This is a genomic window from Candidatus Manganitrophus morganii (assembly GCA_021651055.1).
In the GTDB taxonomy this organism is placed as follows: Bacteria; Nitrospirota; Nitrospiria; order SBBL01; family Manganitrophaceae; genus Manganitrophus; species Manganitrophus morganii.
Genome location: JAJHOH010000001.1, coordinates 1267902 through 1325572, shown reverse-complemented (window position 1 = coordinate 1325572; position 57671 = coordinate 1267902). Strand labels below are relative to the sequence as shown.

At 57.7% G+C, this 57671-nt stretch carries 39 protein-coding genes and 1 tRNA gene (1 of these 40 only partly in view); 24 read left to right on the top strand and 16 right to left on the bottom strand.

Annotation, left to right across the window (positions count from 1 at the left end):
• Positions 1-115: the end of a phenylalanine--tRNA ligase subunit alpha gene (locus MCM46_05850; GenBank protein MCG3111332.1), read on the top strand. Its footprint begins 1457 nt before the window's first position; 115 of the gene's 1572 nt are visible here — the last part of the coding sequence; its start codon lies off the left edge, out of view; the stop codon is at positions 113-115.
• A 5-nt stretch (positions 116-120) separates the two neighbouring features.
• Positions 121-1839, top strand: coding sequence for a phenylalanine--tRNA ligase subunit beta (gene pheT, locus MCM46_05845; protein ID MCG3111331.1), 1719 nt, complete (start codon positions 121-123; stop codon positions 1837-1839).
• Between the two features lie 55 nt (positions 1840-1894).
• Here the strand turns inward: pheT and rplT are convergent, their stop codons facing one another.
• The 7 genes from rplT to clpB all read right to left on the bottom strand — a co-directional run bounded on the left by rplT (position 1895) and on the right by clpB (position 8641).
• The gene (rplT, locus tag MCM46_05840; GenBank protein ID MCG3111330.1) at positions 1895-2254 is read right to left on the bottom strand and encodes a 50S ribosomal protein L20; all 360 of its coding nucleotides are present in this window, start codon (positions 2252-2254) and stop codon (positions 1895-1897) included.
• 116 nt (positions 2255-2370) lie between these two features.
• Positions 2371-2574 carry a 50S ribosomal protein L35 gene (gene rpmI / locus MCM46_05835; GenBank protein ID MCG3111329.1) on the bottom strand — a complete coding sequence of 68 codons (204 nt, stop codon included), beginning with the start codon at positions 2572-2574 and terminating at the stop codon, positions 2371-2373.
• Positions 2571-3041 (bottom strand): translation initiation factor IF-3, encoded by a 471-nt coding sequence (gene infC, locus MCM46_05830; protein ID MCG3111328.1) that lies wholly within the window; start codon positions 3039-3041, stop codon positions 2571-2573. Before infC ends, rpmI begins: the two co-directional genes overlap by 4 nt.
• Before the next feature lie 110 nt (positions 3042-3151).
• Positions 3152-5059, bottom strand: a complete 1908-nt coding sequence (thrS, locus tag MCM46_05825) for a threonine--tRNA ligase (protein MCG3111327.1) — start codon at positions 5057-5059, stop codon at positions 3152-3154.
• A 117-nt stretch (positions 5060-5176) separates the two neighbouring features.
• Positions 5177-5251: transfer RNA gene (locus MCM46_05820), tRNA-Val, on the bottom strand.
• A 121-nt stretch (positions 5252-5372) separates the two neighbouring features.
• A complete protein-coding gene (locus MCM46_05815) occupies positions 5373-5948 on the bottom strand; it encodes a hypothetical protein (GenBank protein ID MCG3111326.1) in 576 nt (191 codons plus the stop codon).
• A gap of 77 nt (positions 5949-6025) precedes the next feature.
• Positions 6026-8641 carry an ATP-dependent chaperone ClpB gene (gene clpB, locus MCM46_05810; protein MCG3111325.1) on the bottom strand — a complete coding sequence of 872 codons (2616 nt, stop codon included), beginning with the start codon at positions 8639-8641 and terminating at the stop codon, positions 6026-6028.
• 135 nt (positions 8642-8776) lie between these two features.
• Here clpB and MCM46_05805 point away from each other — a divergent pair, with 135 nt between their 5' ends.
• Positions 8777-9454 carry a lytic transglycosylase domain-containing protein gene (locus tag MCM46_05805; protein ID MCG3111324.1) on the top strand — a complete coding sequence of 226 codons (678 nt, stop codon included), beginning with the start codon at positions 8777-8779 and terminating at the stop codon, positions 9452-9454.
• Positions 9455-9470: 16 nt separating this feature from the next.
• Here the strand turns inward: MCM46_05805 and nadB are convergent, their stop codons facing one another.
• Both nadB and MCM46_05795 read right to left on the bottom strand, forming a co-directional pair.
• Positions 9471-11081 carry an L-aspartate oxidase gene (nadB, locus tag MCM46_05800; GenBank protein ID MCG3111323.1) on the bottom strand — a complete coding sequence of 537 codons (1611 nt, stop codon included), beginning with the start codon at positions 11079-11081 and terminating at the stop codon, positions 9471-9473.
• 1 nt (position 11082) lies between these two features.
• The gene (locus MCM46_05795; protein MCG3111322.1) at positions 11083-11421 is read right to left on the bottom strand and encodes a hypothetical protein; all 339 of its coding nucleotides are present in this window, start codon (positions 11419-11421) and stop codon (positions 11083-11085) included.
• 377 nt (positions 11422-11798) lie between these two features.
• Here MCM46_05795 and MCM46_05790 point away from each other — a divergent pair, with 377 nt between their 5' ends.
• The 10 genes from MCM46_05790 to MCM46_05745 all read left to right on the top strand — a co-directional run bounded on the left by MCM46_05790 (position 11799) and on the right by MCM46_05745 (position 26114).
• Positions 11799-13193 carry a DASS family sodium-coupled anion symporter gene (locus MCM46_05790; GenBank protein ID MCG3111321.1) on the top strand — a complete coding sequence of 465 codons (1395 nt, stop codon included), beginning with the start codon at positions 11799-11801 and terminating at the stop codon, positions 13191-13193.
• 9 nt (positions 13194-13202) lie between these two features.
• A complete protein-coding gene (locus MCM46_05785; GenBank protein MCG3111320.1) occupies positions 13203-14135 on the top strand; it encodes a universal stress protein in 933 nt (310 codons plus the stop codon).
• A 43-nt stretch (positions 14136-14178) separates the two neighbouring features.
• The gene (locus MCM46_05780; GenBank protein ID MCG3111319.1) at positions 14179-14268 is read left to right on the top strand and encodes an AURKAIP1/COX24 domain-containing protein; all 90 of its coding nucleotides are present in this window, start codon (positions 14179-14181) and stop codon (positions 14266-14268) included.
• Positions 14269-14478: 210 nt separating this feature from the next.
• On the top strand, positions 14479-15552 hold the full coding sequence (locus MCM46_05775; protein ID MCG3111318.1) for an Mrp/NBP35 family ATP-binding protein: 1074 nt from the start codon (positions 14479-14481) through the stop codon (positions 15550-15552).
• A gap of 288 nt (positions 15553-15840) precedes the next feature.
• Entirely contained in the window at positions 15841-22341 is a 6501-nt protein-coding gene (locus MCM46_05770) for a PKD domain-containing protein (GenBank protein ID MCG3111317.1), read from the top strand.
• Positions 22342-22343: 2 nt separating this feature from the next.
• On the top strand, positions 22344-22574 hold the full coding sequence (locus MCM46_05765; protein MCG3111316.1) for a hypothetical protein: 231 nt from the start codon (positions 22344-22346) through the stop codon (positions 22572-22574).
• Positions 22575-22691: 117 nt separating this feature from the next.
• Entirely contained in the window at positions 22692-23036 is a 345-nt protein-coding gene (locus MCM46_05760) for a hypothetical protein (protein MCG3111315.1), read from the top strand.
• 48 nt (positions 23037-23084) lie between these two features.
• Complete coding sequence (locus MCM46_05755; GenBank protein ID MCG3111314.1) at positions 23085-23984, top strand: IPT/TIG domain-containing protein; 900 nt, start codon at positions 23085-23087, stop codon at positions 23982-23984.
• Between the two features lie 30 nt (positions 23985-24014).
• Positions 24015-25418 carry a hypothetical protein gene (locus MCM46_05750; protein ID MCG3111313.1) on the top strand — a complete coding sequence of 468 codons (1404 nt, stop codon included), beginning with the start codon at positions 24015-24017 and terminating at the stop codon, positions 25416-25418.
• Positions 25419-25688: 270 nt separating this feature from the next.
• Positions 25689-26114 carry an OsmC family protein gene (locus MCM46_05745; GenBank protein MCG3111312.1) on the top strand — a complete coding sequence of 142 codons (426 nt, stop codon included), beginning with the start codon at positions 25689-25691 and terminating at the stop codon, positions 26112-26114.
• Positions 26115-26166: 52 nt separating this feature from the next.
• Here the strand turns inward: MCM46_05745 and MCM46_05740 are convergent, their stop codons facing one another.
• The gene (locus MCM46_05740; protein ID MCG3111311.1) at positions 26167-27990 is read right to left on the bottom strand and encodes a patatin-like phospholipase family protein; all 1824 of its coding nucleotides are present in this window, start codon (positions 27988-27990) and stop codon (positions 26167-26169) included.
• A gap of 185 nt (positions 27991-28175) precedes the next feature.
• Here MCM46_05740 and MCM46_05735 point away from each other — a divergent pair, with 185 nt between their 5' ends.
• The 7 genes from MCM46_05735 to MCM46_05705 all read left to right on the top strand — a co-directional run bounded on the left by MCM46_05735 (position 28176) and on the right by MCM46_05705 (position 39377).
• A complete protein-coding gene (locus tag MCM46_05735; GenBank protein ID MCG3111310.1) occupies positions 28176-30323 on the top strand; it encodes a carbohydrate binding family 9 domain-containing protein in 2148 nt (715 codons plus the stop codon).
• An 87-nt stretch (positions 30324-30410) separates the two neighbouring features.
• Complete coding sequence (locus MCM46_05730; protein MCG3111309.1) at positions 30411-31310, top strand: NAD(P)-dependent oxidoreductase; 900 nt, start codon at positions 30411-30413, stop codon at positions 31308-31310.
• A 254-nt stretch (positions 31311-31564) separates the two neighbouring features.
• A complete protein-coding gene (locus tag MCM46_05725; GenBank protein MCG3111308.1) occupies positions 31565-35755 on the top strand; it encodes a fibronectin type III domain-containing protein in 4191 nt (1396 codons plus the stop codon).
• 90 nt (positions 35756-35845) lie between these two features.
• Positions 35846-36634, top strand: coding sequence for an ABC-2 family transporter protein (locus MCM46_05720; GenBank protein MCG3111307.1), 789 nt, complete (start codon positions 35846-35848; stop codon positions 36632-36634).
• On the top strand, positions 36615-37463 hold the full coding sequence (locus MCM46_05715; GenBank protein ID MCG3111306.1) for an ABC-2 family transporter protein: 849 nt from the start codon (positions 36615-36617) through the stop codon (positions 37461-37463). Before MCM46_05720 ends, MCM46_05715 begins: the two co-directional genes overlap by 20 nt.
• A gap of 161 nt (positions 37464-37624) precedes the next feature.
• Positions 37625-38617, top strand: coding sequence for an ABC transporter ATP-binding protein (locus MCM46_05710; GenBank protein MCG3111305.1), 993 nt, complete (start codon positions 37625-37627; stop codon positions 38615-38617).
• A gap of 175 nt (positions 38618-38792) precedes the next feature.
• The gene (locus tag MCM46_05705; protein MCG3111304.1) at positions 38793-39377 is read left to right on the top strand and encodes a hypothetical protein; all 585 of its coding nucleotides are present in this window, start codon (positions 38793-38795) and stop codon (positions 39375-39377) included.
• A gap of 15 nt (positions 39378-39392) precedes the next feature.
• Here MCM46_05705 and MCM46_05700 read toward each other — a convergent pair whose 3' ends face one another.
• Positions 39393-42128: a CHASE domain-containing protein gene (locus MCM46_05700; GenBank protein ID MCG3111303.1), complete on the bottom strand. Its 2736-nt coding sequence runs from the start codon at positions 42126-42128 to the stop codon at positions 39393-39395.
• A gap of 86 nt (positions 42129-42214) precedes the next feature.
• On the opposite strand from MCM46_05700, the gene MCM46_05695 reads away from it, so the two are divergent.
• Positions 42215-43888: a cation:proton antiporter gene (locus MCM46_05695; protein ID MCG3111302.1), complete on the top strand. Its 1674-nt coding sequence runs from the start codon at positions 42215-42217 to the stop codon at positions 43886-43888.
• A 38-nt stretch (positions 43889-43926) separates the two neighbouring features.
• On the opposite strand, the gene MCM46_05690 is transcribed toward MCM46_05695, so the two are convergent.
• The 3 genes from MCM46_05690 to MCM46_05680 all read right to left on the bottom strand — a co-directional run bounded on the left by MCM46_05690 (position 43927) and on the right by MCM46_05680 (position 50328).
• The gene (locus tag MCM46_05690) at positions 43927-45426 is read right to left on the bottom strand and encodes a hypothetical protein (protein ID MCG3111301.1); all 1500 of its coding nucleotides are present in this window, start codon (positions 45424-45426) and stop codon (positions 43927-43929) included.
• A gap of 264 nt (positions 45427-45690) precedes the next feature.
• Positions 45691-49116, bottom strand: coding sequence for an SBBP repeat-containing protein (locus MCM46_05685; GenBank protein MCG3111300.1), 3426 nt, complete (start codon positions 49114-49116; stop codon positions 45691-45693).
• A gap of 279 nt (positions 49117-49395) precedes the next feature.
• Positions 49396-50328, bottom strand: a complete 933-nt coding sequence (locus MCM46_05680; protein ID MCG3111299.1) for a glutathione S-transferase family protein — start codon at positions 50326-50328, stop codon at positions 49396-49398.
• A 443-nt stretch (positions 50329-50771) separates the two neighbouring features.
• Here MCM46_05680 and MCM46_05675 point away from each other — a divergent pair, with 443 nt between their 5' ends.
• From MCM46_05675 to MCM46_05665, 3 genes are all read left to right on the top strand, one after another.
• The gene (locus tag MCM46_05675; GenBank protein ID MCG3111298.1) at positions 50772-51458 is read left to right on the top strand and encodes a peptidoglycan-binding protein; all 687 of its coding nucleotides are present in this window, start codon (positions 50772-50774) and stop codon (positions 51456-51458) included.
• A 166-nt stretch (positions 51459-51624) separates the two neighbouring features.
• A complete protein-coding gene (locus tag MCM46_05670) occupies positions 51625-52500 on the top strand; it encodes an MBL fold metallo-hydrolase (protein ID MCG3111297.1) in 876 nt (291 codons plus the stop codon).
• Between the two features lie 147 nt (positions 52501-52647).
• Positions 52648-53163 (top strand): hypothetical protein, encoded by a 516-nt coding sequence (locus tag MCM46_05665; GenBank protein ID MCG3111296.1) that lies wholly within the window; start codon positions 52648-52650, stop codon positions 53161-53163.
• A gap of 105 nt (positions 53164-53268) precedes the next feature.
• Here MCM46_05665 and MCM46_05660 read toward each other — a convergent pair whose 3' ends face one another.
• Both MCM46_05660 and MCM46_05655 read right to left on the bottom strand, forming a co-directional pair.
• Entirely contained in the window at positions 53269-55293 is a 2025-nt protein-coding gene (locus tag MCM46_05660) for a hypothetical protein (protein ID MCG3111295.1), read from the bottom strand.
• A 227-nt stretch (positions 55294-55520) separates the two neighbouring features.
• Positions 55521-57497, bottom strand: coding sequence for a hypothetical protein (locus MCM46_05655; protein MCG3111294.1), 1977 nt, complete (start codon positions 57495-57497; stop codon positions 55521-55523).
• Positions 57498-57671 lie beyond the last annotated feature (174 nt).

The following is a 57671-nucleotide window of genomic DNA, read 5'->3' as shown; positions in this document are numbered from 1 at the left end:
CGGGTTGGATCGGATGGCGATGGTGGCGCTGGGGATCTCCGATATTCGGGATCTCTTCTCGCCCGACCTTGGATTGATCCGCGAAAAACGAACGGTACAGGAAGGACTGGGTTAGACGCGATGCCGACGATTGAGATCAAAATCAGCGATTTTGAATCGCTCCTGGGAAAAGGAAAGATCAGCGAGACCCAACTCGAATCGCTCCTGGAGTATGTGAAGGGGGAGGTGAAGGATTTTCTTCCGAAGGAAGATACCGCCAAGATCGAATTAAACGACAGCAACCGGCCTGATCTCTGGTGCCCGGAGGGAATCGCGCGCCAGGTCCTCCTGATGGAATCGAAGCGGAAGAACCATCCATTTTTTACCGATCGGAAGGGGACAGCGGATCGGAAGGTGACGGTGGCAAAGGAATTAAAGTCAATCCGTCCCTATCTGGCGGCTTGTGTCGCACGGGGGATGCGGGTGACCGATCCGATCCTGGTTCAGCTCATCCAAACTCAGGAGAAGCTGGCGGAGATCTTTGGGCGAAAACGCCAGACGGTTTCGATCGGCCTCTATCGGCTTCCGAAGATCGTCTTCCCGGTCCGGTACGAAGTCGCCGATCCGGCCAAGACCCGGTTCACGCCGCTTGGGTTCGATCAACCGATGAGCCTTGCCGAAATCCTCACACGCCATCCGAAAGGGGTGGCCTATGCCCACACATTGAAGGGGGCCGATCGTTATCCGATCTTGATCGATGCGAAAGAGCAGATTCTCTCCTTCCCGCCGATTATCAACAGCCGGGAGATCGGAGAGGTCCAGGTGGGGGATTCCGAGCTTTTTGTCGAAGTGACCGGCCATGATTTGAGGATGGTGTTGCTGGCACTGAATATCTTTGCTGCCAATCTTTCCGACCGCGGGGCGACGATCGAGCCGGTCACCGTCCAGTTCCCGGAGGAGACCGAGTTCGGCAGGGAGATCGTGATGCCGCTCGATTTCTCCGCTCCCTTGGAGGTGAGCCTCGACGACTTCAACCAGGTGCTCGGGGAGAAGGTGACAAAAGAAGAGATCACCTCCCTTCTGACGCGCTACGGTTACACCCTCTCCGGCGAAGGGAAACCGTTCCGGGTAACCGCCCCGCCCTATCGGGACGACATGATGCACCCGATCGATGTGATCGAAGATTTTGTGATCAGCCGCGGGATTGCGCATTTTGAGCCGGAGATGCCGTCGACCTTCACCGTCGGATCGCTTTCGCCGTTGGAGCGGCTCTCCGACCGCCTTCGGGAGGAGATGGTTGGTTTGGGTCTTCAGGAGGTCTTCTCGAATGTCCTTGGTTCCCGCCAGGAGTTTGTGGAGCGGATGCGGGTCGAGCAGGTAGGGAAAGAGCGGCCGGAAGGGCGCCTGATCGAGATCAAAAATCCGATGACGGAGCGTTTTTCCATCTTGCGCCCTTGGCTTCTGCCGTCGTTGCTGCGGGTGGAGAACGCCAGCTCCAAGGCCTTTTATCCTCACCGGATTTTCGAAGTCGGCGAGGTGGCGCGGTTCACGGCGTCGGGAGAAGAGACGGAGACCCGCGTTCATCTCGCGGCGTTGATGGCACATCCGACCGCCAACTTCTCCGAACTGCACGCCGTCCTGGAGGCTTTCTGTTACAACCTTTCGCTTCGCTATCGATTGGAGGCGATCTCTCACCCGACCTTCATCGAGGGGCGGGCCGGGGCGATTTTCGTCGGGGAGCGGGAGGCTGGAATCATCGGTGAGATCGATCCGGAGGTCCTGACCCGGTGGCAGATCGGAATGCCGGCGGCGGCCTTTGAGATCGACATCGAATCTCTCGACCAAAATAAAAAGGGATGATGGAACGACCGATCCATCACCCCTTCCCTTCAAAATCTTTATCCTGAGATCCCCTTTATCCTTTGATCTTTGCCTGTACCGTTGCGAGGATCCGGCTAAAGCCGGTTGCATCGTGAACCGCCATTTCGGCGAGGATCTTTCGATTCAGCAAGATCCCTGCTTTCCGCAAGCCCTCCATAAAGCGGCTGTAGGTCATCCCCTCGCCCCGCACGGCGGCGTTGATGCGTGCAATCCAAAGGGCTCTGAAATCACGTTTTTTCGCTCGCCGGTCTCGGTAAGCATAAACAAGCGACTTGTCGACGGCTTCTGTGGCGCTTCGGTAAAGCCGGCTTTTGCCGCCGTAATAACCTTTCGCCATCTTGAGGCGATCGTTCCGGCGTTGTCGGGTTTTGGGACCCCCTTTTGCTCTGGGCATTTTATAACTCCTTCTGTTCTGAAATCCAATTGTAGGGGCGCCATTTATGGCGCCCTCTGGAACGGGCGTGATAAATCACGCCCCTACACAAACCACATCACCAATCTGTGTTTGTATTAATTTCCGTACGGGAGCAGTCGCGCGATCGCGGAGACCTCTCCGGGGTGGACGGGAACATCTCCTCCCAGACCCCGCTTCCGTTTGGCCTCTTTATGGGTAAGCAGGTGTCGCTTTCCCGCCTGCTTCCGCATAATTTTTCCGGTCCCGGTGATCTTAAAACGTTTGGCTGCGCCCCGATGTGTCTTTAATTTGGTTCTCATTTACTCTCCTTTGTTAATTTGGGGATCAAGAGCATGACCATGCTGTTCCCCTCCATCCTCGGGGGATTTTCAGGCGCCCCCACATCCTGGAGTTGCTGTAGGATCTGGGCCATGATCTCCCGTCCCTTTTGCTGATAAGCCATTTCCCTTCCCCGAAACATCAGTGTGGTCTTCACCTTGTTGCCCGAGGAGAGGAAGTCTCTGGCATGTTTTATTTTGAAGTCGAGATCATGCTCCCCCGTGAAGAGTCTGAATTTCACCTCTTTGACGTGGGTTCCCTTTTGGTTCAGTTTCGCGGCATGGTCTTTTTTACTCTGCTCATACTTGTACTTGCCGAAGTCCATGATTCTGCAGACGGGGGGCGCGGAGGTCGGAGCGACTTCGACCAGATCGAGTCCGTACTCCTCCGCCTTCTTGGTGGCGTCGCGCGACGACATGATTCCCAACTGCTCCCCTTCGGGGCCGATGACCCGAACTTCCCTTGCCCGGATTTCTAAATTAATCCTTAATTTCGCGACGATAGAAGCCTCCGTTATTTATTCGTTTGGTCGCCGTAGGGGCGTATTGCAATACGCCCCTACGTGGTTCGAGTTGTGATCTCTTCCGAAATTTTTTTCTGAAAAGTTTCCAACGTCATGGTCGTGCTCTCTCCGGCGCGATTTCGGACGGCGAGGGTCTGATCGGCCGCCTCCCGATCGCCGACCACCAGCATGTAGGGGACCTTCATCAGTTGCGCTTCACGGATCTTCAGTCCGATTTTCTCGTTCCGATCATCGACCTCGCATCGGATGCCCGCTTCACCGAGCCGTTGCTGGATCTGCCCCGCATAGTCCCTCTGCCGCTCGGTAATCGGAAGGATCTTCGCCTGAACCGGCGAGAGCCAGGTCGGGAAGGCCCCTGCATAATGTTCGATGAGGATACCGAAGAAGCGCTCAATCGATCCCATCAGGGCCCGGTGGATCATGATCGGCTGATGTTCTTTTCCATCTTCCCCGCGATAGGTGATGCCGAATCGTTCGGGGAGGTTAAAATCAACCTGGATGGTCGTGCATTGCCATGACCGCCCCAGGACATCTTTGATCTTCATATCGATCTTGGGACCATAGAAAACCCCCTCTCCGGGGTCGATCTGATAGGCCAGGCCCTTCTGCTTCAACGCACTCTCCAGCGCCGCGGTCGCTTGCTCCCACCGCTCAAGGCTTCCGACGTATTTCTCGGGACGGGTCGAGAGATAGACATCATAGCTCTCAAACCCGAAGGTCTTCAAGACGAATGTGGTGAAGTCGAGGACTTTTAAGATCTCCGATTCGATTTGGTCGGGACGGCAGAAGAGATGGGCGTCATCTTGCGTAAAACCGCGCACCCGCAGAAGACCGTGCAAAACCCCGGAGCGCTCGTACCGGTAGACTGTTCCCAACTCGGCCCAGCGAAAAGGAAGGTCCCGGTAGCTTCGAAGGTGCGACTTGTAGATCATGATGTGAAACGGACAGTTCATCGGCTTGAGCTCGAAGGGCATCCCGTCGATGTCCATCGGCGCGTACATATTCTCTTTGTAAAACTGGAGATGGCCGCTCTGCTTCCAGAGATCGAGCCGGGCGATATGGGGCGAATAGACCAACTCATAACCCGACTTGACGTGGGCCTCGCGCCAGAAATCTTCCAGTGTCTTTCGGATCATCGCCCCCTTTGGGTGCCAAAGAACCAATCCAGGGCCGATCTCGTCGGAGATGGAGAAGAGGTCGAGCTCTTTGCCGAGCTTCCGATGGTCCCGTTTTTTGATTTCTTCCAGCTTCTTCAGATGGGCGTCGAGCTCTTCTTTTTTCGCAAACGACGTCCCGTAGATCCGCTGGAGCATTTTGTTCTTTTCGCTGCCGCGCCAGTAGGCCCCGGCGCTGGAGATCAGCTTAAATGCCTTTACCTTTCCGGTGGAGGGGACATGCGGACCCATGCAAAGATCGATGAAGTCTCCCTGGCGATAAGCTGAGATCGGGGGCTCGATCTCCTCGATCAGCTCTACCTTGTATGACTCGCCCCGCTCCTCAAAGAGCCGGACCGCCTCTTCTTTCGAGAGCTCCATTCGAAAAATCCGGAGATCGCGTTTCGTGATCTCCACCATCTTCGCTTCGATTTTCTCAAGGTCTTCCGGGGTGAAGGGGCGCTCGAAATCAAAATCGTAATAAAAGCCGTCTTCAATGGGGGGGCCGATCGTCATCTTGGCTGTCGGGAAGAGTTCTTTTACCGCCTGCGCCATCAGATGAGCGGAACTATGGCGGTAGACCTCTTTCCCCTCCGGCGAATCGAAGGTCAGGAAGTCGATTTCCCCATCGCTCTCAACCGTTGCAGAGAGATCCCGCGGCTGACCGTTCACACGGACGGCAATGACCTCTTTGAGTTTTCCGAGCGATTTGACCAGATCAAAAAAGGTGGTTCCGAGAGGGACCTTTTTCTCAGTTTGGTTTTCTAAACGAAGTGTTGCTTCAGCCATCTAAACACATCTCTAAAAGTAAAAAACAAATAAAAGGCATCCGCATTGAAAGATGCCTTTTATTTGCAAAGGAGTCGGTCTTTCGAATGGAGGCGGTAGAATCGAAAGGCCAGAAAGTGGTAGGCACGGGCGGTTTTGAACCGCCGACCTCTTGCGTGTCAAGCAAGCGCTCTCCCCCTGAGCTACGCGCCTATCTGAGACGATGAAATTTTCCCTAATCCTATAGAAATGAGGTCAGATTGTCAAGTCAAAAGGAGGAGTTCGGAGATTGCGGCCGGCGTGAAAGGGCCGAAGCCGTGCGGGTCTCTCCCCCTTATTTCTTCTTTGTGACTGTGATTTTGAGTTCCTTGATTTTTTTTCGAAGGGTATTCCGGTTCATCCCGAGAAGGAGGGCCGCCTGGATCTGGTTTCCGTTGGTCTCTTTAAGGGCCAACGCGATCAGGGGCTTTTCAAACTCTTGTATCAGCAGGCTATAGAGGTTCTTGACCTCGCACTTTTTGATTTTTCCGACGAAGTCGGCCAGTTTCTTCTCCACGAGCTCGGCCAGGTTGGGCTCGTGCCCATTCGTCTTCTCGAAGCCATCCCGATGGGGGGGCGTTTTGGAATGAAGGCTGAGCGCCGTCTCCCGGATCTGCCGCGTTGTCTTCTTCAACAACGGGGTGGAAGCGATAATGGCATAAAACTCCTGCCCCTCTCCTCTTAACTTCTCGAGCGCTTTGATCTCTCGGTCCCAATCTCCTTCTGAATCGATGATAATCAGAGGGTGGCCGTTCCGGGCATGGGATTTCAGCGAGGCGGAAGAGGTCACCGTTGTGTTTTTACTCACCTCTTTTTGAAAGAGCGCAAGAAGCGCTTCATCTTTGTGGACGAGGAGGATATCAGGGGCCATGGGATGCTCCGCGTGGGGGATTGAGGGATGCCGGATTGAAACGATGCGAAAGTGATCCCCCTGTCTACCACAGCCCTTTATTTCTTGTCAACAGATTTATCATATTCCGGAACGGTACGGAATACGATTTTATCATCCGCGACGTCCACCTCGATATGATCCCCTTCTTTGAAGGCCCCTTCCAGGATTTTGACGGAGAGCGCATTGAGGATATCCCGCTGGATGACCCGCTTCAACGGCCGCGCCCCAAAAACCGGATCGTATCCCTCCCGGGCCAGGTATTGTTTGGCCGATGGGGCGAGGGAGAGCGTAATCCGTTTTGAAACAAGGCGCTCTTGCAATCGTTTCAATTGAATGTCGATGATCTTCTCCAGGTGTTCCCTCTGAAGCGGATGGAAAATGATGATGTCGTCGACCCGGTTGAGGAACTCCGGTTTGAACGCGGTTCTCAGGATGCGAAGGACCTCGTTTCTCATCTCCTGCTCATTTCCGGTCAGCTCCTGGATCTGCTGGCTTCCGATGTTCGAGGTCATAATCAGAATGGCATTGGTGAAATCGACCGTCCGGCCTTTCCCATCAGTGAGTCGTCCATCATCCAGAACCTGAAGCAGAATGCTGAAGACGTCGGGGTGGGCCTTCTCGATCTCATCGAAGAGAATGACAGCGTAAGGCCTTCGCCGGACCGCTTCGGTTAATTGCCCTCCTTCATCGTATCCAACGTAACCCGGAGGGGCTCCGATCAAACGGGCGACGGCATGTTTCTCCATATACTCCGACATATCGATCCGGATCATCGCCTGTTCGTCATCAAAGAGAAATTCGGCCAGCGCGCGCGCCAGCTCGGTTTTACCGACCCCGGTCGGTCCCAAAAAGATGAAGGAGCCGAGCGGTCGGTTCGGGTCCGAAATCCCCGCCCTTGCACGTCGAATCGCATTCGAGACCGCCGCGATCGCCTCCTCTTGGTCGACCAGCCGTTCGTGAAGGCGCTCTTCCATATGGATCAATTTTTCCACCTCGCCTTGAAGCAATCGGGAGACCGGAATGTTGGTCCACTTCGAGATAATTTCGGCGATGTCCTCCTCATCGACCTCCTCTTTCAGCATTTTCGTTTCAGACTGTGTCTCCCGAAGACGACGATTCTCCTCCTCCAGTTGCTTTTCCAGGCTGATTAGCTTGCCGTAGCGAAGCTCCGCCGCTTTGCCGAGATCGCCCATCCGTTCGGCCTGCTCCGCTTGTATTCGGGTCTGCTCGATTTCTTCTTTTAGGGAGCGGATTTTTTGGATCGCCTCCTTCTCGGCTTTCCAGTGCGCTGAGAGCTGGTTTGCTTCCTCCTTCAGATCGGAGAGCTCTTTCTCGATTTTTTGGAGGCGTTCCTTCGAGGCCTGGTCTTTTTCTTTTTTGACCGCTTCCATCTCGATTTCGAGTTGCCGGATCCTTCGATAAATCTCATCAAGCTCGGTCGGCATCGAATCGATCTCCATCCGCAGCCGTGAGGCGGCCTCATCGATCAGGTCGATGGCTTTGTCCGGCAGGAAGCGATCGGTGAGGTACCGATGGGATAAAACGGCGGCGGCGACCAGCGCGGTATCTTTGATCCGTACGCCGTGATGGACTTCATACTTTTCCTTGAGGCCGCGCAGGATGGAGATCGTCTGCTCGACCGTCGGCTCTTGGACCAGAATCGGCTGAAACCGTCGCTCCAGGGCGGGATCTTTCTCGATGTGTTTTCGGTATTCATCGATCGTCGTCGCCCCGACGCACCGAAGCTCGCCGCGCGCCAACGGCGGTTTCAGCATGTTGGAGGCATCCATCGCCCCCTCTGCGGCCCCGGCGCCGACGAGCGTGTGGAGCTCGTCGATGAAGAGGATGACCTCTCCTTGGGAGTCGACCACCTCTTTGATGACCGCCTTCAGGCGCTCTTCGAATTCTCCCCGGAATTTGGCGCCGGCAATGAGGGCCCCCATGTCGAGCGCATGGACCCGTTTGTTCTTGAGGCTTTCCGGGACATCCCCCGAGACGATCCGCTGAGCGAGCCCTTCGACGATGGCGGTCTTTCCGACCCCAGGCTCTCCGATCAGAACCGGGTTATTTTTTGTCCTGCGGGAGAGGACCTGGATCACCCGGCGGATCTCTTCATCCCGGCCGATCACCGGATCGAGTTTCCCCCGGCGGGCCAGGTCGGTTAAATCTCGAGAATATTTCGCCAGCGCCTGATACTTTTCCTCCGGATTGGGGTCGGTGACCCGATGGGATCCGCGGACTTCCACCAAGGCGGCGAGAACCTTGTCCCGCTGTACGCCGAACGAGGAGAGGATCGGGTAGACCGAACTCTTCGGATCGAGGAGGCCCAAAAAGAGATGTTCGGTGCTGATGTATTCGTCTTTCAGCTGTTCCGCCTCTTTCTCCGCCCGTTCCACCAGGGAGGCGAGGCTCTGCGTGATGTAGACCTGGCCGACCGATCCGGGACCGCGGACTTCGGGAATGGCCTTCAGCCGGTCATTCAGCTTGGCCCGGAGCGCCTCTAAGGGAATACCCATCTTCTTCAACAGGGTCGGAACGATCCCTTCTTTCTGTTCGATGAGGGCGAGTATCAGGTGAACCTCGTCGATCTGCTGATGATAAGACGATTCCGCCTTCTTTTGTGCCTCCTGAAACGCCTCCTGGGCCTTCGTCGTCAACCGGTCTAAGCGCATCGAAACCTCCTTGTAGAATCAACCGTTTAATTTCAATATAAGCTTCTCCCGGAGTCAATTCAAGGTCAACCTGAATTGACAGAAGGGTCGCCAAATGGTACCCTTTTCAACAATACGGAGGTCAAGCTGAACGATATGAAGTTACGGATTCTTCTACTGATTTTATTGCTGGTTCCCACCCAGGTTTTTTCCATGGAGGTCTTCCAGTACGTTGATGAGTCGGGCACCGTCCATTTTACGAATGTTCCGACCGATCCCCGGTACCGAAGACTCCAAGGCGGCCAAAAGAAAAGATCTTATATCGGAAAAGATCAGCGGCAAAAAATCCTCGGTTTTATTGAAAAAGAGGCGGCGGAACAAGGGATGGAACCGGCCCTGATCAAAGCGGTCGTTCGAGCGGAGTCCGATTTTAATACCTTTGCGGTTTCATCGGCCGGCGCGCTCGGACTGATGCAATTGATGCCCGCGACCGCGGCCGATCTCCGTTTGAGCGATCCATTTGATCCGGAGGAAAATATTCGGGGGGGAATCCGGTACCTTCGATATCTGCTCGGCACCTTCAACAACGATTTGGTCCTGTCGTTGGCCGCGTATCATGCGGGGATGGGGAATGTTTTAAAACACGGCCGCATCCCCCCGATTGAAGAGACACAGATTTATGTAGAACGGGTTCTGCGTTTCTACAAGGATTATTTAGGAAAGAAAGGCCGCGGGCTGTCGGTCTACAAAGGAACGCGACCCACCGGAGAGATCGTTTATACCAACCGTCCGGAGAAATACGCCACCCTTCCCCTGAAACAATTCAGCGAATAATAGCCGACTTACAACTTCATTCAATCTCTGAAAACCGCTTTCTCAAGGAGGCGCGGGTCAGGAGGACATGCCCCCGCGAGGAACCTTCATCCGGCAACGGGAAGTCTTCCCGGTAGTGGGCGCCGATGCTCTCTTTTCTTCTCAAGGCCGCCTCCATCATGGCAGCGGAGGCAATCAGCATATTCCGGGTTTCCAATGCCAACCGGGAAAGCGCCGGTTTCCTTAAGACCCAATCCCATCTTTTCCATCTCTCGATCGCCTCCAGGAGAGAGGATTCGCTCCGAATGATTCCGACGTGATTCCACATCGTCTCCCGAAGCTCTTTTTGGACCAGGAGGTATCGGTCGTCGGAAGCCGGTTTGAATCGCTTCGGCGGGATCTCCGGCCTCTCCCCGGCGGAAGGGGCCGTCTGCGCGACCGCCTGGCCGACCCGCATCCCGAAGACCAATCCTTCTAGAAGAGAATTGCTCGCCAGTCGATTGGCGCCATGAACGCCGGTGCAGGCCACTTCCCCCACCGCCCAGAGTCCGGGAAGGGAAGTTTCCCCGGAGAGGCCGGTTTTAATTCCTCCCATCAGGTAGTGGGCGCTGGGAGCCACCGGGATCCGATCACGCGTGATATCGATGCCGTACTGGAGGCAGGTCGCATAGATCATCGGAAAGCGTTCTTTAATAAAGCTTGCCTTCAGATGGGTCAGATCGAGGAAGACGTTTTGAATTTTCCCATGCTGCATTTCATCCCAGATGGCCCGGGTGACGACATCGCGCGGGGCCAGCTCTTTATCGGGATGATACCGATCCATGAACGGCTTTCCGTCGGCATCCCGGAGGACCGCCCCTTCCCCACGCATCGCCTCGGAGAGAAGGAAGCAGGGGGCCGAAGGGAGCGAGAGAGCGGTGGGGTGGAATTGGAAGAATTCCATGTCTTCGAGGGAGACGCCGGCCCGAAGCGCCATCGCGAGGCCGTCTCCGGTGGCGACCGGAGGGTTCGTGGTGCGGCGATAGACCTGGCCCGCTCCCCCGGTGGCCAGAATGACGGCGCGTGATTTGAAGAGTACCGGCTCCGCCGCCCGTTCATCCAGGACCCAGGCGCCGCCGCAGATCCGTTTTCGGCCTTTCGTCGTGATGAAGAGATCGAGGGTGAAGTGGCCGTTTCGGACGGAAATGTTCGGCCGTTTCTTGGCTTCCTCGACGAGCGCCCGGACGATTTCATTTCCGGTGGCGTCCCCCTTCGCGCGCAGAATACGGCTCTGCCGGTGCGCCCCCTCCCGGGCGAAGGCATATCGATCGCCCACTTTGTCGAACTCGGCCCCCCATGCGATGAGCTCGTGGATCCGCTGGGGCCCCTCTTCGACCAAGATCCGGACCGCTTCCGGGCGGCAGAGCCCCTTTCCGGCGTCGATCGTGTCCTCGATATGGGACTGGATCTCCTCCCCCTCTTCGCTGAGGGCGGCGGCGATCCCCCCCTGCGCGAAGGCGGAGTTCGATTCATTTCCCCACCCTTTATTGAGAACGATCACCTCTCCATATCGGCTCGCTTCAATGGCCGCGCGAAGGCCCGCCACGCCGCTTCCGATGATTAAGAAATCGGTGGTGATCGGGGAGGTCGATTTAGAACGTCCGGTCACTTTAAATCCCTCCTTGGATAATCCCGAAGGGGGGATCGCCCCGGATCTCCAAAAGAAGAGGGGTTTCTCCGGTGGTCCAAACAAAAAGGGCGTGCCCTTTCTTCTCAAGGGGAGGGGCGCCCGGTTCCCTCTTCCAGACCCCTCCCCAATGAACGGCGGTCGAGATCGATTCTTGCCGAACTTCGACACGATCAATCTTCATGTCGATCTTCATCTCGGAGAATGTCGCCAAGTCTTTGAGAATCTGTTCCTTGAAGGAAGGAAGCGACTTGAAGGAAGGGTCGAGGCTCGAGAGGAACTTTTTTTCATCTTTTTTCTCATACGATTCTGTTATACTCACGACGGCTTGCCGGATCCGGTCGACCTGCTCGGATACGGGAGAGGGCTGCGTCGGGGTGGTCGCGCACCCTGCAAGGAAGAAGAAAAGCAGGGAGAGGAAAAAAACGGCCCGGCGAACAAGCAGAACGGGCGCGAATATCGCACCGCGGCGGTCGCGCGCAGGGTGATCTTTGGTTCGAATGGGTTGGATTAGGGAACGCCGATGCTTCTGAATGGTCCTCCTCCTCTCAATGTAATGAATTCGCTATATTGTTTATAATCGTCCGATTATAATGTGGGATGGAGAAGGGGGTCAAGTCATCTTTGTCGGTTGACTTTTTCGGCCATTCTTGTTACAAAAAAATTTTCCTGCGTTTCTTGGTCATTTGAATGGCATTGGTGTCGGAACTCCTGAAACGGAAATGGATCTTCATCGGTCTTGCTGTCGGTTTTGTGATGTTGATGATCCCGGTTCCGGAGGGCCTGACGCCGGTCGGAATGAAGGCGCTGGCCTTGGTGGTCGTCGCCTTCATCTTCTTCATGACCGAGCCGGTGCCGCTCCCGGGGGTCGCCCTTTTTATTGCGGTCTCTCAGGTCCTCCTGGGGCTTGAAAAACCGACCGGCGTGGCTCAGTCGTTTATGAGCGACTCCGTTTTTTTTATCATGGGGTCGCTCATGATCGCCGCGGCGATCGTCAAGCAGAACCTCGACAAGCGGATCGCCCTGGCGATCGTCCGGTTGACCGGTCCCCGGATCGAGCGAATTGTGCTCGGCTTGGTTTCCGTTTCCGCCGTGATTGCTTCTTTCATTGGAGAACATACCGTGTCGGCCATGATGTTGCCGGTCGGGGTCGCCCTGATCAAGTTTACATCGGACGATCGGAAGAAAGTGAAGAATCTTTCGATTCTCCTGATGCTCTCCATCGCGTATGGGGCGATGATCGCCGCGATCGGGACCCCTTCCGGAGGGGCGCGCAACGCGATCATGCTTGCTTATTGGAAAGAGCTCTTCGGGTTGAATTTAACCTATTTTCAATGGGTGGTCGCCGCTTATCCGATCATCCTGTTGGAAATTCCGTTCGTGGCCTATGTCCTTTATCGCTCCTTTTCGCCGGAGGTGAAGGATCTCTCCCCGGCGATTTCGGCCCTTCGGGCCAAGGTAGAGGAAGAGGGGAAACTGACCCGGCAGGATTGGGTGACGATCGGCATCTTTTTGATCACCGTGGTGATGTGGATGACGATCTCGGATCAAATCGGCCTCGGCATTACCGCCCTGATCGGTGTTCTTCTTTTCATGGTGGCCGGGGTGGTGCGCTGGGAGGACCTGAATAACAACGTCAATTGGGGAACGATCCTGGTCTACGGCGGGGCGATCTCCCTCGGCATCATGATGAAGCAGTCGGGGGTGGCGGAGTGGATCGCGAAGTCGTTCCTGACCTGGGTGGAGCCGATCGGCATCCATCAGGGTGTCCCCCTGCTGGCGGCAATGAGTCTGATGACGGTGGTGCTCTCCTCCTTCATGAGCAGCGGGGCGACGGTGGGGATGCTCGGCCCGATCACCCTTCAGATCGCGAGCCTTTCGGGGACCTCGATCGTCCAGGCCGGATTTGTCACGGTGATTTCGACGTCGTTCGTCTATTTGACCTCGGTCGCGTCGCCGGCATGCAACATCATATACGGCGGCGGCTATCTGAATCGGACCGATTTCCTCAAGGCCGGATGGAAATTGGTTTTGGTCTCCTTCCTTCTCCTCCTGTTGATCAGCGCGGGATACTGGACGATGCTTGGGATTTGACGGTCGATCATGAAATTTTTAATGTGCACCGACGGGGAAGAGGACGCGGAGGCGGCGATCCGTTTTGGGGGAAGGCTGGCGAAGGAGATGAATGCCGACGTCAGCGTGCTGCACGTCCGAAGACCGATCTCCTCGTCGGAGCGGGTGCAATTGACCGCCACCCGTAAGAAGCTGTCGTCGTGGGACCTCGATATTCCCGGCGTCGATTATTTGACCCGGGCGCGGGAAATCTTGGATGAAGTCGGACTCACCCAGGTCCCCTTGTCCAAAGAGAAGCACAGCCGGGCTTTTGAGGGAGGGGTCCAGGGGGCGACGGAGCTCTACCTGGTCGGGGCCGGCGGCGAAAACGTCCGCCTGCGCCTGCGCGAAGGAGATCCGGTCGAACAGATCTTGGAGGAGGCGCAGGTCGGAGATTACGATCTGATCATCCTCGGCTCCCACGGGCGGCAAGGGATCGGAAGTTATTTTGTCGGAAGCACCGCGCTCCGCGTCGCCGATCTGGCCGCCTGCAGCGTTCTGATCGCGAAGAACATACGGCAGGATCATAACTTTCTTCTCTGCACCGACGGTTCCGAGCTGGCGGAGAAGGCGGAGATTGCGGGGGCCGAGATGGCCCGGGTGTTGGGGGCGAAGGTGACGGTCCTCTCGGTGGCGGAGGAGGAGAGCCGGCGCGAAGAGGCGCTGCAGAGCGCGCGCCGGGCCGAAATGATCTTGGCGCAGATGGGCATTGAAGCGAAATTGAAGGTCCGGGTCGGTCCTCCTTCGCAAGAAATCATCGCGGAGGCGAAAGACCATGATATCGTCGTCATGGGGGCGAGCGGCAGCTCCGCCGTGAGAAAGTTTTTTCTGGGGAGTGTTCCTCTGAAGGTGATGGAGTATGGCGCGTGTCCGGTCCTCATCGTCCGGGAAAAGCGAGGAAAAATTCCGCTACAGGCGGGTTGATATGGAGAGATCCGTCATTTCATTAATCAATTAAGGAGACTGTATGTCGCGTGTTGTCAAGAAGAGAAGAAAGAAGATGCGAAAACATAAATATCGGAAGCTGCGGAAGAGAACAAGGCACTCCAGGCGGTAAGTTTCGCCGGGGGGCCGACCCTTTCAATCCTCATCTGTCGAAGGAATCGGTTTACAATAGGCGATCGGATGACCCTTCAAGTCGATATCGAATGACACGCCACTGTTCCAGGCTTGGTTTCCGAATCGGATTCTTCCTCTTTACAAACGTTCCTTCGGGTGTGTTATACTGAGGAAAAATTTAGCTTTTTTATAGGCTGCGGGAGGAAGTATGGCAATTACCGAAGAGAGGGTGATGAAAGCGCTCAGTCATGTGATTGAGCCGGAGTTGTTCAAGGACATCGTTACCTTGAACATGGTCAAAGAGGTTCAGGTGGATGGGAACAATGTTTCCTTCACCGTCGTCCTGACGACCCCCGCCTGCCCGCTGAAGGATGAGATCACCCACCGCGCCGAGAAGGCGTTGCGGCAACACGTTCCGGAGGTCGGCAAGATCGACGTCAACTACACCGCCAATGTGACCGCCGGAAAGAGCCAGGTGAAAGAGAATTTCATCCCGGGGGTGAAGAATACGATCGCGATCAGCAGCGGCAAAGGGGGGGTCGGCAAATCGACCGTCAGCGTCAATCTGGCGGTGGCCCTGGCGCAGACCGGCGCCCGGGTGGGATTGATGGATGCCGACATCTACGGTCCGAACGTTCCGTTGATGATGGGGATCAAGTCTCCTCCGAAGCCGGAGGGGGAGAAGCTCTTGCCGGCCGAAAGCCATGGGGTGAAGCTGATCTCGATGGCCTTCTTTGTCCCGGACGATACCCCGATGATCTGGCGGGGGCCGATGGTCCACGGCGCCATCATGCAGTTCTTGAGAGATGTGATTTGGGGGGATCTCGATTATCTCCTGGTCGATCTTCCGCCGGGGACCGGCGACGCGCAGCTTTCCATCGCGCAGCTGGTACCGCTGACCGGGGCGGTCATCGTCACGACCCCGCAGGAGGTCGCGCTGCTTGATTCCAAAAAGGGCTTGGCGATGTTCCAGAAGGTTCATGTGCCGGTCCTCGGGATCGTCGAGAACATGAGCTTCTTCGAATGTCCGCATTGCCATGAGAAGACCGAGATCTTCAGCCGCGGCGGCGGAAAGCTGGCGGCCGAGAAGCTGGGGGTTTCCTTCTTGGGAGAGGTCCCGATCGATCCCGCCATTCGAGAAGGGGGAGACACCGGCATGCCGATCGTGGTGGCCAACCCGAAATCTCCTCAGGCCCAGGCGTTCATGAATATTGCGAAGACACTGGCAGGGCTGATTTCGGTGCGGAATTCGAATGAGATTAAGCTGACGATTATTCAGTAACGCCGGTTAGGGACAGGTTCATTTTTTTATACGAAGCGGGAGGTTTCCTCCCGCTTTTATTTTTTAAGGTGGTTCCTGGAAGGCGGAGCGACATTACAATTCGAATCGATTTCACCATGGATTTACTTGGGTCAATAATTTTCTGTATTCTCACCTGATTTATTTTACTTAGTTTTTCTGATTGACAATTAAATGGCTTTTGATAAAGTAGCCCGGCAAGCTGCATCTTAATCCGGAATATCCCCTTCTGGAACATGAGCGGGGTTTCCGGTTCTCTTCAGGAGACGGATGAAGGCGGCCCGGTTTCCCCTCACTTTGATCGGTGTTCTTGCACTTCTTGTTCTCTTCCCGCTCTCTTCGATCGCCCAAAATTCCTCTCAGATCCTCTTCGGCCCCGAACAATTCACCCGCACCTCCGGGCCGACCACCGTCTACACACGAACCGTAACCGTCCCTGCCCAGGTCGTCGCCCCCTACACCCTACATATCGTCAACGGCAACCCGAATACCACCTCGAATCGGGTCGCCATCGAAGATGCCGTCTCCAGCGGACGGGTGTTCATCAACGGGGTCGAGGTGGTTTCCCCCAATGCGTTTTCAAAAACCACCGCGATCATCGAAAAGACGATCAATCTTTCGGCCTCGAATACCCTCGAAGTCCGGCTGAATAGCGCCCCAGGCAGCTACATTACCGTGACGATTTCGGGCATCGGCGACAATCGGGCGCCGATCGCCCATGCCGGGCCGGATCAGAATGTCGTCACGGGAAGTCTGGTCACCCTCGACGGAAGCCTCTCTTCCGATCCCGACGGGGAGATGTTGACGTACCAGTGGACGATGACCGAAAAACCGGCGGGGAGCGCCGCCGCGCTGAGCGCTTCCGGCGCCGTCCGGCCGACGTTCACCGCCGATGTCGACGGGACCTACCGGATCAGTCTGGTCGTAAACGATGGAATGCTCAACAGCCCCGCCGACGAGGTAGTTATCATTGCAACCCGACCCAACACCCCGCCGACGGCGAACGCCGGACCCGATCAGCAGGTGACCGCCGGCGCCTTGGTCACGCTCGACGGGAGTACCTCGTTTGATCCGGACGGGGATTTGATCACCTATCATTGGGAGTTCATCAGCCGTCCGGCGGGGAGCGCCGCCGTCTTTTCCAGTCCCACTGCCGTCCGGCCGACCTTCACCGCCGATCTGCCGGGAGTCTATACGGTCCGCCTGATCGTCAACGATGGGCAGGCCGACAGCCCCCCCGACGAAATGGTGGTGACCGCGGCGCCGCCGAACAATCCGCCGGTCGCCCATGCGGGGCCGGACCAGAGCGTGGCGACGGGGAGCCTGGTGACGTTGGACGGAAGCGGATCGTCCGATCCGGACGGCGATCCCCTCACCTACGACTGGCGGTTCGTCTCTCTTCCGACAGGAAGCACGGCGGTGCTGGCCGATTCGACAACCGTCTCTCCGGCCTTCACGGCCGACCTCTCCGGGGAGTATGTCATTCAACTGATCGTCTCCGACGGCATTGTCCAGAGCGCCGTCGATATCGTGGTGGTCGTCGCCGCCATCCCCAACGCCGCACCGACGGCGAATGCGGGCCCCGATCAGACGGTTCAAAAGGGGAACGTCGTCACCCTCAACGGGTCGGGTTCCTTCGATCCCGACGGCGATGCTTTGACTTATCTCTGGAACTTCGTCTCCATCCCCGCCGGAAGCGGCGCGACGCTGACCCACCCGGCGACCGTCTCGCCGACCTTCACCGCCGACCGCAGCGGCGATTACGTCATCCGCCTCATCGTCAATGACGGCCTGGCCGACAGCCCTCCCGACTCTCTCGTCGTCATTTCCGTCAACGATCCGCCGGTGGCCGATGCCGGGGCGGACCAATTCGGTCGCGTCGGCGATCCGGTCCAACTCAATGGGAGCGGGAGCCACGACGCCAACAACGATTCGTTGACCTATCTCTGGACGATCTTCTCTGCTCCGAGCGGAAGCACTGCCGCCCTGGTCGCACCGACCACATCGACCCCGACGTTGACCCCCGATCTGCCGGGGATCTATCTGATCCATCTGGTGGTGAATGACGGGGAGGCCGACAGTCTTCCCGACGAAATGGCCCTCGACGCAAGGCCGCCGCTCCCGGTGATCTCATCGATCTCGCCGGCGACCGGGCCGATCGGCACCGCGGTCACGATCGCCGGATTACATTTCGATCCGACCCCCTCGAACAATTCCCTCTCGTTCAACGGCACCGCGGCGATCGTCACCTCGGCGACCGCCACGCAGATCACGACGACGGTCCCGCAGGGGGCGACGACCGGGCCGGTCACGGTGACGACCCCCGCCGGGAGTGCGTCGAGCGCGCCGTTCACGGTCACCCTCTCTGAAGATTTCTCGATGGCGGCGGCGCCGCAGATGATCAGCGTGGTCCAGGGAGAGCAGGTGGCGGTAAAGATTCAGCTCACCGGAGAGGGAGCGGTCCCGTTCGAAGGGTGGGTCGCCTTCTCGGCAACCCCGCTTCCAACCGGCGTGGTCGGCTCCTTCTCCCCTTCGGTCGGGAGTCTCGCTCAGCCCTCTTATCTGAACCTCTTTGTTCCCTCGGCGCTGGCGGTGGGGGCCTATCCAATTACGGTGCGCGGTCAGGCCGAGATCGACGATCAGATCATCGTTCGGGAGGCGAGCTTCACCCTGCAGGTCACGGCGGCGGGGATGACGACCCTCTCCGGCCAGGTCTTCTCCTCCCAGACGGGACGCCCCCTCGAAAACATCGAGGTGAAGCATGGGACCAATTCGGTTCTCACCGACGCGGCGGGGAATTTCTTCTTCTCGAGCATTCCGGCGGGCGATCAGGTCCTCTTGATTGACGGCACGCCGGCGACGACCGACACCGTCACCTATCCGATCGATCTGCCGGTCCAGGTTCATTTACAAACGGGGGTGAGCAACCGCCTTCCCTATCCGGTCTATCTGCATGAGATCGACACAACGCATGTAACCCTACTGAATTCGAGCCAAGAGGTGATCGTCACCGATCCCGATATCCCTCACTTTGAGCTTCGTGTTCCGACCGGGGTTCAAATCATCGGGTGGGACGGCCAGCCGAACACCAAGATTGCGGTGACGGCGGTTCCGATCGACCGGCTGCCGCTGCCGCCTCCCGCCCTCTCGCCGGGGCAGGCGGTGATGACGGTCTACATGTTCCATTTCTTCAAGCCGGGCGGGGGAATCCCGACCCTGCCGATCCCTGTGAAGTACCCGAACGAGGCCGATCTTCCCCCCGGCACAAAGCTCGATCTTTTCTACTATGATGAAGAGCCGCATCCCGACCCGAACTCGCATCAGTGGAAGACGTTCGGCAAGGGGACCGTCTCCTCCGACGGGCGGCAGATTGTCTCCGATCCGGGGGTCGGCATCCCCAAGTTCTGCTGCGGCGCCACCTTCCCCCTCGTGGTGGTCCCGGTGGAGGACGACAAACAGACCCCCGATGAGAAGGTTGAAGCGAACGATCCGGTCAACCTCGCCAACGGGATGTTCGAGATGGAAAAGACCGACATGGTTTTACCCGGTCCGATTCCGGTTGTCTTTACCCGGTACTACACCTCCCGACGTCGGTCCCAAACCGACTTTCCCTTCGGCCCCGGGACCGCTCATAGTTACAACCCTCGGCTGTTCCTCCGCGGCGGATCGCCCGATGCCTTAATCCTCATCCAGGGGAACGACAGCCGCTCCCCCTTCTCGAGGAATCCCGACGGCACGTTCACCAACGACAAAAACCCGTCGTTAAAGGGGGCGGTGATCACCCCGCAATCGGGCGGCGCCCGGCTGCTTCGCTTTAAAGATGGAACGAAGTGGTTTTTCTCCTCGATCGGCCATCTGACCCGAATCGAAGATCGAAACGGCAATGCGCTTGATCTGATCCGGGATGCCGGCGCGCGGCTTTTGCGAATCGTTGCGTTGGGAGGAAAAGAGATCGAGTTCCGCTACGACAGCAATCGGATCGCCTCCATTCTCGACCCGCTCGGCCGGCGAGTCCAATATGGATATAACAGTGCTGGAAATTTGATCAGCGTCATCGATCCGGAGGGGGGGATCACCCGTTACACCTACGATACCGACAACCGGATGATCACCCTGACCGACGCCCGGGGGATCACTTATTTAACCAATGAGTATGGTCCGAGCAATCGGGTCATCCGTCAGATCAATGCCGACGGAGGGGTCTATCAATACCGCTACTTTGGACCGGACGGCCAGGCCTTATTGGAAGTCCCCGCGAATCTTTTCTCTCCCGGCCCCACTTCCCGCTGTCCGGCTGGGGTGGTCTTTCTCGATCCCGGTGTCCCGGCCTCGTCGGAGGGGGCCTGCATTGTCCGTGTGGCGAGGCCCGGACCGGCCGACTATCTGGTGACCCAGGCGATCGTCGTCGATCCGGAGGGAAACCCCACTTCGTATCGTTTCAGCTCTTCCGGCTATCTGGCAGAGCTGACCGATGCGGCAGGACGGGTGACCCGATTTGAGCGCGCTCAGGGGACCAATTTCCTCCTCTCCACGACCGACCCGGCGGGGCGGACCACCCGATATGCTTACGACGCCAACGGCAATGTCTCGGGCGTCACCGATCCGGCGGGGAGTGTGACCCGGTTTACTTATGAGCCGGCGTTTAATAAATTGGCGACGCTGACCGACCCGCTCGATCAGACGACGACTTTTACGTATGACCCCAAGGGAAATCTTCTCACCGTTAGAGACCCGATGACGAAGACGACCACGATGACCTACAACGCCGCGGGACAGCCGATCACCGTGACCGACCCGCTCACTCATACGACGACGTTTGCATATGACTTCCTCGGAAACCTGGTGAGCGTAATCGATCCGCTCGGCAACGTCACCAAACGGGAGTATGACATCGCGGGCCGGCTCACCTCGATGACTGACCCGAACGGCAACAGCACGCAATTCACCTACGACGGCCTCAACCGCGTGACCCGGATCACCGATGCCCTGTCCGGCCAGACGCAGTTTGCCTACGACGGCAACGGTAATCTCCTTACCGTCACCGACGCGAAGAACCAGACGACCCGCTACAACTACGACGTCATGGATCGTCTGGAGACGCGGACCGATCCGCTGAATCGGCTGGAGCGGTATGCCTATGATCTCAACGGCAACCTCATCCGCTTCACCGACCGGAAAAACCAGGTGACGGAGTACAGCTACGATCCACTCAAGCGAAGGGTCTTCACTCAATTTGCCGACGGTGCTCAAGTGAAGTCGCTTTATGATCTGGCGGGAAGACTTGCCTCGATTGAAGATACCCTCTCCGGGACGATTGATTTCGGCTATGACACCTTGGACCGGCTGGTCAGCGAGATCACGAAGCAGGGGAAGGTGGAGTACCAGTACGATGCGCTGGGGCGGCGGACGGCGATGGTCGTCAACGGCGGGGCGCCTGTGGAGTACGGGTATGATGCAAACTCCCGGTTGACGCAGGTGAGCCAGGGGACACAGGTGGTGGGGCTCGGTTACGATGATGCGGGGCGAAGGACTTCGCTCACTTATCCGAATGGGACAAACACCAGCTATACGTATGATCTTGCCGGCCGCCTCACCCGGATCTTTCATGACGGGCCGACTTCGGTGATTGAGGACCTGACCTATACATATGATGCGGCGGGAAACCGGATTCGCATCGGAAGGCTGGGTCCGGAAGCGCCGCTGCCGGAGGCGGTGCAGGCGGCGTATGATGCGGCGAATGAGCAGATTCAGTTCAATGCAGGCACGCCGAATCTCGTCTATGATGCGAATGGAAATCTAATCAGTCAGACCAATGCGGGTGGGATGACGACTTACACTTGGGATGCAAGGAATCGGTTGGTGGGGATTGCCGGACCGGGTGTTTCGGCGAGCTTTGAGTATGATGTGCTGGGGAGAAGGATTAGCAAAACTATCAATGGAGCAAGTGAACAACACCAGTATGATAGAGAGGATATCATCTCGGAGATTGGTAGAGGAGCGGTAGGAGCGACTTATGTGAGGAGCTTGAACATTGATGAGCCCTTTATTCGGCAGGGAAGTATTAATGAGTACTTTCACGCTGATGCCTTGGGAAGTACATCGACATTAACTGATGTGGGTGGAGCAGTAACAATATTTTATTCCTATGAGGCATTTGGAAAGACAATTAACTCTGGCATATCTTCCAACTCATACCAATATACCGGAAGGGAGAATGACGGAACAGGAATTTATTATTATCGGGCACGGTCTTATAGCACAATGTTGAAAAGATTTATTAGTGAGGATCCTATTGGTTTACTTGGGGAAGATCTTAACTTGTATAGCTATGTAAAAGGTAATTCCTTGCGATATAGAGATCCTTGGGGGCTTCTCATTGTGGAGTATGCTGCTCGAGTTATTTACCCATTAATCTCTTCACAAACAGCCGAGGAAGCTGCGATTGGTGCAAGGATAGCAGAAGGCTTTATTGCTGCAATACTGACGGGAGCAGGGGTTGAAATCCCAGAATATATTCGTTCATCATTTGGTTTTACACTTGAAGGAGTTCAGGCATTAGGTGGAGTCCAAACATTTACACTAGGGTTAACTATTGCTCAGACCTCAACTGGACCAATTGTATTTCCACTCGCACTGTCATTTGTTGGTGGGATAGAGGTTGGAGCAGCTATTAATCAAACTTATGAGCGGCTAAGAGGTCAAAGCTTGGGTGAAGACATTTATGATTTCGTCCATCGAAAGGAATTATATTTACTAGGCGGAAGGAAATAAAAATGGCTACTGATAACCTTAAACGTGTGGTAACTAAATGGGATGTTATAGCGGCTCTTGGCGTTATCGTCTCGATGGGTATCCCCTATTCTCTTAGAGAGATATACCCGCATAATGAGATCATTCAAAATCTCTTTGGCGGTACTCGTATACTCATCTACTGGTTGATCATTTGCTATATAGGTTGGAAAATTGACAGGCGGTTTGCCAAAGATAAACGGTTTTTCAAATAATTGTTGCAGTGTCGAGGGACCGGAGTCCGTGTAGAGAAGGGGTCAAGAAGAGGTCAAGTCTGCTCATGGCTCAACTTTTAGCCATTACGAAGGTGAACAGGAGATGAAACGATTTACATGTCCCGTCCACTTCGCATAGAGTTTCCTGGTGCCTACTACCACCTGATGAACCGGGGCTTATCCCGGCAGGAGATCTTCACGGACCGATACGACCGTGAAGCCTCCGTGAAGCTGGAAGGGAGGGAGGCGATGAAAGAACTATGGGATCAGATTAAATCAAAAGACACATGGGAGAGAATAAGATGGTTTAACAGATTGAAGTCTTGGGAAGAAGCGCCACCCTCGACAAAAGTTACAAGGCAAGATTTAATTGCCGTAACAATTATCGTGGTGATATGTGCGTTTGTCTTATTGATAGGAATTCCTATTGCAATGGCAATAGCGAAACTCTTCTCGAAGTGATACGGAAGCTATTCAAAGCTTAATGGTTTTTGGTGATGTTCTGAATCGATGATGCCTAAATTACTGATTACATCCCTAGCCCTACTTCTTTTAACCTCCCTCGCCCATGCCGAGCAGCGCTACTTCTACGACAGCTTGGGGCGGCTGGCGGCGGAGATGGATTCGGCGGGGAATGTCGCCTTCTATGAATACGATGCGGTGGGAAATCTCTTGGCGATCCGGCAGGGCGATCCAGACGAGCTTACACTGGTCTCCTTCTCTCCCACGAAAGGCCCGGTCGGCACGACGGTGACGATCCTCGGCTCGGGCTTCAGCACGACCCTCTCCGAGAATCAGCTCTTCGTCAACGACACCCCGGCGACGGTCCTCTCGGCGGAGAATGCGTCGATCGTCTTTACCGTCCCCAGCGGAGCGACGACCGGCTTGATCAAAGTCACCACGCCCTTGGGAACGGTACAGAGTGTTCAACCATTTACCGTCATTCCCGGACCGGCGATCACCTCCGTCGATCCCAACCGGGTGGGGCAGGGCGCAGTCGTGGTCGCAACGATCCAGGGTCAGGGACTGCCGTCGGTCGGTCAGGTCACATTTTCAGATTCACGGATCACTGCGACCGTGATGAGTGGCGGGGACGGAACAAAGTTGCCGATTCGGTTGACCGTTGCTTCGAACACCCCACCCGGCTCCTATACTTTCTCGATTACGACGAATGAGGGCGTGATTCCGAGCGGAAGCGTCGTCATCATGGTCACACCGCCGGTTTCCTCTTTCAGTATCGCTCCACCGCTCAGTATCTTTAAGCCGTTTTCAACTGGCATCGCCCCTTCCGGTTCACTAATCACTTCCGCTCCCCGTGGGATCAGTGTGTATGTTCCGTCTCCGACGGAGATATCCCCATCGGGAAGCAGTATGGTCGTCGCGCCCCCGGAAAGTGTTTCGATGCCTTAAATGTTGATGCAAAGATCGAAAGGAGTCGGCATGATCAAAATACAATCGAAGAAGTGGATCGGAGGAATCGGGTTAGCGGTGGTCTTCTTTGGGTCCTTCACCGCCTCTGCCCAAACCTACAACAGCGGGAGCACGGGGGCCGACGGTCCCTTGGCGCCGACGGCAAACATCACCCTTCCACTCCCGCCGGATGGAATCTTTCATTTCACCACCGTGAACATCCCTGCGGGGGTGATCGTGAGCTTCACGCACAATAGCGCCAACACCCCTGTCACCCTGCTCGCCACGGGCGATGTTACCATCGCCGGCGTCATCAGCGTCAACGGCGTAAACGGCACCGCTCCTCAGAGCACCGGTCCCATCGTCAACCCCGGCGGCATCGGCGGTCCGGGGGGGTTTGCTGGGGGCCAGGGGGGCGCAAGGGGAACGACGAATAATTTTCCATCCGAAGGGCAGGGCCCCGGCGCCGGATCAGCTAACCGAAGCGGATTTTATGGCGCTCCTACCTCTTTTAATTCGCTGATTCCACTCTTTGGTGGATCGGGCGGTGGAGGAGGCTTCGGCAGTGCGACCGTTGCTGGGGCCACCGGTGGCGGAGGCGGCGGCGCCATTGTGATTGCTTCTTCAACCAAAATTATTGTTAACGGCGCAGTTACCGCCAACGGCGGAAACGGATATCACCCGGGTAATACCTTTTTCTGTGAATCCGTCATGGCCGGTTCCGGGAGCGGGGGTGCTATCAGGCTGGTTGCCCCCGAAATTCAGGGAACCGGATCGCTCCAGGCGATAAGCGTTAGTACAGGTTGTGGATCCGTCGGTTTCGGCCTGATTCGCTTGGAGGCATTTATCATCGGCTTCACCGGAAGCAGAAACCCGGTTTATGCCACGTCGGTTGCCCCCGGTCCCGTCACGGCTGCCAGCAACCCGGCCCTCACCAATCTGCCGCGCCTTACGATCAGTTCGGTCGGCAGCATCGCTTCTCCATCCACCCCTTCCGCTTCATACATCGCCGCGGATGTGGCCCTACCCCAAGGAACGAACAATCCCGTCACCGTGACCTTAGCTGCCGTGAATATCCCGGCTGGAACGGTTTATAAGGTCAGGTTGATTCCCCAGTTTTCCTCCGCAACGACAACTGATAGCTTCCCCTCCACCGGAACCTTCGCGAGTTCCACTGCGACGGCCAACGTAACCTTCCCCTTGGGGCAGATCAGCGTGCTCAATGCGTATGCCAGCTTCACCCTGCCGACACAAATCGCGTCGGCGCTTCCCCTGATTGAAGGAGATCCGGTCGAAAGAGTGCTGCTCGCTTCGGACGAGGGAGAGGGTGCGTTAGTGTTGGTGACCCGATCGGGGAAGGAGTTCCCTGCAAAAAAAATCCTTGGAGAGGAGCGGCTTGCCGCCCTCTGGTCCGGGTTGTTCCAGGTGCAATAACCGATCGGTAGATTTAGATTGTTTTCAGCAGTGGCCGGCCCGGTGGGCCGGCCTTTTTATTTGGAGTGAATGTTTTGAGAGGGTATCCAGTAATCCAGGTGCTGCATTTAAGTCTTGACATGCGATAGAGCGACGTAACATAGTATTCCTGTTGTTCGAATCGCCGGAATGGCTTCGAACGGATCATTCAAGTGATCCAGATTGACCGATCGTCTGTAGGGGGCGGGTTTTGAAACGGAGCACCAACCAACATTAAAGGAGGATCATCTTATGGCAGTACGCACTTCGGAAGCCACTTGGGAAGGAAATTTGAAAGAAGGAAAAGGAAAAATGAAGGTCGGCGCCGGCGCTTATGAGGGGCCATTCTCGTTCGCCTCGCGCTTCGAGTCAGGAAGCGGGACCAATCCGGAGGAGCTGATCGCCGCCGCGCTCGCCGGCTGTTTCTCCATGGCCCTTTCCGCCGGCCTGGGAAAAAATGGATTTAACCCGACGCGGGTCAAGACCGTCGCCAAGGCCCATCTGGAAAAGGTCGGGGAAGGATTCAAGATCACCCGGATGGAATTGAACTCCGAGGCGGAGATTCCCGGGATCGACAAGGCGAAATTCAATGAGATCGCCGAGGCGACCAAGAAAGGCTGCCCGGTTTCTCAGGCGCTCGCCGGGACCGAAATCACCTTGAACGCGAAACTTCTCTAATTTTGTTTTTGATCGGCGGGCGCCCGTCCGGGCGCCCGTCCCTTTTTCCCTTTTAGTTTTTCCCGACCTCCGGCCCCTGACCCCCGGCCCCTGCTTTCGAAGAAAGCCCCAGCCGCTCCAGCGTTCCCTGTTTGAGAAAGAGCCGATCGAAGATAAAAATGTGAAGCGCGATCGGACCGGAGGCGATCGCCGGAATGAGCGCTCTCACCACGAAACGAACGATAAAACTGGTCGGACCGCGAAGAAAGCGAAAGAGAGGGAGAACCCGGCTGATGACCGGAAGAAAACCGAGGGCCAGAATCGCGCCGGAGAAAAGAAGCCCTCCGATGGTGACCTGCCGGGCGAACTGCGCCAGAATGGTCGGCCCCAACACCTTCCAGAGCCAGAAGAGAAGGCCGATCAAAACAATCCCTGTGACGGCCGCGACCGGTTTTCTCAGCCTGAATATTTTCAGCACCCGCTCCCCTCCGACCTTGAGCTGTTGGAGGAAGAGCGGTGTCGGCTTTGCCATCAGCGGCGCGATCTCTAAGAAACGGCAGGGGGAAGGGGCGACCGGGGCCGACCCGGAGAGAAGCTCCTTAAAGGCCTTGCATTTCGGAATCTCCTGCTCGCTCATTTTATAACCGTCATACATCAACGCGTAAGCCTCCACGTCGCTGAACGAGTCGAGGTCGGTTCGAATCCGGGAGAGAAGATTTTGCACTTCGGAGGCGACGCCGAAGCTCTCGGAGGTGGTCTCGGGCAGCCGCTCCTTCTTTTCCGGCTCGGCCGGTTTTTCATCCGGGCCGATCCATGACACCGCCTGTCCCGAGAGCCCCCGCAACATGTGCATGAAGGCGACCGGCGCATCTTCATGTTGAATCAGACGGAAGAGCTCCTCTTCCCGGACCCGGTCCATCAAGATGCTGTTGGCCCGGCCGAGGACGGCGGGGATCGACGTTGTCGGCTGACGTTCATCCCGCATCTGCCCCGACGCGTCGCTGACGACGAACCGGGTGCATCCCAGGTCAATCAGCCCCCCGACCCCCTGATTATCATGCACCCCGCCGTCGACAAGCTGGACCCGAATGTCATGTGGATAAAGACCGCTGATCGCCAGCGGCGGGAAGAGTCCCGGAACACAGGCCGAGGCGGCGACCGCCAGGCCGAGCTCGATGTTTTGCTGCTTTTCGGTGATCGCGTCGTAGGAGGGAGGACGGCGCAGCCGGAGGTTCTTGTCGATCTCTTGGGCCACGATCCCGTCCCGCGGCGGCTCCCCCATCCGGACCGCCTCGAAGCGCCAGTTGTGGCCGGTGTTCAGAGAGGTCGCGTTGAGAAGGAGAATCGGCGCCTTCGCCCGGCGGCCGCCGTTGTCGTCCAGGGGGTTGAAGTCGGGCTTCCCCCCCTTCGGCTGAATCTTTAACTCTCGCATCGCAATCAGCGTGGTCCGGTTGGGATCGAGGACCGGTCGATAGAAATATTCGTCGTAGAGCTCGCCGATCCGGTCGCTCCGGGAGTAGTTCGGCAGGGCCATCCGGAGCGCTTTGAGCGGGTTGATAAAGGTCCGCATCCGGAGGTTCTGCTGGACGCCGCGCAGAAAATCTTGCTCGATCTGCCCGATGATCGCGACGTAGTCCGAGTCGGTCACCTCTTCGTCCCCCTTCGCTTCAAGGAGCCGCTTCACGTGAAGGTAGTAGAGGGCCCCGACGATCGAGCCGCCCGAGACGGTCGAGATTACCTCCACATGCCGGAGCAGGCCGAGCCGCGCCATCTGCGCCAGGACGCCGATGTGAAAGAAAGAGGCGCGAAAGCCCCCTCCCGATAAAGCGAGCCCCAGCCGATCCTGCCTCTGCGTGCTCTCCCCCTTCGGGGTTTCTTTCTCTTCTTTCTTTTCCATCACCGCACCTCCCTCTGCTCCCGATCTTCTTAAGGAGAATCCATTTCCCGCACCGATGATGTATCACAAATCGCTCCATTTGCTCCAGATCTTTTTTTACAAAAGAGGATTTGGTTTGACAACTATCCTTCCTCCGCATATCTTTTAAAAGCTTGATTGATTTCGATCGGCCGGTTTGGAGCTGCATGCCGCAAAGACCTCATCGATTTTATCGGCTCTTCTTCTTGATCCTGGCGCTCCTGATCGCGAGGGCCGCCGCGGGACAGGAGCTTCCCAAAATCGCTTTGACCGCCGTCCCATTGAGGGAAGAGACGATCACGATCGACGGCGCGCTCGACGAGCCGGTCTGGCGGTCGGCGGCGGAGGCGACCGGGTTCATTGCATCGGAGCCGGTCGACGGTCTTCCGGCCACTGCAGAGTCGTTCGTCCGGGTCGCCTACGATCAGAACAACCTCTACATCGGGGCCGACCTCCACGATCCCGATCCTCTCCTGGTCTATGCCGATGAGCGGCGGCGCGACGCCCTCTTCGACCGGAGCGACGCCTTCTCGGTGTTGATCGATCCCTATCACGATCACCAGACCGCATTTCTCTTCGAGACGAATCCCCTCTCGGCCCTCTCGGACGCCCTCGTCAGCCAGCAGGGGGCGAGGATCGATCGGGATTGGGACGGCCTCTGGGAGGCGGCGGCGCGGCGGACCGAGACCGGCTGGTCGGTCGAACTCCGGATTCCTTTCTCGACGATCCGCTTCGAATCGGGCGCCTCCCAGATCTGGGGGCTTCAATTCCGACGGCGCGTTCCCCATCTGAAAGAAACCTCCTTCTGGAGCCGGGTGAGCCGCGAACATCCCGACTTCGAAATCGCCCTCGCGGGACACCTCACCGGGATCGAGGCCTTTCATCAGGAGCGCCGCCTCTGGATCAAGCCGTACGGGCGGGGGTCGTACGAGATCAACCGGACCGAGTTGAGCGACGATCGCCATATCGACACCGACGCCGGCGGCGACTTCCGTTATAAGTTTCGGACCAACCTCACCCTCGATTTGACCTACCGGACCGACTTCGCCGAAACGGAAGCCGACCTCTTCCAGACCAACCTCACCCGTTTCCCTCTCTTCTTCCCGGAGAAGCGGGAGTTTTTCTTGGAAGGGAAAAACTTCTACGACTTCGGCCTCTCGGGCCGCGTCCAGCCTTTTTTCAGCCGGCGGATCGGCCTTGCACAGGGGCAGGTCATCCCGATCCTCGGCGGCGGGAAGCTGACCGGGAAGGTCGGGCCGTATGGGATCGGGTCGCTTTATATGCAAACGGAGGCGGACGAGGCGGTCGGTCTTCCGGCCGAGCGGTTCGGCGTGGTCCGGTTCTCGCGCGATCTCGGGGTGCGATCCAACGTCGGGCTGATTGCGACCGACCGGGCCGAGCGAACCCGCTCGGGGAGCCAGACCCTTGGCTTCGATACGGTCCTCGCTCCGAACGAACGTCTGAGTCTCGACGGCTTCTGGGCCCGCTCCGGCGGGGCCGATCGAGAGGCGCCGGGCCAGGCGCACTATCAGAATTTCAACTGGCGCGATCCCTTCTGGCGGATCAATGTCAGCCACCTCCGCGTCGATGAGGCGTTTGATCCGGCGCTCGGGTTCGTCCAGCAGACCGACCTCGACGAGAGCTTCGGTTACGTCGATATCCGCCCGCGCCCCGCCTCCGGCCCGATCCGCGAGATCGGCTTGAAGACGGAGATGACCTATCAGATGGAGACCGACGGCGACTTCCTCTACAAGAGCAACTACAACCGGGTGCAGGCCGACTTCTGGTCGGGCGATTTCCTCCTGATCAGCGTCGACCCGCAGCGGGAGCGGCTGCCGGAAGATTTCGAAATCCGCTCCGGCATCGTCATTCCGGCGGGGACCTATCACTACACGCACACCAACCTCTACTTCAACACCGACACGCGCCGGCCCTATTCCGGGATTGTCAGCCTGCTCTGGGGCGGGTTTTACGATGGAAGCCGAACCTCCCTTCTCCTCGACCTGACCGCCGCCCCCGGCGCCGGGTTGAAGCTCGGGGCCGGATGGCAGATCAACTGGGTCGATCTGCCGCAGGGGGAGTTCACCACCCAGATCATCAACGGCGATTTTTCCTGGTCTCTGACGAACTGGATGCTGCTTCAAGGGCTGGTTCAGTGGGACAGGGAAGCGCGCCTCCTCGCCGCGAACGTCCGCTTCTCCTGGGAATACCGGGAGGGGAGCCGGCTTTATCTGATCGTCAATCCCTCGCACCAGGGGGATGAGAATGCGTTGCTGGTTCTGACGAAGATCACCTGGCTCTGGCAGCCGCTTTAATATGAGCAACAAGTTATTCTCTGATTGCTTTGGGAAGTGATGACAGGTTAATCTCTCTTCTATCCGAATTCTTAGGGAGGATTGAAGATGACGACATCTGCATTTCAGGTTGGTTTCGTCGGCGTGGGGCGGATGGGGGCCAATATGGCGCGCCGATTGAAGGACAAAGGATACCGGCTGACCGCCGTCTACGACATCGATCAGGCGAGGTCGGCCTCCCTGGCGAAAGAGCTCAGATGTTCACTGGCTTCGACCCCGGCGGAGGTGGCGAAGGGATCGAATACGGTCATGACCGTTGTGACCGACGATGCGGCGATGCGCGTCCTTTTTTCAGCGTCGGACCCGGCCGGCCTCCTTCCATTCGGCGACGGCCGCCTTTTCATCAATTGCGCCACCCTCTCGCCGGAGGTTCATGTCGAAATCGAAGAGCGGGCTAAAAAGAATGGAGCGCAGACGCTGGAGGCCTGTATGGCGAGCAGCATTCCGCAGGCGCGGGAGGGGACCCTTTATCTGATGTGCGGGGGGGAGCGGGCGGTTTTCGATCGGGCGAAGCCGCTGCTCGAAGATCTCGGCCGGTCGATCCGCTACATCGGAAAGGCGGGGGAGGCGGCCAAGGTCAAAGCGCTGGTCAACATGGTGATGAACATCAACACCGCCGCCCTGGCGGAGGGGTTGGGGCTCGGCGCGGCGCTGGGGCTCGATCTGACCCTGCTGCGGGAGGTTTTCTCGCAGACCGGCGCCGCCTCCCGGGTGTTGGAGACCGACGGCGCCGACATGCAGAACCGGGAACATGACTGTTATTTTTCCGCCGCGCACGCGGCGAAAGATTCGGGGATCGCGTTGAAGCTTTCCGAGGATTACGGCTCGACCCTTCCGCTGGCCGAAGCGACTTATGCGCAGTACCGCCGCCTCATCGACATCGGAAAAGGGGAGTTGGACAAGTCGGCGGTGGCGGAGCTGACCTTTCCGGGGCGGGGCAAAGAATAGGAGAGGGTCGATTCTCCGAGCCGTTTCAACGGTATTCTCAATCACATTTGAGGCCGATGACCGACTTTTATATTGACTTTGCCTTCCGCGGAACGATAAACTCTCAACCGTCTTTATGAATTTTCTCACACCGCCGGCGCCGCTCCGGACCGGTGGTTCCTTCCTGTCAAAGACACCGAGAAGGTAACCGAGAAAGCGTAAAAGGATAGAGAAGGCACCGGCCTCTGGAGCGTTCCGATTCAGGGGCCGGCCGCATGATTGCCATGTTATCGAAACCATTTTACATCTTCAACCCGTTCGGCCGCTTCTTCGTGCCGCTCTTTTTCCTCCTCTTCCTCCTCATCGGGGGATGCGGCGGCGGAGGCGACTCGAAGGGACCCGCCGCACCCGTCGAATCGGACCCTGCCTTCTCCATGCCGTTCCCGAAGGGGATGTGGGCCCCTCTGCCCGACTCCGATCTGGTCATGACGGCCCAGGCGGTGATCGATCCGGGGACGGCCGGCGAACGAACGGTCGATCTGACGGTCGATCTTTCGACCAACCGGGTCACCGGCGAAATCGAGGGGGTTCCCGCCGGACCGCACACCGTCGAGATCCGGTATTTCATCAATCAGGTCCAGGTCGCGGCCGTCACCCTGAGTGTCGACGTCGTTCCCGGACAGAACAACCCGGCCGAAATCGCCCCGGCGGCGATCCGGTATGTTGAGGCGGTCTCGGACACTCTTTTCGTCGCCGACGCCGCCGACTCGTCGATCAAAATGTTCGATCGTTATTCAACGCTCCCGGGGGGCCGCGTTTCCACCTCGCCGACCCGCACGCTCCAAGGGGATCGCACCGGGATCGGCGCGCCGTCCTCAGGCAGTCTCTTTGTCGATTCGATCGGAGGCGGGCTTTACTTCGCCGACGCCCAGGCCAATTCGGTAAGCATCTGGCGCAATGCCGCAGCGGTGAACGGGGATACCCCGCCCGATCTCGTCCTAAAGGGACAGGCAACCCGGCTGCTCCACCCAACCGGGATCGCGGTCGATCCTTTTCGCAACCGCCTCTACGTCGTCAACAACAATGGTGAAATCCTCATCTGGAACGATCTTTCGTCCCTCGACGGGGAGGTTCCCCCCACCGCTGCTCTTGTCGCCAGTTTGTTTGCAGGGGACCATCCGGTCTTTCTCGACGTGAAGCGCGACACGCTCTACGTGGTCGACGACGGAGGGATCAGCGTCTTTCAGAAACTGAGCGGACTGACCGGAGAGATTCAAAGTTTGAACTCGGTCCCGACGATCCGGATCGCGGGGAGGGACCTGTCCCAAGCGGGGCTTGCGGGCGATTCGATCGGAGATCTTCTTTATATCTCTTCGCGGGATCTGAACGGGACGGTCTATCGGATCGCCGGCGCCTCCGCGGCCCCGGAAGAGGCCGAGCCCGCCGCAACACTGGCCGGGAACGAGACCGGCCTCGACCAAACCTCGGCGGTGGCCTTGGCCAGCAATGTGTTCATGGCTCTCAATCTGGCGGGAACCGAGATCCGGGTGTGGCATCAGGCGGATCAGAAGAGTGGGGACGCCTCACCGACGCAGATTTTAGAGCTGGATCCGAATGCTTCACCTGAGGCCCTCTTTTACGTGGCGACGCAGAATGGGGAGCGGGACCAGGCGGAGCATGTTCTGACCGTTCAAAAAAGTGGAGATGGAGGTGTAACAAGTGATCTTCCGGGAATCAATTGTGGTACCACCTGTACCACGCCGTTTCCAACTGGAAGTCAGGTGACGCTGACGGCGGTTGCCGAAACGGGTTCTACCTTTGCCGGGTTCAGTGGAGACTGCACAAGCGCGACGACCTCATGCACTTTCACCCTGGAAGCATATAGTGTGGTCACGGTCGCATTCAGTGACACCCAGGCGCCGGCGGCTCCTTCGAATTTAATCGCCTCGGTTGCCAGTGCCACTCAAATCGATCTTTCCTGGATTTTCTCGATCGATAATGTCGGTACGAACGGCTATTGGATTGAACGTTGTGAAGGAACAGGCTGCACCAATTTTTCTCGGATCAATACTTCCTTGACAACCGATACCAATTTTAGCGATACCGGTTTGGCATCAGGAATTGTCTATCGTTACCGGGTACAGGCCGAAGACGCGGCAGGAAACCTGAGTCCTTTCTCTAATATTGCGACAGCATCGACATTGGACACTGTTGCTCCGTCTGCACCGACAAATCTGACCGCGACGCCCGCCAGCGGCACCCAAATAAATTTGTCCTGGACCGCTTCCACGGACAATGTGGGAGTCAGCGGTTATTGGATCGAGCGTTGCACCGGAGCAACGTGTACTAACTTTGCTCGGGTCAACACCTCCTTGGTAGCTGCTACGATTTTCAATAACCTTGACTTAACATCCGCTGCCACCTATCGCTACCGGGTACAAGCGGCAGATGCCGCAGGAAATCTCAGTCCTTTTTCTGCCATCGTGAACGCGACAACACCCGACACAGTTAATCCGTCCACCCCGACGGGTTTGACCGCCACGGTAATCAGCGGCACCCAGATCAATCTCTCCTGGAACCCTTCAACCGACAATGTGGGAGTTACCGGTTATCAGATACAGCGCTGCCCTGGAACAACAAGCTGCACCACTGCCTTTACCCAGATTGGCACAGCAACCGGCACCAGCTTCAACAACACCGGCTTAACCAACGGCACTGCCTACCGCTATCGGGTGCGGGCCGTCGATGCGGCAGGAAGGCTGAGCAGTTTCTCGAATATTGCAACGGCTACAACACTTGACACGGCTGCGCCGACTGCGCCAACAGATCTGATTGCGACGCCAGCGAGTGGCACCCAGATCAATCTTTCCTGGACGGCCTCCACGGATAATGTGGGAGTCAGCGGCTACTGGATTGAGCGTTGCACCGGAGCAACGTGTACCAACTTTGTTCGAGTCAACGGAACGTTGGTGATCGCTACCACTTTCAATAACACCGGTTTGACCCCGGCTACTACCTACCGCTACCGGGTGCAGGCTGCAGACGCCGCAGAAAACCTTAGCCCTTTTTCGACGGTCGTTAACGCGACAACACTTGATACTACACCGCCCACGATCTCTAATGTGGTCTCTGGGAGTATTACGGAAACCGGTGCGACCATTAGCTGGGCAACAAATGAGGCTTCCGATTCCCAAGTAGAGTATGGAACGACAACTTCCTATGGCAACATCACCAACCTCAATACGGCGATGGTCACAAGCCACACGGTTGCACTGTCGGGTCTTTCCCCTTCAACGTTGTATCACTACCGGGTTCTGAGCAAAGATTCAGCGGGCAACTTAGCCACAAGCGGTGATTTCACATTTACAACCGATGACACAACTTCTCCTTCTGTTCCGGCCAATCTTAATGCAACTGCGGAGAGCGGTAGCCAGATTAATCTTTCCTGGGCTGCCTCCACGGACACTGTGGGAGTTACCGGCTACTGGATCGAGCGCTGCACCGGAGTCGCGTGCACCAACTTTGCTCGGGTCAACGCCTCTTTGGTTGGCAACACTACTTTCAGCAACACCGGATTGACACCAGCCACTACTTATCGCTACCAAGTGCAGGCATCCGACGCGGAAGGAAATTTAAGCGCTTATTCCAATATAGCGGTAGCCACAACACCGGACACGGTTTCTCCGACCGCGCCGTCAAACCTGACAGCCGCTGCTGCCAATAGTAGCCAAATTAATCTCTCTTGGACTGCGTCAACGGACAATATCGGGATTAACGGTTATTGGATTGAGCGTTGCCAAGGAGCAGGGTGCAGCAACTTTGCCCGTGTTAATACCTCGTTAGCAACGGTTCCCAGCTACAACGACACTGGGCTGACAGCCGGTACCAGTTACAGCTATCGGGTACAGGCTACAGATGTGGCGGGGAACCTCAGTGCTTATTCGAATATTGCCAGTGCGACGACTCCTCTTCAGGTATTCCCACTCAACGTCACTGTCATTGGGTCAGGGATCGGAATAGTTACCAGCGATCCGAATGGAATCAATTGTAAACCGGGCTGCCAGGCTGATTTTGAATCCGGGACAGTTATACTGATGGCAGTACCTAATACGGGATCTGACTTTACCCGTTGGTTGGGTTGCGACAGCGTAAACGGGACTTCTTGTACCGTTAACATGAATGAAGCGAAATCGGTAACGGCGACATTCACCCTGCAAACATTCTCACTCACCGTCACAATCGGGGGGACCGGCGGCGGCACGGTCACCAGCGATCCTATCGGTATTAATTGTAGATCGACATGCCAGGCGGATTTTGAGGCTGGTACCGTTACACTGACGGCGGCGCCTGACCTGGGCTCTGACATTAGTTGGTCTGGCTGTGACAGTGTAAACGAAGGTATCTGTACGGTTAACATGAATGCGGCGAAATCGGTGCAGGCCAACTTCGCCTTGCTAGGGCTATAGAGTAAGCTTCCTGAAGTGTTCGTCCCTTTTGACTTCCTTTTGGTGCCTAAGCCGTAGACCTCCCGCCCTCGATCAGTTATAATTGCCCCGATGCGAAAGTACTGGACGGTTTTTTGGGTCAATTGGCAGAACGCCCTGCAATATCGGGGGCCGACGTTTATCTCCGTCCTCGGAAACATCCTCCGGATCGGCGTCCTCCTCTATCTCTGGAACGCCATCTATCAAAGCGAAGGCCGCCTCGGCGACTACTCCCTCCCGGACCTCATCACCTACTACCTGCTGCAGCTGATCATCAGCAGCGCGGTCCTCTCTTACGCTAGTTGGGAGATCGTCGACCAGATTCGGGAGGGGACCTTCTCCAGCTTTCTCATCCGGCCGGTCAACTACCTGCACTATTGGTTCACCCTCAACCTCTCCTGGAAGGTCTTCGAGGGGCTGATGGTGGCGTTGGGGGTCGGCCTGCTCTCGTTTATCCTCATCGATTACATCTCGATCCCGTCGCGGCCATCGACCTACCTCTTCTTTTTTCTTTCATTGCTGCTCGGGATGGTCCTGGCGTTCGAGTTCGACTTTGCGATCGCCCTCCTCGCGTTTTGGCTGGTGCAGGCGAACGCGTTCAAATACATGCTGCAATACATCGTCTTCTTTTTCGCCGGGGCATTGCTGCCGCTCGATCTCTTTCCGAAGGCGATTGAAGCGATCGCCAACGTTTTGCCGTTTCGGTATCTTGCCTTCTTTCCCAGCCAGATCTTTCTGGAAAAGGAGGCCCATCCGGTCACGGGGCTGATGGGGGCGCTGGCCTGGTCGGTCGGCCTTTACCTCTTTCTGCGGTTTGTTTTGAATCGGGGGATCAAACGATATGAAGCGGTCGGCCACTGAAGTGAAAACGCAACCGTCAAAACAGGGTCTGATCCGGTCGCTTCGCCGCTACCTTTTTCTCTATCGGTCGTTTCTGGTCCACAACCTGAAGAACGAGATGATCTACCGGGCGAATTTCGTCATCGCCGTCATCATGGACCTCTTCTTCATGGGGGTGAACGTCGTCTTCTTCGCGATCCTCTATGCGAACGTGGAGACGATCGGCGGATGGACCTTTCATCAGACGATGGTCCTGGTCGGGAGCGTCGGGGTGGTCCGCGAGATCGCCTACCTGACCTTTCGGCAGGGGTTTCTGGAGCTGGGGGATTACGTCCGGACCGGGCGGTTCGATGCGATGCTGACTTCTCCCATGGCGGCGAATGCCCATCTCGCCTTCCGGCATGTTTCGCTGACGGAGAGTCTGGGAGAGGGGCTGATGGGGTTTGCGCTCGTGGCGTATGGCTTCGCCCATCTGGAGAACGCGACCTGGAGCAGCATTCCGCTCTATCTGTTGATGATCGCCGTCTCGCTTCTGCTTTATTATGCCTTCTCCCTGATGATCAACAGCGCCGTCTTCTGGCTGGTGAAGTCGCAGGAGCTGAATACGATTGTCTATTACTTCATGGACACCGCCCGTTACCCGCGGGAGATTTATCGCGGTTTGGGGAAGGCGTTCTTTACTTTCATCGTTCCGAGCAGCCTCATCGCGACGGTCCCCGCCTCGGTCCTCACCGGCCGGGCCGATCCCGCGTTGATCGGACTGACCATCGGCGTGACGGTCATCTCGTTGTCGTTGGCGCTCGTCGTTTGGAACTGGAGCCTGCACCACTACAGCTCGGCCAGCAGTTAAGACCTTTGATTCGTCATTCCCGCGAAAGCGGGAATCCAGAGGTTTGAGATGTTTAAACAGCCGGCGGTCTATATCTTGGCCAGCATCAGAAGAGGTTTCGTAATGCGAAGACAAATGACTGGATTCCCGCTTTCGCGGGAATGACTACGGAAGGATCTAGAGTGCCGATCATCGAAGTCAAAAACCTGACCAAAACCTTTAAAACCCATCGGAAAGAGCCGGGTCTTCTCGGTTCGATCAAGGGGCTTTTCTGGCGCGAGGCGTTTTACAACGAGGCGGTCAAGTCGGTTTCCTTTTCCTTGGAAGAAGGGGAGCTGGTCGGTTTTCTCGGGCCGAACGGCGCGGGGAAAACGACCCTCCTGAAAATGCTCTCCGGAATTCTCTACCCGACCTCCGGGGAGGCGCACGTCTTGGGATTTGTCCCCTGGGAGAGAAAGCGGGCCTATCAGCAACGGTTCGCCATCGTGATGGGTCAGAAGAATCAGCTCTGGTGGGACCTGCCGCCGGCGGAGTCGTTTGCGCTCAACCGGGATATTTACGAAGTCGATCCGAAAGCCTTCCAGAAAACGCTCGACGAGATGGTCTCGCTGCTCGACCTCAAAGAGCTTCTCAATGTGCCGGTCCGGCAGCTCTCGCTGGGGCAGCGGATGAAATGCGAGCTGGTCGCGGCGCTTTTGCACCAGCCGCGGGTTCTCTTTCTCGATGAGCCGACGATCGGCCTCGACGTCATCTCTCAGGAGAAGATTCGAGGCTTCATACAAGAATACAATCGACTCAAAAAGACGACGGTCCTCCTGACCAGCCACTACATGCGCGACGTGGAACAGCTTTGCCGGCGGGTTTTGGTGATCAACCACGGCCGGATCGTCTATGACGGATTGCTCAACGACCTCTCCCAGCGTTACATCGACCACAAGGTGGTCAAGATCCGATTCGCCTCTCCCCAAGCGGCCGCCGTCCTCTCGGGGGAGGAAGGGGTGGTGGAGCTCGATGAGCACCACGCCGTCTTGAAGGTCAAGAAGAAGGAGATCGCCCAGACCACCCACCGTCTCCTCGGACAACTTCCGATCGACGACCTCTCGGTGGAGGAGGTCGAAGTGGAGGAGGTGATCCGACGGATCTTCGACGAGCAGCCTTCGAAGGAGGGTGAATAAAGAAGCGCTTGAACCCTATCGGCCTGGGCCCGATGTCCCCAGGTAGGAATCCCTCCCTCGGCCTCTGATCGATCAAATAAGAAACGGTCCGGTTTCGGCGGCGGTTGACAAATCCGACGGTCTTCAATACTTTATACGGAGATCAACATCAGCGGTTACAAAAAAGGAGAGATTGATGCCTGAAGAATTACCGTCGGCAAGCTGGCCGAGCCCGCCCGGGGTTGCTTCTCAAAACCCGGTTACCGCCGAGGAGCTGAATGCATTCGCACTCGGAAAAGGATATACCGATGAAGCGTCGGAGAACTACTACCTCCCCCATTGGACGCACATTCTCGACGGCGCCTCCCGTTTCTCCAGCTTCAACTGGGCGGCCGCCCTCTTCGGCCTCTCTTGGTGCTTCTGGCGAAAGCTCTACTTAGTAGGGGCAGCCGTTCTCGCCGCGTACCTCCTCGTCTCTTTTTTCCTCGCACATCTCTTCCGGGCCATCAATCCGGCGCAGGACCCTCGCGCCGTGTTGCTGGTCACAGACGTCGCCTGGGCGGGGCTGCTGGTTGTCCAGATCGCGCTGGGGGTGGCCGCCAACGGGCTTTACTTGCGCCGCGGCCTCGCAACGATCAATAAGCTGCGCGAGACGGTCCCTGACCGCTCCGCCTATTTAGAGCGCCTCCGAAAAAAAGGGGGGACCAGCTTTCTTGCCTTTTTGGTCGGTGTGATGATTCTGGCTGCCGCCTATTCCCGGAACCCATTCGCCATCCCCTAGCGGGTTGATGTCGTCTTATTCCTTCTCCGGACCGTTCTTGCCCTCTTTCCAGCGATAAGGCAAAAAGAGGGTGAAGGTTGCTCCCTTGTCCAGTTCGCTTTCGACGCCGATCCCGCCGTTCAACTGGCCGGTCAATTCTTTCACGATCGCCAAGCCGAGCCCCGTCCCCCCGAATTTTCGCGTGGAGGTTGCGTCGGCCTGATGAAAGGCGTCGAAGATCCTGGCGAGCTCGTCCGGCGGAATGCCGATGCCGGTATCCTGGACGGCGATTTCGATCCCTCCCTTTTCCGGCGTCTCCGTTGCCAGGAGGGTGATCCCTCCCCTTTCGGTAAATTTAATCGCATTTGAGATCAGGTTGACGAAGATCTGCTTCAGCTTATTCGGATCGGATTCGATCTCTGGAAGCGGCGTCATCCGGTACGCGACCGAAAGCGACTTTTCGTCGATCAGCGGCTGCATCCCGGAGACGATCTCCTCCAGCAGGGGGACCAAGTCGATCTTCTCCAGATCGATCGACATCTTCCCCGATTCGATTTTCGACAGATCGAGAAGATTGTTGATGAGATTCAGAAGCTCCTTCCCGTTTTTAAGGACCCCCTCCACCGGCTGTTTTTGATCATCGATGAGCGCGCCGAACATTTCGTCCCGCAGAAGGCTCGAATAACCGATGATGGCGTTCAGCGGGGTTCGGAGTTCATGCGAGACGTTCGACACAAACTCCGACTTGACGCGGCTGGCTTCCCGCGCTTCGGCTTCGGCCCGTTTCCGGTCGTCGATGTCGGTGCAGGTGCCGAACCATCGGATGATCCGGCCGCTCGCGTCCTTTAATGGAAGCCCCCGGGAGAGATACCATCGGTATCCCCCGAAAGGGCTTTGAAGGCGGAATTCGACTTCGTGGGGGGTGCCGGTCAGGATGGCTGTTTTCCATCGATCCCGTGTCCTCTGCCGGTCGTCGGGATGGATGGCCTTCAGTCCGCCCGACTGCAGCGCCTCTTCGATTGTCATGCCGGTCGCCTCGTACCATCTCTGATTGCACCAATCGATCCGGCCATCCGGTGTAGAGGTCCAGACCAACTGGGGCATGATCTCGGCCAGGAGCCGGTATTGCTGTTCGCTCTCTTCCGCTTTCTTCCGCTCCTGTTCCGCCGATTCGAGGATGCGCGCCTTATCGATGGCGATCGCCGCATGGGAGGCGACGCTGAGGAGAAGACGTTCGTGTCTCTCCGTAAATCGGCCGGGGGCGCTGTGTCCGAAGAAGAGGCCGCCGAGGACGGTCCCGGAAGGCGAGAGGACCGGAACGGCCAGGTAGCTTTTGACCGGCAGATGCCCTTCCGGCATGCCAGCGTAAGGGGCATTCTTCCCGTAGCGGGGGTCTTTTGTGACGTCGTCGAGCCGGACCACCCCCTCCCCTCGGAAGGTGGGGCCGAAGACGGCGGTGTTTCGCGGCATTGGAAATTTGGCGAAGGCCTCCCGCGGGACACCGGAGAGGGTGTAGAGTGTGTAGGTCTCTCCCTTTAAGTCGATGAGGTTATAGAAGAAGGCGCCGAACGCCGCCCCGCTGAGCTTGGTCCCGGCGTCGGTGACGATCTGAACCAGCTTTTGTAGATCCAGCTCCGCCGACAGGCTGATCGCCACCTGATTCAATGTTTCCAACTCGGCCGCGTTCCGATCGGCCGCCGCGCGCGCCTTCGTTTGGGATCGCGTGATGCCAAAGAGCGTAATGCTGATCAGTAGCCCGGCGATAAAGATAAAGGGAGCGACCCCTCTTCCTGAACTCAAATCAAAGGGAGGGCGGGTGGTAAAGTTTAAGGTCCATGTCTCTCCCCAGACATTAAGCAGGGTGATCGTGCTAAAGCGAGGACGATAGCTGCCGGTGCTCGACTCGTTGGAGCGATAGAGAAGATTCTCAGGGCGCGGCTCCAGACCGTCGAAGACTTCGAAGTCGACACGCGGGTTTGTCTCCCCGCCGAAAATGCCGACCAGCAGGTCGTCGGCGCGAAACGGGCTGTAGACAAAACCGTTCAGCGCCGCCCTTCGTTGATCGACCGTCTCCATAACGGCGCCCGGTTCGTAGATCGGAAGATAGATCAAAAAGCCGGCCTGCTTTTCACGATCGACTTCCTGAATCAGGGTCACTCTTCCGGAGGTGGCGGCGAGGCCGGTGTCGCGGGCGCGCTCCATCGCGGCCCGGCTGACCGGTTCAGTGAACATGTCATAACCGAGCGCCGCTTGGTTTCGGCGGTTTTGCGGTTCAAGGTAAATGATGGTATGAACCTCGTCGCGGGGAGTCTCCGGCCAGATCTTGAAGTCGGGGATCTCCTTTCGGATTTCGGCGACGGCTTTCTCGGTCTGATCGGATGTGATCCGCTTTGTGTAGCCGATTCCCTGGATGCCGGGGTAGTGGCTCTGAAGTTCGAGTCTGGAAATGTAGTTGTGAAACGTTTTTCGGTCCGCCCTGCCGGTCGCGGCGAAAAGAGCGGCGGTCCCGCGAAGTGCGTCGATATAGGTTTCAATGCGGACGGCAATGGTATTTTGGGAGCGTTGAACGATATTCTGAAACCGTTCTTGGTCTTTGATCTCTGCGAGCGAGAAGACATACCACGTCGCGAGGCCGGTCAAGGCCAGCGCAATGAAGAGGACCCACCCGGGAAGGAAGGTACGATGAGAGGGGAGCTCTTTTGATTTTAGATCGGCATGAAGTTGATTTTTTAAGTTCACTTTATATAAGGGGTTTAAGTTCTTAATCGACAACGGACCCCCCATCATAATACGTGTGCGAAAGAGAAGTAAAGCCAGATTGCCCGATTTGTCTCAATCGATCTATCTGTGGATGATCGGTGGAAAGGAGTGTTATACTGGGCCTCTATTCGAGCGGCGGGTGGTTCGATCAAACGGGAGAAAGGTGCGTGGATGGCTTCAGTCATGCGACGTTAACGGCGATGCTCGCCCTGGTGGGGGCGGTGATCATCATCGCCGCGCTTCTCTCCGGGCTCATTGAGCGAAGCGGCCTTCCTCAGGTGGCCGCCTTTCTCGGCTTGGGGGCGGTGTTGGGGCCGGGCGGGCTGAATTTGTTCGACGTAAGATTAGGGTCCCCCCTTCTTCAGGTCGTGGCCACCCTCAGCCTGGTTCTCGTTCTCTTTACCGATGCGGTCGCGCTGAATCTCAAAGAGGTCCGGCGCCACATGAACCTGGCCCTGCTCGTCCTCGGTCCGGGGACGCTTTTTTCGGCCTTCCTCATCGCTTTGGCCGCCTGGTGGTTGCTCGACCTTCCCTTCGCCGCCGCCGCGATCCTCGGGGCCGCGTTGGCGTCGACCGACCCGGTGCTTCTGCGGGGGGTGCTCAAAGGGGAGTTTCTTCCCGCTCCCGTCCGCCAGGCGCTTCGCCTGGAGAGCGGGCTCAACGATGCGGTGCTCTTGCCGGTGGTGCTGATCGGCATGGTCTTTCTCGGCGATCGTTCTTTGGGCGCATCCGATTGGGGGAGTTTCGGTCTCTCGCTTTTCTTGCTCGGTCCCGTCGCCGGGATGGCGGTCGGTTTTCTGGCGGTCAGCGCGTTAGTGATGATGCGGAACCGGTTCGGCGTCCGGCGCGACTACGAATCGATCTATTCGTTGGGGGTGGTCTTTGCGGCGTATGCCGGCGCCGAAGCGGTCCACGGGAGCGGGTTTCTGGCGGCCTTCGCCGCCGGGATGACGATCGCGGCCCTGGACGTGGAGCTCTGCGACTGCTTTCTGGAATACGGGGAGACGACCGCCGAGATGACCCTCCTCTTTACCTTCATCCTTTTCGGCACGTCGCTGATTTGGAGCGGTCTGACGATCCTCGATGCGCGGACGCTCGCCTTTGCCGCTTTGGTGATATTGGCTCGGCCGGTGGCTTTCCTCTCCTCGCTCGCCGGATTCCAGCTAGATTGGAGGAACCGTCTCCTGATCGCCTGGCTCGGACCGCGGGGGTTAAGCTCTCTCCTCCTTGTGCTGCTTCCGGTTTTTGCCGGCGTTCCGGGGAGCGATCGACTCTTCTCCATCACCTGCGCCGTGGTGCTGCTGTCGATCGTCCTGCACGGCGGTTCGTTGATGTGGCTTGGGAAGGGGATTCGCTTGCCCCGTGCGCCTCAGTCGCCGGTCGATCTGCCTCCCGCGCCGCTTCCCTCCGCGGGATTGACGGGGGGCGCCGGTGAAGATCTGATTTCGATCGCGGAGATGCGGCAGATTCAAGAGACCGGAGCGCCGGTGGTCATCCTCGATGCCCGGACGGAACGATCCTATCAAGGGAACAATGAGAATGCGGCGGGGACGATTCGATTTTTACCCGAACAAGCGGTGGGGCCGCAGGCCAAAGCGCTCGGTCTCCCGCGGGAAGCGTTGCTGATTCCGTTCTGCGCCTGCCCCAACGATCAAACCAGCATTCGTGTGGCGCAGGAGCTTCGGCAGGCGGGATGGCCGCACGCCCGCGCTCTCGAAGGGGGATGGGAGGCCTGGAAGAAAGGCGAGCTTCCGACCGCGGAACGCAAGTAAAGGGATCTCCCCAATTGCGAGAGATCCCTCCATCCGAACTACAATGCCCTCATGAAGGCCACCAGCTCTTTCTTCTCTTCCTGATTTAATTTCAGCTCCAAGACCAGATTGAAGAACTCCACGGTATCTTCCAGCGTCGGCAGCCTTCCGTCGTGCAGGTACGGGGGAGAGTCTTTGACCCCCCGGAGGGCGAATGTTTTGATCGGGCCGTTCCCCTCCGCCCCGAATCGCTCCAGCTTCAGGTCGTGCATGTTGTGATTGGTATAGGCGGGGGGCTGATGGCATTCCGCGCAGCGGGCCTTTCCGAAGAAGAGGGCCTCTCCCCGGACCTCCTGCTCCGTCGCCTTGCTCTTGTCGAGCCGTCCGACCGGATCGAGCTTCGGCGCCGGGGGAAAGTCGATCATGTTCTGCATCTGCGCCATGTGGGGGATGAGCATCCGGTCGAAGACGAACATTCCTTTTTTGGCCGCACGGATATGATCGCCGTTGAAATAGGCGGTCCGTTGCTCGAACTCCGTAAAATCCTCTACCGACCGGAGGCTCCGCTTCGAGCCATGGATCTGCTGGGCGAACATCCCGCGGAGGGAAACGGTATCGATCCGGAGCCGGTCTTTCTGCGGACGGGTGTCGGGATTGAGATGAAACTGTCCCGTGGTGTGAAAGTTCACGTGGCAGTCGAGGCAGGCGACTCCGAGGCTCGGCTTGTCCGATTTCCGATCGTGCGTCGCGTTGAACTCCTCCTGGGGAAGCTGCGTCACCAGCAGCCGGAGACCGTCGAGCTGCACCGGGGTGACCAGCCCGCGGAAGAGCCGGTCGAAGTTCTCGATGCTGAGGACCTCCCCCTGGGAGACGTCGCCGAGCTCCGGGTGGGTGGTGAGAAAGATCGGGGGAGGAAATTCCGGCAGGAAACATTCGGGAAGATCGAAATCGACATCAAACCGCTCCAAGCGGGGGAACTGCTCGATCTGAACCTGCGGGAAGACCATCCCTCCCACCTCGTGTTTCACATGCAGCAGTCGGTGGAAGCCGGCCGGGAATAATTTTTTCTCCTTGATCTCTTCGGGCGTCATCTGTCCGAGCGTCTCCCAGGTGACCCCCTCTTTCAACCGGACGGCCGGACCGATCGGCTGCGGCTTCCCTTTGGTCATCACCACGCCGGAAGCGGTTTTACAGTCGGTCTGATACCGATCGTTGAGGCGCTTTTTCTGCCGGTCCATCACCTTCGGCTTGTCGGCGATGTCTTTCTCCTTCACCTTTTGGGAGATCTCCTGCGGATCTTGTCCCGGCGGGGCGCCGAATGCGTCGTAAGAAAAGTCGACCCCGTCGAATCCCTTTTTCTTGGTCTCTTCAATGGCGGGGGTTGTTTTTCCGGCGGGCTTTTTCTCTTTGGGGGCTTTGTCTTCCATCTTCTCGACCGGCTTCTCTTTCGGCGTCCGGTCTTGGGCTTCGCTCTGCATCATCGGCAAGGCCGACCATACCCCTAAGGCGGCGGTCATCGACAGAACGAGCCAAAACGTTGATCTCTTTTTTTTCATCATTGGACCTTTCTCTGCAGCGGTTTTACCCAACAAGGGTGGGAGTCTCTCGTTTTATACCGAATCATCAAGGCAGGCTTGAACCGTTTTCCGGATCGGTTTCGTTGGAGATGCTGTCTGATCGACCGGTTGAAAAGGCCGTGATCTGATCCCAAATGAAGCATGTTCTTTGTCACAGGAGCGGCCGGACCTCTTCTGTAAAAATTATGACACTTCGGCCCGCCGGCGGTCTGTCAGGGTGATCACGCTCGGAAGGGTTAAGTGGTTTTACTTGGCGGATCGATCGGCAGGGACCGCCCGCCTTCTTTTGATTCTTTTCCACCCGAGATAAATCACAGCCGCGCCTAAGAGACCGATCAATGTCGGATCGAATTTCCCGCCGACATTCATCGCGCACCCGCCGGCCGTCTCTGCGGCGTCCTCACCTTCCACGGCGGAGAGGGTCTCAGGGGCTCCCGCCGCTTTCGTAAATGCGCCGCCCGACGCGCTCCCGAAGGCATCCCGGGCGACCCCGGCACTGAAGTTGTCATACCCGGTGGTGAAGGCAGCGGAGGCGGAGGATCGAATTCCGGCAAAGTCTCCGGCCGTTAATGCGCTGTCGGAGGCGGTAAAGGCCGGACTGGTCTCATCGTTAAAGAAAACCGCCAGAGAGTTCCCCTTTGCAATCAGACGAAGCCGGTAGTAGGTATTGAGCTGCATCGGGCGGTTGGCGACACCAATCTGTGTCGTCGCGCCATTCACCGTTTTAAAGAGGGCGATGTTCTGCTGTCCGGCATCAAGGCGCAGGCGATAGAAATTGTTGGCGTTCAACCAGCGGGCCATTACCCCGCAGGCATTATTGGCGGCGGTCACCTTGCAGTGAACCGCCACGTTCTGATCGGGCCCGACCGGTTGGAGAAAGAGGGCCGCTTTGTTTCCGGCGTCGACGTTTCGAAGCTGGCCGGAGAAGATTTCCAGGTTCGGCATGTATTCGCTCCAATTCGACCCCAAACTGCTCGAATCGGAGCGGCTGAAGGTATCGGAGAGGGGGGTGCTCAAATTGAAATTGTCGAACCATGTTGTATTGGCCGCGGTGGCATATGAGCGAATGCCGGCAAAATCGCCGAAACTCAATGCGCCGTCCGAAATGGTGATGATCGGATTCGTGTGATTGGCAACGAAGACCGCCAGCGACGTGCCGCTGACGACGAGGCGCAGACGGTAATACGTGTTCAATCGCAGAGGGTAGGAAGCGGACCCGAGGGCCGTGGTGGTCCCATTGACCGTTTTGAAGAGGGCGATGTTCCCCTGGCCGGCATCGATCCGGGCCCGATAGAAATTGCTCTCGGAAGACCAGCGGGCGACCACCCCGCAGCTGTTTCCGGGAGCGGTCACCATGCAATCGACGGAGACGGAATGATCGGGCCCCACCGCTTGTCTGAAGATCGCCGCTTTGTTGTTGGGGGTGACGTTCCGAACCTGATTGTTGGAGAGCTCCAGATCGGGAAGCACTTCATTCCATGAAGCGCCGAGGTTGGTCGAGGCGGGGCGATCGAAGTTGTCGGTGAAAGTGGAAGAAGGGAAGATCACCTTGGCCACGAAAGCATCGCTGAAGCCGTTGGGCGTCGGATCGAATGTGCCGGGGGTGGTTGGAAAGTCGAAAGAGGTCGTCCCTCCGGTGATGTAGGCACGCCCTAGAGCGTCAACAGCGATAGCGTTGCCCGACTCCTGCTCACTTCTTGCCAGAGAGAGGGTATCAATCGGAGCGGAACCCGTCGTATTTAATTTTCTAACAAAGACGCTCATCAGGGTATTACTCGGATCGCTAAATTCATCACGTCCCGTGACATAGGCATTTCCGAAAGCATCGACGGCGATGCCATTGCCGAAATTCGACGATTCTGAATCCCCCAGATAAGTGGAGTAGACTAGGGCGGAACCGGTGGGATTTAATTTTGTGACAAAGGCGTCGATAATACTGAAACGACCCAGGCAACCGCTTTCGCACCCATCGCCGGATGGGGGAGAGTTCGGATTACTTCGATCATACGCTCCTAGGGTGGTCGGAAAGTCGGACGAGGCGGTATCGCCCGTGATATATGCACTTCCGATGCGATCCAGAGCAATGCTCCGACCGTTGTCGAGGTCGCTTCCACCCAGGTATGTCGCATATAGGAGTGTTGAGCCGGAAGAATTCAATTTCGCCGCAAAGGCATCGCCACCATCGGCGAAGGTCGTATCAAACGCGCCGGCGGTTGTCGGAAAGTTGGGGGAAGTGGTGCTCCCTGTAATATGGGCATTCCCCGAAGCATCAACCGCAATATCATGGCCAGAATCATTCCTCATCCCCCCCAGGAAGGTGGAATAGAGAAGAGAGGTTGCACCCGGATTTAGCTTAACGACAAAAACATCGCTGGCCTCGTCCTTAAACGACGACCAATTGAAAGTGGTATCAAAGGCACCGGGGCTGGTTGGGAAGTCGGCTGAATAGGTCAAGCCGGTGACATACGCCTGCCCGGAGGCATCAATAGCAATACTGTTGCCGACGTCGAAGCTGCTTCCCCCCACAAAGGTAGCATTTAGAAGGGCGGTTCCGGAGGAATTCAACTTAACCACAAAGGCATCTGTACCGTTCAGGGTCCTGTCAAATGCGCCAGTCGTTGTGGGAAATTCGAGTGAATCGGTCTCCCCTGTGACATAGGCATTTCCGGAGGTATCCACTGCAATGGCGCTCCCTTTGTCCGAGCCAGTTCCTCCTAAATAGGTGGAATAGAGGAGGGCGGTGCCGGATGGATTTAGCTTGGCCACAAATGCATCCACTGGACCGCCCAGCGTGCTGTCAAATGTACCTACCGTTGGAAAATCGAGAGATCTGGTCGATCCTGTAATATAGGCGTTCCCTGAGCTGTCGACGGCAATGCCATTCCCTCGATCGTGGTCGCTTCCTCCTAAGAAGGTGGCGTAGCTCAAGACCGGGTCGATGATGAGCGGTTTTGTTCTGTCATAGGCGGCGACGTGGAAACCGACCTTCCCTTTCCCTTTGAGCAGATAATGTCCAGGAATGAATCTTCTCTGACCCGCCTGCTCCTGATAGATCACCGGCTTGTGCATCCGGATTTTTTCTCCTTGGACGGTGAGCACCAAATTGCCTTGCGGATCGATCTCCATCCCGTCCGCCCCTTCAAAGCGAAGCTCGATTTTCTTTGGATCGATCCCCGGATCGACGATAAAGTCATATTCCAACTGGCGCTGGTTGCCGTAATAAACCAGATCGATCCCCGGATAGACATCCTGATACTTCACCCTTTGATAGGTTGGGATATCGGTCCGCCAGTTCTTCGGGTCATTTCCGATGAAGTAGTTCTGTCTGCCGGGGAGCGCCTCTTCTCCCGAAACGGCCGGCGTTTGGCTCGCGCCCGAAAGCCGCATCCTCAATAGAGCCGGAGGATTTTCAATATTCGGGTTTTCAGCCCGTTCCCCTTTCTGGAGGGACAACACCGCTTCGTTCGAGGTCAAAAAGAGGGTGTACCCTTTCCCGCGGGAGAAATATTTTACTTTAGAGTCAGTCTGGCCATGGTTGGCCTCAAAGCTGAGGGAAATCTGTCCATAAGCGGTTTGGATCCGGTCGGTCTCGGTTTTCGGCTCGGGCAAAGCGGCGTCGCCCGGCGAAGAGATCGATAACAATAGGGCGATCAACACAATGCGACTTTTCATGGGGGTGTCCTCTTGGAGACGGTTTTAAGGGATAGGGCCTGTCCGGAATTAAAAGAGTTTAATGGGAACTTCTAATTGCACTTATGGTATATGCTTTTTTGAAATCGAGTCAATTAAGCCGAAGGGATTATTCTGCAGAGAGATGAGTCTAGGCGGGATGTCGGAAATTCCGATGGGGTGACCCGGAGTCAGGCCTCTGGAAGGCGATGGTTGAAAAGTTGGACGGTCATCGTGATTAAAGAGCGAGCCATCGTGTGGCGGCTTTATCGGTTTGCCGGATTACTTGAGCCGCTCGCGGCCGTGTGGAGAGGTCAGATCGAGCGCCGGCCCCACCGGGACGATCCGTGTCGGGTTGATGTCGTCGTGCGTCACGTAATAATGGCGCTTGATATGATCGAAGTTCACCGTTTCGGCAACGCCGTCCTGTTGATAGAGCTCCCGCAAGTATCCCCAGAGGTGGGGGTAGTCGACGATCCGGCGGATGTTGCACTTGAAGTGCCCATGGTAGACGGCGTCGAAACGGATCAACGTCGGAAAGAGCCGCCAGTCGGCCTCGGTGATCTGTTGTCCTACCAGATAACGCTGCTTTGAGAGGCGCGCTTCGATCCGGTCGAGGGCGTCGAAGAGGTTGCGGACGGCCTGCTCATACGACGCCTGGGTGGTTGCGAAGCCGGCCCGGTAGACGCCGTCGTTGATGTTCGGATAAACGAAGTTGTTGATTTCATCGATCTCGGCGCGAAACGGCGCCGGGTAGAAGTCGGTCTTCACATCGGTAAAGGCATTAAATTCGCTGTTCAACATCCGCAGAATATCGTCGTCGGAGTTGCTGACGATCCGGCCGGTTTTCTTGTCCCAAAGGACCGGGACGGTGACCCGGTCATTGAACGTCGGGTCGGTCTTCTTATAAGCTTCGCTCAGGTAGCGAAACCCGTTGATCGGATCTTCCGAATAACCGGGGCCGTTGCGGAAAGCCCACCCCTTTTCGTCGCGGATCGGATCGACCACCGTCATCCCGACGACGTTTTCCAGCCGCTTCAGCTTGCGGAGGATCACCGTCCGGTGCGCCCAGGGGCAGGCGAGGGAGACATAGAGATGGTAGCGGCCCGGCTCCGCCGGATAACCGGAGGAACCGTCGGCGGTCACCCACCCCCGAAATCGATCTTCCTGCCGGACGAACTCTCCTTCTTTGCTTTGCTCTTTTGGAAAAGGCATCCGATTCCTCCTTCTGTTTGATTCAGCTTATGGTAAGTTGTTTTCAGACTCCGCAAAGAACGGTCAGATTAGGTATAACCAGATTCTTGAGCCAAGTCAAACGGCCTTCCGGTTGCTTGACGCGTCCTTCGGCGATCGTACGGCACATCTTCATCGTCTCTATTAAACATTCATCTACAACATTTATCCTCTCGTCCACATTCCTATCTAATCCCATCGTAGTGTTTCTTTTATCCCCCATTCAGGTTAATTGATCCCCTCTGAGACATATTGCTACACTTTGTAATGCAATCCCGAATGGAGAGAACGAGGCCGCCGTTTCGATGCGGGCGGCGGCTCCGCAGGTTGGGGTCGAATTTAATGTTAATGCGGAATTCGGAAGCAAGCAAGGTGTCGATAAGGTAAGGATGATTCCCGATTATGAAGAAGGGTCAAGGAGGTAAATGATGAGATTGAAAGCAGTCGGAATGAGCGTTATCGCAGGTATGTTAATGGTTTCCTCCCTTTACGCGGACGAAGGGGTCGGCCAGGGTGGAAGCGGCCAGCAGGGGCAGGGGATCGAGCAGCAGCAGAGCGGTCAGCCCGGGGGTGATCAGGGAGCTGCCGGAGGCCAAGGGGGAATCCAAAGCCCGGACCCACAGCAGCAGGGCTCCGACCTCGGCGGGACCAGCCAGCAGGGCGGCGCGATGCAGGGAGGGATGCAAGACCAAGCCTCGGTGAAGCAGGTCCAGGAGAAATTGAGCCAGCAAGGGTACGAAGTGGGCCCGGTCGACGGCATCTTCGGACCGAAGACCCAGCAGGCATTGCGTAAATTCCAGGAAGACAAAGGGGTCCAACCGACCGGCCAAATCGACCAGCAGACGATGGCCGCTCTGGGTATCCAAGGGGAAGGGGGCGCGCAGCCGGGCGACATGGGCGCCGGTCAGCCGCCGGATGCCGGGGTCCCGGAAAGCCAGCCGGGCGACATGGGCGCCGGACAACCTCAACCTGATACCGGTATAGAGGGAAGCGATCAGCCGGGATCGGATCTGGGCAGCGGCGCTCCGCCCGATGCCGGAACGCAATCCCCGGATGCCGGAGGGCAGGGATCCGAACAGCAAGGCTCCGACGCGGGGGCCCTTCAGCAGTAGCGATCCGTGATCAGTTGGATGCAGAAGAGGGAAACCCGCTTTTGTGTCCTAAAAAGAAGAGAAGGCTGAACTCACACTCGGCCTTCTCTTCTTGCATCGGATCAATTTAATCTGCCGGCTTTCAATCTGCCGGTTCACGAATAAGCCGATCTCTGTAGAGGCAAGGATGCCAAATAGCGATGAAATTCACCTTCCTTCTTTTGAAACTGTTCCCCCCGATTTTTCGCTCGGCTCCGTCTTTTTTGTCGGCACCGCGACGGTGCTGCTCCGTTATGCCGGCTTCACCATCCTGACCGACCCGAATTTTTTGCACGCCGGGGACCATGTCTATCTCGGCTATGGATTGACCTCGGAGCGATTGACCCATCCCGCCCTTGATATTGAAGCGCTGCCGCCGGTCGACTTCTGCATTCTCTCTCACTATCACGGCGATCACTTTGACCGGATCGCCGAGGAGAAGCTGAGCAAAGCGCTGACGATTGTCACCACGAAAGAGGCCGCCCGCGCGCTCAGTGGGAAAGGTTTTACGGCGCCGAGGGCGCTCGACACCTGGAAGTCGGTGACGCTGGAGAAGGACGGCGCGCGGGTGAAGATTACTTCCATGCCGGGGCGGCACGGCCCGCCGGTTGTCGCAAGGCTTCTGCCCGAGGTGATGGGAAGCCTCCTCGAGTTTCAGCCGGGGGAGGGAGGAACCGCTCTGCGCCTGTATATCACCGGCGACACGCTCGTCTTTGATGGCTTGAAGGAAATCCCCAAGAAGTTCCCCGAGATCGATCTGGCCCTTTTCCATCTGGGGGGGACGCGGATCATGGGAATGCTTCTGACGATGGACGCCGACCAAGGGGTCGAAGCGATCCGGATCATTCAGCCGCGCCAGGTGATTCCGATCCACTACAACGATTACACCGTTTTCAAGTCGCCGCTGGAGGATTTCAAAAAGGCCGCGGCCGATGCCGGATTTGAGGACCGGGTGATTTATTTGGGACACGGCCAACTTTACAACTTTGAAGTCCCCGAGAGCCGGATCCGACGGGCCGCTTAGCCGCCGGCCGTGTCGGGCCGCGCAGAGCATCCAGGGCGCATGATTGATGAAAGGACTTCAAAACAAATGTCGCGAGGGAGGGGTTGTTAATAAAGCGCAACACACACGTTCAACCGAGAAATCGAGTTGTGATCAGGAGGAAGTAGAATGAAGAGAGTTCAACTGTTCGGAACGGCGTTTTTCATCACGGTCCTGGTAATGTTTGGAGGGATATCGGCTTTCGGGCAAACGGCCGAAGGGGGAGGCGGGGGTTCGACCCCTCCGGGAGAGACGAGCCCGGAAATGGGAGATCAGGGGGCAGGGGGAGGAACGACCGATTGCCCTCCGGGTGCATCTGACCAACAGCAGCCGCAGGGGGATCTCGGCGCGGGCGGAGGCGGCTCCGGCTCGGGTGGTGGAGATCTGGGCGCGGGCGGAGACGGTTCGGGCTCCGGTAGCGGAGACTTAGGCGCCGGTGGAAGCGGTTCCGGCTCCGACCAGGGCGCCGGCGGTCTCGGAACAGAACCCTGCCCGCCGGGATCGACCGACCAAGGGGATCAAGGCGCCGGGACACCTCCCGGCGGAGAATCGGGCGGAGACACCGGCACCGGCGGGCCGCACGGTGGCAGCCCCGAGGGTGGACTGGGTGATTCCGGCACCGGCAGCCCCGGCGGTGGAATGTAAGCCGGAGGATCACTCCATTGGATTCATGTTGACGTCATGGCCGCGGCCGGATCAACCCGGCCGCGGCCTCTTTTTGAGATGCGGGGGAAAAATGGCGCGGGGAACTCACGGCAACGGAATCTTCGCAATCGCGCTCTGTCCCTCCGCGTTCACCCCGTTGCACGAGAGGACGGCGGAGAGCTGATCGGTCTGCGGATCGGTCACGAAGAGGGCATGCCCCGGATTCGTGCAGCCTTCCGGGACCGGTCGCGTGGCGGAGGAGAGGATCCGGCCGGTTCGACCGACTCGGGTCAAGGTCCAGTTGTTGTTGACGAAATCGGTCGAGAGAATCTCCCGATCTCCTCCCGCCGCCCGCACATCGATGCCGACCGCGTTGGTCGTCTCCGGAATCGCGTCGATGATCCGCGGCGCGGTGATCCCATCCCAAACCAGGATCGTGACCCGGCCGTTGAAATGGCTCACCGCGCAGATCGGAATCTCGCAGCGGATCTTCCGCGTGTCGTTCTCTAGCGTCCCGACGAAAGTTCCCCCTCCGAGTTCGGCCGGATTTCCCCACCAAAGCTGCCCCGGTCCGGACGGCTCTCCCCGCGCCACCACCGCCAGCATTCGGGCGCCGCCGCCGGTGAAGAAGGCGCTTTTGGCGTTTCCCGTCGGCGTGCCGCCGGTCGCGAACCAGGCGCGCTCCAATTTTCGCTCGAAGATAAGGGAGCCCGGCCCGCCGGGTTGATGCTCCTGATGGACCCGGTCGGCTTCGACGAACCAGAGCAGATGCCGCGTCCCCGACGGGGTCTCGACCGGCGTCTCCGAGATCAGTCCGGCGTCGTGATACGGGCCGTCGTCGCTGCTCTCCGGCGGCCCGAAGTCGTTGATCTCCGGAATCCGGCAGGAGAGGAACCGGCGCTCTCGATATCCGAAGAGGCATCCCCTCCCGTCACGCAGGTGAGCCACCGCCCCGAGCAGCGGCCCCAGGCCATCCGGCTCCAGCGTCTTCGTGAGGACCACCCGGTTTGTGGTGAGGTCGAGGATGCTCATGCCGGGATGGTGGCCGACCGTGGCGTAGGCGCGGTTTTCATCCAGGCCGAAGAGGGAGAGGAAGGGTGGAGGAATCGCGCGGGAAAGGTTAAAGACCGCCTCGGGTTGAGAGAAGGGAACCGTAATCACCTCCGCCTCCGGCGCCGGGAGGAGGGTCGGCGCCGCACAGGTGTGTGTCGTCCGGAAGGTGATGAGAAGATCGGGGGTCAGAAAGCGGCCGGAAGTCTCCAGCGCCGGGCGGACATCGAGGGAGAAAATCGCGGCCGGGGCCGCCGCTTCACAGAGGTACGACCCGATCCCGTCCAAAACAAAGGTGCCCTGCGCCGGCAGAGGAGAAAAGCCTTGGAGCGCTCGAAAGCCGGGGGAATCGGGATCTCCGAGGGGGAGGTGTTTGAGCGGGGCCGGACTCCGATCCCGATAGTCGAACGATCCGGCGATCGGCGCTTCGTCATCCAATCCATCCACTGAAACCTGAAGGTCGGCCCGGTATTGTTGCCCCACGGTTATTTTTTCCGGCAGGGGGATCAATTCCAAAAAGATTTTTCCGGGGATGCCGGCGGACGAATCGGTGAGGTTCGAATACACCGCCAAGGGGGAGAAATGGGTCAGCGTGCCGTCGATCGCCGCCCTGTTTGCCGCGCCGTCGACCGTGAGGGTTTGATTGCCGAGCGCTTCGGGCGCCGCGCCGGCCAGCGTGCGGAGGAAGCTGAAGGGAACGCGGAAGGTCCCGTCGGCCTGAGCAGGGGACTCCGGCAGGGTGACCGACACCTGCACCGGCTGCGCGAACTGAAGACCGTCGGGCCGCAACTCCCAGGCGAGCTCCGCGCCGGCCAATTCAGGAGGAAGGGAGGCCGGGTGGATCGATCGGATGACAATCGTCTCCGTCGTACCGAGCGCGCCGGACGGGACGGTCAAGGTTACCATCCCGTCCGCCGACGTTACGGCGCCCCCGTCTGTCCCGATGTTTGCGCTCCCGGCGCCGGGGCTTCCCGCCCCGCTTCTGTTCTCGGGGTTTTCGTCGCTACACCCCCCCACCGTCAGTCCGATTCCAATCACCCACAGAAGCCACCCCCCCCACCGCATCCCCCGAATGCTCATCGGCCTGCTCCTTATGTTGTCGCTTGAAGCCTGGGTCACTGCGCTGTTGCTGGAATAAAACCATCTTATCCATCATACTTTTTTTCGAATTCAAGATGCAAAGCGCGTGAGGGGATATCTGTTTTTAGGGTGAAAAGGGGGACGATGGGTCAATCGGGGAACGGGTTGTTTCGTTTCATGAGTCGCCGGGATAATCTCTGCGGCCGTCGAATCGGATTCTATATCTATTAAAAGAGATAGACCAGCCCGCCATGGCCGCAGGCCGATTGCGGATTGACATCAAGGTTTGGCGCCGGGTCGGGATGGTTTTGAAAAGGAAGGTGGAGGTGGACGAAGGAGCAATCATCGGGCTCGGCCCAGACGGCATCCGATAGGTCGGTCAGAGGGTCCAACACGAGCAGCCCGTCGGGATTGGGGGCGCCGGGGAGGGCGAAGGGGCCGTCCTCATGACCGATCTCCGGATTCACCACCTTCCAGGCGACGGCGCCCGATGGGGGAGGCTCTTCGAGGTCGGGGCGCTCGAATAAGAAAAGGAGTCCGCCATGTTTGCAAGGGTCCTCGTCCGCCGAGTGTCCCTGAAACGATCCCGCCAGATGAACGTAGGCGCAATTCGCATTCGATACCTCCCAGAACGCCCCCGATGGCAACTCCTGAGGGACGAGGACCGTCAGGTTGTTCGGGTTGGGGGCGCCGGGAAGGGAGAACGGCCCGTCGGTATGGCCGGTTCCTTCATTGAAGGCGACCCACGCCACCGCTTTGGTGGGGGTGGGATCGTGCGGCATGAAGAAGCCGGTCTTTTTTCCCTCGGCCGCCTTGCACTCGATCTGAACCGTCAGAAAATGGACCGGAATGTTATTTCCCTCGCCCGGAGGATTATGGGCCACCATCTGAAAACCGAGAATGGTATTTCCCGTCTTCTCACATTTGTATTTCAGGTTCTGCACGTTTTTCCCGTTGTGCGGACCAAGTACCCTCAGCTGAGAAAACACCGCTTCGGTCCGCAACTGCAGATTCGGCGTTCCTTGCGGGGCGCGGGGGTCGCCCAAGGCAGGAGCCGAGACGATCCCCAGATTGCTGTCGTAAATGAAGATTTCAATTTCTTCGATAATGGAAACGACGACCGGGTCATAGTTGATAAATTCTTCGCCGAGCGTTAAGGTAAACGTCTCGCCGACCTGCTGGATCACCACGGGAGGATTCACCGTGAACTCGAAGTTGCCGTTGACGTTCGTCGAGCTCGTCTTTCCCGAAGCGGTGTCGGGTCCCTGGCAGATCACCACCTTTTTGAACTGAAGGACGTAGCTTTGATTTTGATTGACCGGAGTGTAAAGGCCGTTCGCGGCGAGCTCTTCGAACCGCACTTCGACGTTGTAAAATCCAAGACCCGCTTGCGTGCAGGTGTAGCTAAAAGAGTCCTCGAGAGTCCGTCTCTCCCCTAGAATGAGGCCCCCCAAGCTGATCCCTTTCTTAAAAGTATCAATGTCCAAATTCAGCCTTGCCGCCGAATCGTCGGTGATGCTGAGGACCTTGTTCAAACTCTCATTTACATAAATGACGCGGGTCGCCCGGAGATCCGACTCCGCCTGATGGTTGACGCTTACCTTGACCTGGAAAGTCCCCCCCACCGGAATGGGGCCCTCGGGAAATCCCGAAACCGTGACGATATCGCGGACCGTCGCCGCCTGGACCAGCTTTGAAAAATGGGTCAGCTCTCCGGTGAGGCTCGCCGTTTTGCCGTCGGCGTCGATCGTCAGCGCCAGCTTGCCGAGCGGCTCGACCTGTCCATTCGCAGATGTCAGGAGAACGGCGATCCCTTTCTCGACCGCTCCGGCCGCCGGCTGCGCCGGAGCATCGAGTTGGAGTCTGATCTGCGCCGGGGGGTTGAACTGCAGCCCGTCCGGTTTCAGCTCGTAGGCGCGTTCCGCAGCAATTCCGGCGAACTCTGCGGGGAGGGTGGCCGGATCGATCGATTCGATCGTGATCGTCTGTGTGTTTCCGAGCGCTCCGGCCGGGATGGTCAGCGTTACCTTTCCATCCAGGGAGGTGATATTCCCGCCGTTCGGCCCGATGCTGGCGCTTGCGATGGCCGGGTTTCCGGCCCCGCCCCCGCCGACGGAACTTCCCCCGCCGCATCCAGATACTTTCAGGCCGATCCCCATCACCAACAGGAGCCACGCCGCCCACCTCATCGCCCGAGCATTCATCTGTTTGTTCCTTATGTTGACGGTGTGACGACCCGGCTGCCGCGCGGTTGAAATTTTACTTAAGCTATTTGTCCATTATTTATTTCTAGGTAAGTAAACCTGAGGATACGAAAGATGGCGTTATGGTGTCAAGATGAAAAAATGCGTGGGAGGAATATTAGAGAGGACCCCAAA

What these genes read in the sequence shown, in the direction of transcription:
- MCM46_05780 (MCG3111319.1), top strand. Translation starts at nt 14,179, where the DNA reads ATGTCGCGTGTTGTCAAGAAGAGAAGAAAGAAGATGCGAAAACATAAA.
- rpmI (MCG3111329.1), bottom strand. Translation starts at nt 2,574, where the DNA reads ATGAGAACCAAATTAAAGACACATCGGGGCGCAGCCAAACGTTTTAAG.
- MCM46_05755 (MCG3111314.1), top strand. Translation starts at nt 23,085, where the DNA reads ATGATGCCTAAATTACTGATTACATCCCTAGCCCTACTTCTTTTAACC.
- MCM46_05675 (MCG3111298.1), top strand. Translation starts at nt 50,772, where the DNA reads ATGATGAGATTGAAAGCAGTCGGAATGAGCGTTATCGCAGGTATGTTA.
- MCM46_05735 (MCG3111310.1), top strand. Translation starts at nt 28,176, where the DNA reads ATGCCGCAAAGACCTCATCGATTTTATCGGCTCTTCTTCTTGATCCTG.
- MCM46_05750 (MCG3111313.1), top strand. Translation starts at nt 24,015, where the DNA reads ATGATCAAAATACAATCGAAGAAGTGGATCGGAGGAATCGGGTTAGCG.
- MCM46_05785 (MCG3111320.1), top strand. Translation starts at nt 13,203, where the DNA reads ATGAAATTTTTAATGTGCACCGACGGGGAAGAGGACGCGGAGGCGGCG.
- MCM46_05745 (MCG3111312.1), top strand. Translation starts at nt 25,689, where the DNA reads ATGGCAGTACGCACTTCGGAAGCCACTTGGGAAGGAAATTTGAAAGAA.
- MCM46_05725 (MCG3111308.1), top strand. Translation starts at nt 31,565, where the DNA reads ATGATTGCCATGTTATCGAAACCATTTTACATCTTCAACCCGTTCGGC.
- MCM46_05770 (MCG3111317.1), top strand. Translation starts at nt 15,841, where the DNA reads ATGAAGGCGGCCCGGTTTCCCCTCACTTTGATCGGTGTTCTTGCACTT.
- MCM46_05715 (MCG3111306.1), top strand. Translation starts at nt 36,615, where the DNA reads ATGAAGCGGTCGGCCACTGAAGTGAAAACGCAACCGTCAAAACAGGGT.
- MCM46_05775 (MCG3111318.1), top strand. Translation starts at nt 14,479, where the DNA reads ATGGCAATTACCGAAGAGAGGGTGATGAAAGCGCTCAGTCATGTGATT.
- MCM46_05665 (MCG3111296.1), top strand. Translation starts at nt 52,648, where the DNA reads ATGAAGAGAGTTCAACTGTTCGGAACGGCGTTTTTCATCACGGTCCTG.
- pheT (MCG3111331.1), top strand. Translation starts at nt 121, where the DNA reads ATGCCGACGATTGAGATCAAAATCAGCGATTTTGAATCGCTCCTGGGA.
- MCM46_05760 (MCG3111315.1), top strand. Translation starts at nt 22,692, where the DNA reads ATGTCCCGTCCACTTCGCATAGAGTTTCCTGGTGCCTACTACCACCTG.
- MCM46_05805 (MCG3111324.1), top strand. Translation starts at nt 8,777, where the DNA reads ATGAAGTTACGGATTCTTCTACTGATTTTATTGCTGGTTCCCACCCAG.
- MCM46_05685 (MCG3111300.1), bottom strand. Translation starts at nt 49,116, where the DNA reads ATGAAAAGTCGCATTGTGTTGATCGCCCTATTGTTATCGATCTCTTCG.
- MCM46_05815 (MCG3111326.1), bottom strand. Translation starts at nt 5,948, where the DNA reads ATGGCCCCTGATATCCTCCTCGTCCACAAAGATGAAGCGCTTCTTGCG.
- MCM46_05655 (MCG3111294.1), bottom strand. Translation starts at nt 57,497, where the DNA reads ATGAATGCTCGGGCGATGAGGTGGGCGGCGTGGCTCCTGTTGGTGATG.
- MCM46_05705 (MCG3111304.1), top strand. Translation starts at nt 38,793, where the DNA reads ATGCCTGAAGAATTACCGTCGGCAAGCTGGCCGAGCCCGCCCGGGGTT.
- MCM46_05680 (MCG3111299.1), bottom strand. Translation starts at nt 50,328, where the DNA reads ATGCCTTTTCCAAAAGAGCAAAGCAAAGAAGGAGAGTTCGTCCGGCAG.
- MCM46_05730 (MCG3111309.1), top strand. Translation starts at nt 30,411, where the DNA reads ATGACGACATCTGCATTTCAGGTTGGTTTCGTCGGCGTGGGGCGGATG.
- MCM46_05765 (MCG3111316.1), top strand. Translation starts at nt 22,344, where the DNA reads ATGGCTACTGATAACCTTAAACGTGTGGTAACTAAATGGGATGTTATA.
- rplT (MCG3111330.1), bottom strand. Translation starts at nt 2,254, where the DNA reads ATGCCCAGAGCAAAAGGGGGTCCCAAAACCCGACAACGCCGGAACGAT.
- MCM46_05670 (MCG3111297.1), top strand. Translation starts at nt 51,625, where the DNA reads ATGCCAAATAGCGATGAAATTCACCTTCCTTCTTTTGAAACTGTTCCC.
- clpB (MCG3111325.1), bottom strand. Translation starts at nt 8,641, where the DNA reads ATGCGCTTAGACCGGTTGACGACGAAGGCCCAGGAGGCGTTTCAGGAG.
- MCM46_05690 (MCG3111301.1), bottom strand. Translation starts at nt 45,426, where the DNA reads ATGATGAAAAAAAAGAGATCAACGTTTTGGCTCGTTCTGTCGATGACC.
- MCM46_05720 (MCG3111307.1), top strand. Translation starts at nt 35,846, where the DNA reads ATGCGAAAGTACTGGACGGTTTTTTGGGTCAATTGGCAGAACGCCCTG.
- thrS (MCG3111327.1), bottom strand. Translation starts at nt 5,059, where the DNA reads ATGGCTGAAGCAACACTTCGTTTAGAAAACCAAACTGAGAAAAAGGTC.
- MCM46_05740 (MCG3111311.1), bottom strand. Translation starts at nt 27,990, where the DNA reads ATGGAAAAGAAAGAAGAGAAAGAAACCCCGAAGGGGGAGAGCACGCAG.
- MCM46_05660 (MCG3111295.1), bottom strand. Translation starts at nt 55,293, where the DNA reads ATGAGCATTCGGGGGATGCGGTGGGGGGGGTGGCTTCTGTGGGTGATT.